Annotated in this window: 55 protein-coding genes and 2 pseudogenes (1 of these 57 running past the window's edge); 38 read left to right on the top strand and 19 right to left on the bottom strand. The window is 66.2% G+C overall.

Annotated features, from left to right (window positions below; translation table 11 throughout):
• From DC347_RS00270 to DC347_RS00220, 11 genes are all read left to right on the top strand, one after another.
• On the top strand, window positions 1-746 hold the final stretch of the coding sequence (locus DC347_RS00270) for an alpha-N-arabinofuranosidase (protein WP_109044032.1). 781 nt of this gene lie to the left of the window's left edge; only the last 746 of its 1,527 coding nucleotides appear in the window; its start codon lies beyond the left edge, outside the window; the stop codon is at window positions 744-746.
• A gap of 59 nt (window positions 747-805) precedes the next feature.
• The gene (locus tag DC347_RS00265) at window positions 806-1,393 is read left to right on the top strand and encodes an HhH-GPD-type base excision DNA repair protein (RefSeq protein WP_018763215.1); all 588 of its coding nucleotides are present in this window, start codon (window positions 806-808) and stop codon (window positions 1,391-1,393) included.
• A complete protein-coding gene (locus DC347_RS00260) occupies window positions 1,393-2,397 on the top strand; it encodes a LacI family DNA-binding transcriptional regulator (RefSeq protein WP_109044031.1) in 1,005 nt (334 codons plus the stop codon). Before DC347_RS00265 ends, DC347_RS00260 begins: the two co-directional genes overlap by 1 nt.
• A gap of 93 nt (window positions 2,398-2,490) precedes the next feature.
• Window positions 2,491-2,793, top strand: coding sequence for an urease subunit gamma (locus DC347_RS00255; protein ID WP_018763217.1), 303 nt, complete (start codon window positions 2,491-2,493; stop codon window positions 2,791-2,793).
• 11 nt (window positions 2,794-2,804) lie between these two features.
• A complete protein-coding gene (locus DC347_RS00250) occupies window positions 2,805-3,143 on the top strand; it encodes an urease subunit beta (RefSeq protein ID WP_109044030.1) in 339 nt (112 codons plus the stop codon).
• On the top strand, window positions 3,140-4,897 hold the full coding sequence (gene ureC, locus DC347_RS00245; protein WP_109044029.1) for an urease subunit alpha: 1,758 nt from the start codon (window positions 3,140-3,142) through the stop codon (window positions 4,895-4,897). The genes DC347_RS00250 and ureC overlap by 4 nt, the downstream gene beginning before the upstream one ends.
• A gap of 19 nt (window positions 4,898-4,916) precedes the next feature.
• Entirely contained in the window at window positions 4,917-5,396 is a 480-nt protein-coding gene (gene ureE, locus DC347_RS00240) for an urease accessory protein UreE (RefSeq protein ID WP_018763220.1), read from the top strand.
• A 141-nt stretch (window positions 5,397-5,537) separates the two neighbouring features.
• Window positions 5,538-6,206, top strand: coding sequence for an urease accessory protein UreF (locus tag DC347_RS00235; protein WP_109044028.1), 669 nt, complete (start codon window positions 5,538-5,540; stop codon window positions 6,204-6,206).
• Between the two features lie 42 nt (window positions 6,207-6,248).
• On the top strand, window positions 6,249-6,866 hold the full coding sequence (gene ureG, locus DC347_RS00230; RefSeq protein ID WP_109044027.1) for an urease accessory protein UreG: 618 nt from the start codon (window positions 6,249-6,251) through the stop codon (window positions 6,864-6,866).
• 134 nt (window positions 6,867-7,000) lie between these two features.
• Window positions 7,001-7,831, top strand: a complete 831-nt coding sequence (locus DC347_RS00225) for an urease accessory protein UreD (protein WP_109044026.1) — start codon at window positions 7,001-7,003, stop codon at window positions 7,829-7,831.
• Entirely contained in the window at window positions 7,831-8,865 is a 1,035-nt protein-coding gene (locus tag DC347_RS00220; protein WP_109044025.1) for a HoxN/HupN/NixA family nickel/cobalt transporter, read from the top strand. The genes DC347_RS00225 and DC347_RS00220 overlap by 1 nt, the downstream gene beginning before the upstream one ends.
• A gap of 80 nt (window positions 8,866-8,945) precedes the next feature.
• Here the strand turns inward: DC347_RS00220 and DC347_RS00215 are convergent, their stop codons facing one another.
• On the bottom strand, window positions 8,946-10,769 hold the full coding sequence (locus DC347_RS00215; RefSeq protein WP_109044024.1) for an adenylyl cyclase: 1,824 nt from the start codon (window positions 10,767-10,769) through the stop codon (window positions 8,946-8,948).
• A 254-nt stretch (window positions 10,770-11,023) separates the two neighbouring features.
• Between DC347_RS00215 and DC347_RS00210 the strand changes: the two genes are divergently transcribed.
• Entirely contained in the window at window positions 11,024-12,076 is a 1,053-nt protein-coding gene (locus tag DC347_RS00210) for a LacI family DNA-binding transcriptional regulator (protein WP_109044023.1), read from the top strand.
• Window positions 12,077-12,109: 33 nt separating this feature from the next.
• Here the strand turns inward: DC347_RS00210 and DC347_RS00205 are convergent, their stop codons facing one another.
• The 5 genes from DC347_RS00205 to DC347_RS00185 all read right to left on the bottom strand — a co-directional run bounded on the left by DC347_RS00205 (window position 12,110) and on the right by DC347_RS00185 (window position 16,745).
• On the bottom strand, window positions 12,110-12,559 hold the full coding sequence (locus DC347_RS00205; protein WP_109044022.1) for a transferase: 450 nt from the start codon (window positions 12,557-12,559) through the stop codon (window positions 12,110-12,112).
• Between the two features lie 112 nt (window positions 12,560-12,671).
• A complete protein-coding gene (locus DC347_RS00200) occupies window positions 12,672-13,331 on the bottom strand; it encodes a GntR family transcriptional regulator (RefSeq protein ID WP_109044021.1) in 660 nt (219 codons plus the stop codon).
• Window positions 13,332-13,452: 121 nt separating this feature from the next.
• Entirely contained in the window at window positions 13,453-14,463 is a 1,011-nt protein-coding gene (locus DC347_RS00195; RefSeq protein WP_109044020.1) for a transketolase family protein, read from the bottom strand.
• Entirely contained in the window at window positions 14,460-15,371 is a 912-nt protein-coding gene (locus DC347_RS00190; RefSeq protein WP_018763231.1) for a transketolase, read from the bottom strand. Before DC347_RS00190 ends, DC347_RS00195 begins: the two co-directional genes overlap by 4 nt.
• 36 nt (window positions 15,372-15,407) lie before the next feature.
• Window positions 15,408-16,745, bottom strand: coding sequence for an MFS transporter (locus DC347_RS00185; RefSeq protein ID WP_018763232.1), 1,338 nt, complete (start codon window positions 16,743-16,745; stop codon window positions 15,408-15,410).
• A gap of 187 nt (window positions 16,746-16,932) precedes the next feature.
• Between DC347_RS00185 and DC347_RS00180 the strand changes: the two genes are divergently transcribed.
• The 5 genes from DC347_RS00180 (at window position 16,933) to DC347_RS00160 (ending at window position 21,370) form a co-directional block, all read left to right on the top strand.
• Window positions 16,933-17,757 carry a sugar phosphate isomerase/epimerase gene (locus tag DC347_RS00180; RefSeq protein WP_109044019.1) on the top strand — a complete coding sequence of 275 codons (825 nt, stop codon included), beginning with the start codon at window positions 16,933-16,935 and terminating at the stop codon, window positions 17,755-17,757.
• Window positions 17,758-17,784: 27 nt separating this feature from the next.
• Window positions 17,785-18,558 carry an SDR family NAD(P)-dependent oxidoreductase gene (locus tag DC347_RS00175; RefSeq protein WP_109044018.1) on the top strand — a complete coding sequence of 258 codons (774 nt, stop codon included), beginning with the start codon at window positions 17,785-17,787 and terminating at the stop codon, window positions 18,556-18,558.
• A 34-nt stretch (window positions 18,559-18,592) separates the two neighbouring features.
• On the top strand, window positions 18,593-20,410 hold the full coding sequence (locus tag DC347_RS00170) for a dihydroxyacetone kinase family protein (protein WP_109044017.1): 1,818 nt from the start codon (window positions 18,593-18,595) through the stop codon (window positions 20,408-20,410).
• A complete protein-coding gene (locus DC347_RS00165) occupies window positions 20,358-20,849 on the top strand; it encodes an RpiB/LacA/LacB family sugar-phosphate isomerase (RefSeq protein WP_018763236.1) in 492 nt (163 codons plus the stop codon). The genes DC347_RS00170 and DC347_RS00165 overlap by 53 nt, the downstream gene beginning before the upstream one ends.
• A gap of 80 nt (window positions 20,850-20,929) precedes the next feature.
• On the top strand, window positions 20,930-21,370 hold the full coding sequence (locus DC347_RS00160; protein WP_109044016.1) for an SRPBCC family protein: 441 nt from the start codon (window positions 20,930-20,932) through the stop codon (window positions 21,368-21,370).
• On the opposite strand, the gene DC347_RS00155 is transcribed toward DC347_RS00160, so the two are convergent.
• Entirely contained in the window at window positions 21,348-22,895 is a 1,548-nt protein-coding gene (locus DC347_RS00155) for a carboxylesterase/lipase family protein (RefSeq protein WP_109044015.1), read from the bottom strand. The two genes, DC347_RS00160 and DC347_RS00155, sit on opposite strands and share 23 nt — an antisense overlap.
• Before the next feature lie 49 nt (window positions 22,896-22,944).
• A complete protein-coding gene (locus DC347_RS00150; RefSeq protein WP_109044014.1) occupies window positions 22,945-23,241 on the bottom strand; it encodes a hypothetical protein in 297 nt (98 codons plus the stop codon).
• Between the two features lie 104 nt (window positions 23,242-23,345).
• On the opposite strand from DC347_RS00150, the gene DC347_RS00145 reads away from it, so the two are divergent.
• The 3 genes from DC347_RS00145 (at window position 23,346) to DC347_RS00135 (ending at window position 24,917) form a co-directional block, all read left to right on the top strand.
• Window positions 23,346-24,068, top strand: a complete 723-nt coding sequence (locus DC347_RS00145) for an AAA family ATPase (RefSeq protein ID WP_109044013.1) — start codon at window positions 23,346-23,348, stop codon at window positions 24,066-24,068.
• 131 nt (window positions 24,069-24,199) lie between these two features.
• Window positions 24,200-24,445: a hypothetical protein gene (locus tag DC347_RS00140; protein ID WP_240617653.1), complete on the top strand. Its 246-nt coding sequence runs from the start codon at window positions 24,200-24,202 to the stop codon at window positions 24,443-24,445.
• 34 nt (window positions 24,446-24,479) lie between these two features.
• Window positions 24,480-24,917, top strand: a complete 438-nt coding sequence (locus DC347_RS00135; RefSeq protein ID WP_109044011.1) for a universal stress protein — start codon at window positions 24,480-24,482, stop codon at window positions 24,915-24,917.
• Here DC347_RS00135 and DC347_RS00130 read toward each other — a convergent pair.
• Together DC347_RS00130 and DC347_RS00125 are read right to left on the bottom strand one after the other, a co-directional pair.
• The gene (locus DC347_RS00130) at window positions 24,892-25,830 is read right to left on the bottom strand and encodes an isoprenylcysteine carboxylmethyltransferase family protein (protein WP_165837966.1); all 939 of its coding nucleotides are present in this window, start codon (window positions 25,828-25,830) and stop codon (window positions 24,892-24,894) included. The genes DC347_RS00135 and DC347_RS00130 overlap by 26 nt on opposite strands.
• Window positions 25,831-25,958: 128 nt before the next feature.
• On the bottom strand, window positions 25,959-27,218 hold the full coding sequence (locus DC347_RS00125) for a glycoside hydrolase family 1 protein (protein WP_109044010.1): 1,260 nt from the start codon (window positions 27,216-27,218) through the stop codon (window positions 25,959-25,961).
• 218 nt (window positions 27,219-27,436) lie between these two features.
• Between DC347_RS00125 and DC347_RS00120 the strand changes: the two genes are divergently transcribed.
• The 9 genes and pseudogenes from DC347_RS00120 to DC347_RS00085 all read left to right on the top strand — a co-directional run bounded on the left by DC347_RS00120 (window position 27,437) and on the right by DC347_RS00085 (window position 40,693).
• Entirely contained in the window at window positions 27,437-28,993 is a 1,557-nt protein-coding gene (locus DC347_RS00120) for an ABC transporter substrate-binding protein (RefSeq protein WP_109044009.1), read from the top strand.
• Window positions 28,994-29,058: 65 nt separating this feature from the next.
• The gene (locus DC347_RS00115; protein WP_109044008.1) at window positions 29,059-30,012 is read left to right on the top strand and encodes an ABC transporter permease; all 954 of its coding nucleotides are present in this window, start codon (window positions 29,059-29,061) and stop codon (window positions 30,010-30,012) included.
• Window positions 30,009-32,114, top strand: a complete 2,106-nt coding sequence (locus DC347_RS00110; RefSeq protein WP_109044007.1) for a dipeptide/oligopeptide/nickel ABC transporter permease/ATP-binding protein — start codon at window positions 30,009-30,011, stop codon at window positions 32,112-32,114. Before DC347_RS00115 ends, DC347_RS00110 begins: the two co-directional genes overlap by 4 nt.
• Window positions 32,111-33,118: an ABC transporter ATP-binding protein gene (locus DC347_RS00105; RefSeq protein WP_109044006.1), complete on the top strand. Its 1,008-nt coding sequence runs from the start codon at window positions 32,111-32,113 to the stop codon at window positions 33,116-33,118. The genes DC347_RS00110 and DC347_RS00105 overlap by 4 nt, the downstream gene beginning before the upstream one ends.
• 37 nt (window positions 33,119-33,155) lie before the next feature.
• On the top strand, window positions 33,156-35,447 hold the full coding sequence (locus tag DC347_RS00100; protein WP_109044005.1) for a family 78 glycoside hydrolase catalytic domain: 2,292 nt from the start codon (window positions 33,156-33,158) through the stop codon (window positions 35,445-35,447).
• Window positions 35,447-36,004, top strand: a pseudogene (locus tag DC347_RS21870) (family 43 glycosylhydrolase); the annotation flags it as partial. The gene DC347_RS00100 and the pseudogene DC347_RS21870, both read left to right, overlap by 1 nt.
• 216 nt (window positions 36,005-36,220) lie before the next feature.
• Window positions 36,221-36,685, top strand: coding sequence for a phage tail protein (locus DC347_RS21865; protein WP_240617665.1), 465 nt, complete (start codon window positions 36,221-36,223; stop codon window positions 36,683-36,685).
• 68 nt (window positions 36,686-36,753) lie between these two features.
• The gene (locus tag DC347_RS00090; protein ID WP_109044003.1) at window positions 36,754-39,108 is read left to right on the top strand and encodes a glycoside hydrolase N-terminal domain-containing protein; all 2,355 of its coding nucleotides are present in this window, start codon (window positions 36,754-36,756) and stop codon (window positions 39,106-39,108) included.
• 85 nt (window positions 39,109-39,193) lie between these two features.
• On the top strand, window positions 39,194-40,693 hold the full coding sequence (locus DC347_RS00085; protein WP_109044002.1) for a glycoside hydrolase family 43 protein: 1,500 nt from the start codon (window positions 39,194-39,196) through the stop codon (window positions 40,691-40,693).
• A gap of 32 nt (window positions 40,694-40,725) precedes the next feature.
• Here the strand turns inward: DC347_RS00085 and DC347_RS00080 are convergent, their stop codons facing one another.
• Window positions 40,726-41,556: an IclR family transcriptional regulator gene (locus DC347_RS00080; RefSeq protein ID WP_109044001.1), complete on the bottom strand. Its 831-nt coding sequence runs from the start codon at window positions 41,554-41,556 to the stop codon at window positions 40,726-40,728.
• A gap of 151 nt (window positions 41,557-41,707) precedes the next feature.
• Between DC347_RS00080 and DC347_RS00075 the strand changes: the two genes are divergently transcribed.
• Genes DC347_RS00075 through DC347_RS00065 form a run of 3 tightly spaced genes read left to right on the top strand, consistent with a single transcriptional unit; the run spans window position 41,708 to window position 46,391 of the window.
• Complete coding sequence (locus DC347_RS00075; RefSeq protein ID WP_109044225.1) at window positions 41,708-44,437, top strand: alpha-L-rhamnosidase; 2,730 nt, start codon at window positions 41,708-41,710, stop codon at window positions 44,435-44,437.
• Window positions 44,434-45,426, top strand: a complete 993-nt coding sequence (locus DC347_RS00070; protein ID WP_109044000.1) for an alpha/beta hydrolase — start codon at window positions 44,434-44,436, stop codon at window positions 45,424-45,426. Before DC347_RS00075 ends, DC347_RS00070 begins: the two co-directional genes overlap by 4 nt.
• Window positions 45,423-46,391: an alpha/beta hydrolase gene (locus tag DC347_RS00065; protein WP_018763256.1), complete on the top strand. Its 969-nt coding sequence runs from the start codon at window positions 45,423-45,425 to the stop codon at window positions 46,389-46,391. The genes DC347_RS00070 and DC347_RS00065 overlap by 4 nt, the downstream gene beginning before the upstream one ends.
• Here the strand turns inward: DC347_RS00065 and DC347_RS22150 are convergent.
• Window positions 46,309-46,488 (bottom strand): PaaX family transcriptional regulator C-terminal domain-containing protein, encoded by a 180-nt coding sequence (locus tag DC347_RS22150; protein ID WP_350224060.1) that lies wholly within the window; start codon window positions 46,486-46,488, stop codon window positions 46,309-46,311. The two genes, DC347_RS00065 and DC347_RS22150, sit on opposite strands and share 83 nt — an antisense overlap.
• 427 nt (window positions 46,489-46,915) lie before the next feature.
• Window positions 46,916-47,314, bottom strand: a pseudogene (locus DC347_RS00055) (recombinase family protein); the annotation flags it as partial.
• A gap of 183 nt (window positions 47,315-47,497) precedes the next feature.
• Between DC347_RS00055 and DC347_RS21495 the strand changes: the two are divergent.
• Window positions 47,498-48,127 carry a hypothetical protein gene (locus DC347_RS21495; protein ID WP_133247064.1) on the top strand — a complete coding sequence of 210 codons (630 nt, stop codon included), beginning with the start codon at window positions 47,498-47,500 and terminating at the stop codon, window positions 48,125-48,127.
• 109 nt (window positions 48,128-48,236) lie between these two features.
• Here the strand turns inward: DC347_RS21495 and DC347_RS00050 are convergent, their stop codons facing one another.
• Complete coding sequence (locus DC347_RS00050) at window positions 48,237-48,908, bottom strand: hypothetical protein (protein ID WP_206073856.1); 672 nt, start codon at window positions 48,906-48,908, stop codon at window positions 48,237-48,239.
• Window positions 48,909-49,045: 137 nt separating this feature from the next.
• Here DC347_RS00050 and DC347_RS22075 point away from each other — a divergent pair, with 137 nt between their 5' ends.
• The gene (locus DC347_RS22075) at window positions 49,046-49,177 is read left to right on the top strand and encodes a hypothetical protein (protein ID WP_255414751.1); all 132 of its coding nucleotides are present in this window, start codon (window positions 49,046-49,048) and stop codon (window positions 49,175-49,177) included.
• Window positions 49,178-49,675: 498 nt separating this feature from the next.
• On the opposite strand, the gene DC347_RS21490 is transcribed toward DC347_RS22075, so the two are convergent.
• The 3 genes from DC347_RS21490 to DC347_RS21585 all read right to left on the bottom strand — a co-directional run bounded on the left by DC347_RS21490 (window position 49,676) and on the right by DC347_RS21585 (window position 51,174).
• Complete coding sequence (locus tag DC347_RS21490; protein ID WP_133247063.1) at window positions 49,676-50,023, bottom strand: hypothetical protein; 348 nt, start codon at window positions 50,021-50,023, stop codon at window positions 49,676-49,678.
• A 21-nt stretch (window positions 50,024-50,044) separates the two neighbouring features.
• Entirely contained in the window at window positions 50,045-50,359 is a 315-nt protein-coding gene (locus DC347_RS21485) for a hypothetical protein (protein WP_165837965.1), read from the bottom strand.
• Between the two features lie 467 nt (window positions 50,360-50,826).
• Window positions 50,827-51,174 carry a hypothetical protein gene (locus DC347_RS21585; protein ID WP_165837964.1) on the bottom strand — a complete coding sequence of 116 codons (348 nt, stop codon included), beginning with the start codon at window positions 51,172-51,174 and terminating at the stop codon, window positions 50,827-50,829.
• On the opposite strand from DC347_RS21585, the gene DC347_RS00030 reads away from it, so the two are divergent.
• Complete coding sequence (locus tag DC347_RS00030; RefSeq protein WP_109043995.1) at window positions 51,157-51,525, top strand: hypothetical protein; 369 nt, start codon at window positions 51,157-51,159, stop codon at window positions 51,523-51,525. The two genes, DC347_RS21585 and DC347_RS00030, sit on opposite strands and share 18 nt — an antisense overlap.
• Before the next feature lie 212 nt (window positions 51,526-51,737).
• Window positions 51,738-52,040, top strand: coding sequence for a hypothetical protein (locus DC347_RS00025; RefSeq protein ID WP_133247061.1), 303 nt, complete (start codon window positions 51,738-51,740; stop codon window positions 52,038-52,040).
• Between the two features lie 707 nt (window positions 52,041-52,747).
• On the opposite strand, the gene DC347_RS21480 is transcribed toward DC347_RS00025, so the two are convergent.
• Together DC347_RS21480 and DC347_RS00010 are read right to left on the bottom strand one after the other, a co-directional pair.
• Window positions 52,748-53,536, bottom strand: coding sequence for a hypothetical protein (locus DC347_RS21480; protein ID WP_133247060.1), 789 nt, complete (start codon window positions 53,534-53,536; stop codon window positions 52,748-52,750).
• A gap of 334 nt (window positions 53,537-53,870) precedes the next feature.
• A complete protein-coding gene (locus DC347_RS00010; protein ID WP_109043991.1) occupies window positions 53,871-54,482 on the bottom strand; it encodes a hypothetical protein in 612 nt (203 codons plus the stop codon).
• Window positions 54,483-55,433: 951 nt separating this feature from the next.
• On the opposite strand from DC347_RS00010, the gene DC347_RS00005 reads away from it, so the two are divergent.
• Together DC347_RS00005 and DC347_RS21475 are read left to right on the top strand one after the other, a co-directional pair.
• Window positions 55,434-55,748 (top strand): hypothetical protein, encoded by a 315-nt coding sequence (locus DC347_RS00005; RefSeq protein ID WP_109043990.1) that lies wholly within the window; start codon window positions 55,434-55,436, stop codon window positions 55,746-55,748.
• 174 nt (window positions 55,749-55,922) lie between these two features.
• Window positions 55,923-56,225, top strand: a complete 303-nt coding sequence (locus DC347_RS21475; protein WP_133247059.1) for a hypothetical protein — start codon at window positions 55,923-55,925, stop codon at window positions 56,223-56,225.
• Window positions 56,226-56,240 lie beyond the last annotated feature (15 nt).

The following is a 56,240-nucleotide window of genomic DNA, read 5'->3' as shown; positions in this document are numbered from 1 at the left end:
CCGCCGGGCACAAGATGGAAGCCTTCATCCGCGACATCGTCAGCCACATCGACCACGTGAAGTCCGTCCGAAAGTCCACCAAGCAGGTCAACATCTCCTTCGACGAATGGAACGTCTGGCACATGAGCCGCGGCGAATCCAAAGTCCCCAGCGGAAACGACTGGCCCGTGGCCCCCGTCCTGTTGGAGGACACCTACACGGTGGCCGACGCCGTGGTGGTGGGGGACCTGCTGGTCACGCTGCTCCGGAACACGGACCGCGTCCTCTCGGCAAGCCTCGCGCAACTGGTGAACGTCATCGCCCCCATCATGACCGAACCCGGCGGCCGGTCCTGGAAGCAGACCACCTTCCACCCGTTCGCCCTGACCTCCCGGCACGCGTCCGGCACGGTCCTGCAGCTCGCCGTCGAATCCCCCCTTGTCAGCGGAGGTAAGACGGCCGACTTCGCCGCCCTGTCCGCCGTCGCCACCTACGACGCGGCAAAGGGCGAGGCGGTGGTGTTCGCCGTCAACCGCTCGGCCGCCGGGGCACTGACCCTTGACGCCGCCGTCGGGGGACTGGGCAACGTCCGGGTCATCGAGGCGCTGACCTACTCCAACAAGGACCCCTACTGGCAGGCCACGGCCGACGATTCCAGTTCGGTCCTGCCGGCGGAGAACGTCACGGCCAAGGCCGACGGCGGACACCTGACAGCCGAGCTCCCGGCCGTGTCCTGGTCCATGATCCGGCTCGCCGTGGAGGCCTGACCGGGCCGCGTGCCAGGGCGGAGGCGTCCCCATGACGACGACGGCCCGCAGGTGGGAGGATGGACGGCATGGAACTGCACATCACGGGCGACCCCGCCGCGGACAAGTTGTTGAGTGAGGACGCCTTCGCCCTGCTGACCGGCATGCTGCTGGACCAGCAGGTCACCATGGAATCGGCTTTCGCCGGACCGGAAAAGATCAGGACCCGGATGGGCACCCTGACGCCCGAGGCCATCGCCGGGCACGACCCCGCGGAATTCGTGGAGATCTTCAAGGAACGGCCCGCCGTCCACCGCTTCCCCGGATCCATGGCCGGCAGGGTGCAGGCGCTCGCCGAGGCTGTCCGGGACCACTGGGACGGCGATGCCGCAGCCATCTGGACCAAGGGCTCACCCGACGGTGCAGAGGTGTTGAAGCGGCTCAAGGCGCTGCCCGGCTTCGGTGAGCAAAAAGCAAAGATCTTCCTGGCCCTGCTGGGCAAGCAGCGGGGCCTTGACGCGCCCGGCTGGCGGGAAGCGGCCGGCCATTACGGGGAAGAGGGCTCCTACCTGTCCGTGGCGGACATCGTGGACCCGGAATCCCTGGCCAAGGTGCGGGCCAGCAAGCAAGCGGCCAAGGCGGCGGCGAAGGCAGGAAAAGAACGTTAATGGCAGTCACCATGAACGACGTCGCCCGCGCGGCCGGCGTTTCGCTCAAAACGGTCTCGAACGTCCTGAACGACTACCAGTTCATCCGCCCGGCCACCAAGCAGCGTGTGCAGGACGCCATTGCTGAACTGGGGTATGAGGCCAACCTCACCGCCCGAAGCCTGCGCTCGGGCAAGACGTCCATGCTGGGCCTGGTGCTCTCCGACCTCTCGGCGCCCTATTACGCGGAACTGGCGTCCAGGCTGATGAAGGCCGCATCGCGCCGCGGCTACCGGGTGCTGGTGGAGCAGTCCGGCGCTGAGGCTTCCGTTGAACTCAGCGCCCTGCACGGGACGTTCCGGCAGCTCACCGACGGGCTGCTCTTCACCCCGCTGGTGCTGGACGCCGACGCCATCGCCGGCCGCGCCGGCACCAAACCCCTGGTGATGCTCGGCGAGCACATCATGGACCCCCGCTTCGACCTGGTCACCATGAAGAACGGGGAAGCCGCGGCTGCGCTGACCACCCACCTGCTGCAGGCCGGCCGCCGTCGCATCGCCGTCATCGGCGCCCACCCGGAGGAGTCCACCGGGACCGCGGGACTGCGCATGAACGGGTACCGGAAGGCGCTGGAACAGGCGGGCGTCCAATTCGACGCCGACCTGGTGGCCCCCGCCGAATGGCGCCGCGATACCGGTGCCGCCGCCGTGGCGGGACTGATGGCCTCGGGCGTGCAATTCGACGCCGTTTTCGGCCTGAACGACGTCCTGGCATTGGGCGCCATGCACGAATTGTTGATCAAGGGCGTCAACGTGCCGGGGGACGTGGCGGTCGCGGGCTTTGACGACATCGACGAGGCCCGTTTCGCGTCCCCTTCCCTGACCACCATCTCCCCAGGCATGGATGAGATCGCGGAGCGTTCGATCAGCCTGCTGCTGGACCGGATCGGCGGGCGCGAAACATCCGGGCAGGGCGTGCACATGGAATCAGGGTTCGAGCTGAAGATCCGGGAATCCGCACCCTAGCGTTCCGTCCGGATGATGGACCTGAAACGTGGCGGAAACGTGACCGGCCTAGGCTGGCTGGCAGCACCCCCCCAGGCCGTCGAAGGGAACCCCATGCATCTGATGCCGCGTGAGCAGGAAAAGCTCCTGATCGTGGTGGCCGCGGACCTCGCCCGCCGCCGCCAGGGGCGGGGACTCAAGCTCAACTACCCCGAAGCCGTGGCCATCATCAGCTACGAACTGATCGAAGGTGCCCGGGACGGCAGGACCGTAGCCGAGCTCATGAGCTACGGCACCACCCTGCTGGGCCGTGACGACGTCATGGAAGGGGTGCCCGAGATGATCCATGACGTGCAGGTCGAGGCCACGTTCCCCGACGGCACCAAGCTGGTCACCGTCCACAACCCGATCCGCTAAGGAGCGCCGCAATGATCCCAGGCGAGTACATCCTCCGGCCCGAGCCCGTGACGGCGAACCCCGGCCGGGAGTCCATCGACGTTGCGGTGACCAACACCGGTGACCGGCCCGTCCAGGTGGGCTCCCACTTCCACTTCGCCGAGGCCAACGCCGCCCTGTCCTTCGACCGGGAGGCGGCCTACGGCCGGCGCCTGGACATTCCGGCCGGAACAGCCGCCCGGTTCGAACCCGGCGACTCCCGCAGCGTACGGCTGATCGAACTGGCCGGCGCACGCGAGGTGCACGGACTCAGCAACGCCGTCAACGGAAAGCTCGACGGCGGCACCCGCCTGGACGGGGGCGCAAAGTGAGCTTCGAGATTCCACGCCGGCAGTACGCGGACCTCTACGGCCCCACCGCCGGGGACAAGATCCGCCTGGCGGACACCGACCTGTTCCTCGAGATCGAAAAAGACTTCACCGCCTACGGCGAGGAAGTGGTGTTCGGCGGCGGCAAGGTCATCCGCGACGGCATGGGCCAGAACGGCCAGGCCACCAGGGACGGGAACGTCCAGGGCGCAGACATCCCCGACACCGTCATCACCAACGCCGTCATCCTTGACTACACCGGCATCTACAAAGCGGACGTGGCCATCAGGGACGGGGACATCTTCAGGATCGGCAAGGCGGGCAACCCGCAGATCACCGACGGCGTGGACATCGTCATCGGGGCCAGCACTGAAATCATCGCCGGGGAACGGAAAATCCTTACCGCCGGTGGCATCGACACCCACATCCACTTCATCTCCCCGGATCAGGTGCCCACGGCCCTGGCCAGCGGCGTGACCACCATGATCGGCGGCGGCACCGGCCCGGCTGAAGGCACCAAGGCCACCACCGTGACGCCCGGAAAGTGGCACATCCAGCGGATGCTGCAGGCAGCCGAAGGGCTGCCCATGAACATCGGCCTGTTCGGGAAAGGCCACGCGTCCGCCGTCGAACCCCTCGCCGAGCAGATCCGAGCCGGCGCCATCGGCCTGAAAGTCCACGAGGACTGGGGATCCACCACCTCCTCGATAGACACCTCGCTCACCGTCGCCGACGAATACGACGTCCAGGTGGCCATCCACACCGACACCCTGAACGAGTGCGGGTTCGTGGAGGACACCATCCGGGCCATCAACGGGCGCGTGATCCACACCTTCCACACCGAAGGCGCCGGCGGCGGCCACGCGCCGGACATCATCAAAATCGCCGGCATGCCCAACGTCCTGCCCGCCTCCACCAACCCCACCCTGCCCTACACCCGCAACACCATCGAAGAGCACCTGGACATGCTCATGGTGTGCCACCACCTCAACCCGGACATCCCCGAGGACGTGGCCTTCGCGGACTCCCGCATCCGCGCCGAGACCATCGCCGCCGAGGACGTCCTCCAGGACCTGGGCATTTTCTCCATTACCTCCTCCGACTCGCAGGCCATGGGCCGGGTGGGTGAGGTCATCACCCGCATCTGGCAGGTGGCGGACAAGATGAAGAAGCAGCGCGGCGCCCTGGACGAGGGCGACGGCGGGACCGGCCCGGGCAGCCACGGCTCGCCAGGCAGCGACAACTTCCGGCTCAAGCGCTACGTGGCCAAATACACGATCAACCCGGCCATCGCCCAGGGCATCGCGGACTCGGTGGGCTCGGTGGAGGTGGGCAAATTCGCCGACCTCGTGCTCTGGGACCCGGCCTTCTTCGGGGTCAAACCTGAGCTGGTGCTCAAGGGCGGCCAGATTGCCTACGCCCTGATGGGAGACGCGAACGCTTCCATCCCCACACCGCAGCCACGCACCATGCGGCCCATGTTCGCCACGTTCGGCAAGGCTGTGCAGCAGTCCTCCATCACCTTCCTGTCCCAGGCAGCGATCGACGCCGGCGTGCCCGGGGAATTGGGGCTGGAGAAGGTCATCCGGCCCGTCTCCGGCATCCGCAACCTCACCAAAGCCGACCTCAAATACAACGACGCAACCCCGGACATCCAGGTGGACCCGGAAACCTACCAGGTGACGGTCGACGGCGAGGACGTCACCTGCGAACCCTCCGACGTCCTGCCCATGGCGCAGCGCTACTTCCTGTTCTAGACCCCACCGGAGCCCCCACGTGATCATCGACAAAGTCCTCGGCAACCTGCACGACCTCCCGGACCCCGAAACCTACGCCGGACTGCACCGGGAAAAGGTGATGCTTCCCAGCTCCCAGCTGGTCAAGCGCATCCAGCGCGCCACCACGGACCACGGCAAGGAGATCGGCATCCGACTGTCCGCCGGCTCCGGGGACCTCCGCGACGGCGACATCCTCCACGTGGAAGAGGCCAACATGATCGTGGTGTCCGTGCTGCCCACCGACGTCCTGGTCATCGCACCCCGCACCATCCACGAAATGGGCGTCACCGCACACTCCCTCGGCAACAGGCACCTCCAGGCACAGTTCTTCGACGCGTCCTCCGAGTACGGGGCCGATGTCATGGTGTGCGCCTACGACCACACCGTCGAGGACTACCTCCGCCACAACTCAGTGCCCTACACCCGCCAGGAACGCGTCATGCCTGTGCCTTTCCGCCATGCTGAACACTCGCACTAGGTCGTCGTCTTCGGCTCTTGGCGCCGGCCGGGCTGGCTGCGCCGACCCGGAATGGGGGCTGTGCCCGCTTCGCGGTGCCCACCACGCCGCAGCCCCCATCCCGGGCCGTCGCTTGGGTCTCGCGCCTTTGGGAGGCGCTTAGTGAGCGGGTATCAGCTGGCGCTGCAGCAGCTGACTGACTCTGCGCTTCCTACTGGGGCGTTTGCCCACTCGCTTGGGTTCGAGACCTATGTCGACGCCGGGGTGGTCGCTGATGAGGCTTCTTTTGGGGTGTGGCTTGGTGCTTTTGTGTCGCAGCAGCTTACTTACTCGGATGGGCTGGCGATTCGGTTCCTTTATGAAGGGGCTGATGTGGGGGAGCTGGATTCTCTTCTTTCTGCTTCTCTCCTGCCGCGGCAGGTTCGGGAGGCGAGCGTCAAAATGGGGCTCCGGCTGCTGGAGATTGGGGCTGAGGTGTTTCCTTCACCTGCGCTGGGACTGTACCGGGACCTGGTGGGTGACGGCCGGGCCGCAGGGCACCAGCCGCTCGCGTTCGCCGTCGTCGCCCGCTTCCTGGACGTTCCGCTGCAGGAAGCGCTCGCCGCCTACCTTTTCGCCACCGTCACCTCGCTGACGCAGAACGCCGTGCGCGCCATTCCGCTGGGCCAGAACGCCGGGCAGCGGTTGCTGCGGGCAGCGCACGACAACGTCGCTGCCGCCATCGCCACGATCGCGCACCTCACGCCGGACGACCTTGGGGCCGTCAGCCCCGGCCTGGAAATTTCGCAAATGAGGCACGAACGCCAACGTGCCCGCATGTTCATGAGCTGACCGTGCTTGAAAATACTGTGCTTTTGAGTCAAAGGAGGACACATGTCTGAACCCATCAAGATCGGCATCGGCGGACCCGTGGGAGCTGGCAAGACCCAGCTCGTGGAGCGGCTCACCCGGCACATGAGCGGGGAAATCTCCATGGCCGCCATCACCAACGACATCTACACCATCGAGGACGCCAAAATTCTTGCCGCCAACGGCATCCTCCCCGTGGACCGGATCATCGGCGTCGAAACCGGCGGCTGCCCGCACACCGCCATCCGCGAAGACACCTCCATGAACACCGCCGCCATCGAGGAACTCAAAACCCGCCACCCCGACCTGCAAGTCATCTTCGTCGAATCCGGCGGCGACAACCTTTCCGCCACCTTCAGCCCCGAACTCGTCGAGTTCTCCATCTACATCATCGACGTGGCCCAAGGCGAAAAGATCCCCCGCAAAGCCGGCCAAGGCATGATCAAGTCCGACCTCTTCATCATCAACAAAACCGACCTCGCACCCCACGTCGGCGCTGACCTGGCCGTCATGGAGCGGGATTCCAAGGAATTCCGAGGCAACAAACCGTTCTGCTTCACCAACCTGAAAACTGACGAGGGCCTGGACAAGGTCATCGACTGGATCCGGCACGACGTCCTGATGCTTGATTTGGCCTCATGAGTACGACGGCGGTCGTGTCACCTCAAGCAGGCACCTCGCCGGGGCCTGCGCCCGCGGATGATAGGGGCCGTGCCCGCTTCGCGGTGCCCGCCACGCCGCGGCCCCTATCACCCGCGTCCGCTGATCGGCCCCCGATGGGCGAGCTTGAGCTTCGGGTCGCCTTACGCGGTCAGCGTTCAGTCGCGACGTATCAATATCACCGTGGCGCTCTTCGAGTACTCCGCCCGCACTATCTTGATGACTCCGGGCAGGTTTGTTATGTCGTCGTCAATCCTGGCGGGGCTTATTTTGGGGCGGATCTTTTCGTGTTGGATGTGGAGGTCGGGGAGGGGGCTGACCTGCTGTTGACCACCCAATCCGCTACCAAGATTTATCGGACTCCCGGGTCCTTTGCCGAGCAGCGGATGGTGGTGCGGCTGGGGGAGGCGGCGCGGCTGGAATTCATGCCGGACCAGCTCATCGCCTACCGCGAGGCCAGCTACCGGCAGCGGACCTCCGTGACCCTGCGGCCGTCGTCGTCCTTGGTCATGGCTGAGGTGGTCACTCCCGGCTGGTCGCCGGACGGTTCGGCTTTCCGATACCGGGAAGTGCGCCTGCGCAACGAAATCCGCATCGAATCCGACGGCGGAACCCACCTGCTGGCGCTGGACAACCTGCTGATCAGGCCACCGCTGCACGACGTCACCGGGCTCGGATTCATGGAAGGCCACAGCCACCTCGGGTCCCTGGTGGTGGTGGATGCGAGGGTGGACCAGGCGCTCGCCGATGACCTGCACGGGCTCACGGCCGGCCGCGAAGCGCTGACCGGCATCTCACTGACGCGCCCAGTTGCGGGGACTTCCGGGCTGGTTCTGCGGAGCCTCTCCAACAGCACCGACGAACTGAACCGCCTGCTCCGGTCCTGCACCGACTTCCTGCGCAGCCGCTGGTACGGCCAGGGTCTGCTGGACCTGAGGAAGCACTGATGACCAACATCGCCACCCTCTACCGGGACCGGGACTCCCTGCCGCTCCGGACCCGCGCGCTGTTCACTTTCGGCGCGGTGGCCGCCCTGCACGCCGCCGCCGTCGTCCTCCTGCTCGCCGGCACGACCGGCGGCGGCCAACCGCTGACCTGGGGCCTGTTCCTCACCGCCTACCTGGCCGGCGTGAAGCACAGCTACGACTGGGACCACCTGGCAGCCATCGACAACTCCACCCGCAAGTTCGTGGCGCAGCGTCAAGACCCGGTCAGCGTTGGCTTCGCCTTCAGCCTGGGGCACAGCTCCGTGGTGACCCTCGCCGGGGTGCTGGTCATCGCGGGGGCATCCCTGGTGGGCGGACTGATGCAGGACGGTTCGGCCGGCAACCTGGTCCTGGGCCTGATCGGCAGCGGCGTATCCGGCCTGTTCCTGCTGGCCATGGGACTGTTCAACGGCTCCGCCTTCGTCCGTTCCGCCGGCGCCTACCGCCGCGCCCGCAACGGCGCCGCCGTCGAGCCCCGGGACCTGGAACCGCAAGGCGCGGTGGCGAGCCTGCTGGCCCGGCCGCTGTCCAGGGTGCGCCGGCCGCGGAACATCTACGTGATCGGGTTCCTGTTCGGCCTGGGCTTTGACACTGCCACCACCATCGGGCTGCTGATGATGACGACGGCGGCCTCGCTGGCCGGAGTGCCCCCGTTCGCCCTGCTTGCGCTGCCGGTCGCCTTCGCCGCCGCGATGACACTCTGCGACTCGGTGAACGGCATGGCCATGCTGCGGATGTACCGCTCCGCGCTGGACGACCCCCGGCGGAAGCTCGGTTTCAACGCCGTGGTCACGGGCATCTCGGCCGTGTCCGCCCTGTTCATTGCCGTGATCACGCTCGGCGGATTCCTGCACGCCGCGTTGGCCCTTGACGACCCCGTGACGGGGTGGCTTGGATCGATCGACCTGGGCGACGCCGGCCTGCTGCTGGTGGCCTTGCTGCTGGCCGTATGGGCCGGCGCGGTGCTGAAGGGCAAGGCCTTCCGGACCAAGTGACGGGGCGCGGTACCACCGGCACCGCGCCCGCCAGGTCCGGACCTTACCGGACAGAATCAGCAACGGACGGAATCAGCCGGTCAGCCGAAATCGGCCACGTAGCTGGGAACCCCCACGGCGTCGGTTGAGACCGGCGCCCCCGTGTCGTTGACCACGTGATCCAGCGTGCCTGCGCCGAGGTTCACCGTCAAAAGGCTGTGCAGCTTCACGCCCGGCGTTACCGGCACCTCAAAGCCCCTCGTTGCGTGGATGCTGGGGTCGACGTTGGTGTAAACGTAGCTGCCGCCGCCCCAGAGCTCGTGGGCCTTGACGGAGTCTGCCACCTTGTAGCCTGCCCAGCCCAGGACCCCGTCGTGCTGCCACGCGGCCTGGTTGGGGGCGTCGTAGGGCAGCTCGTTCTGGAAGAAGACCGTGCGCCCGCTTTCTCCATTCCAGATGACGTTGTACTGCTGGTAGTGCTCCACGAACAGGCCCGTGGCCGTGACGTTGTTGCCGTTGACGATCACACCGTTCGCACCGGTGTTGGTGGTCCAGCCGACGCCGTTTCCATGGTCGGCGCGCCAGGCCCAGATGTGGTCCAGAAGGACGTTGTCGCTGTTGACTTCCAGGCTGACCGAGGCTTTGCCGCTATGCGGTCCACCGACGCGGAAGAACACATCATGGAGCGTGGTGGGGTTTGCCGGATCGGTGTGCACGGATGAGCTGGACGGCCCATTGCCCTTCCCGATGCGCATCAGGGCGGGCGAATTCACCTCGCCGGCGTCCACCGTGACGGCGGCGATGTCCACTCCGGGGACATCTGCCACCGTCAGGGGAACTGAGCCGTTGACGGCGGTGAGGGTTGCCATCCCGAGTCCCAGGACCACGGTTCCGGCCCGCTTGACCTCGATGCTCCGGTCAACGTCGTAGACCCCCGGGGTCAGGAGCAGGTTCTTTCCCCGGGCCAACTGGGAGTTGATGGCCTGCGCCGAATCGGCGGGCGTCGCGACGTAGAAGTCGGTCAAGGGGATGCTGCGGCCCGCGGTGGGGCCGTTCTCCCACGAGGTCCCGGCCGAGTCCCGGCGGATGGCCGGTACGAAGACGCTGTACTGGCCGGCCGGATCCACGGTCAGGTAGGGCTTCTCGCGGCTGACGGGAGTGCTGTCCAAGGTGGTGTATGGCGGGTTCGGAAAGGAATCGGCAGGTGCCCCGTTCACCCCTGAAAACACCTGGTTCCAGACTCCATTGGACCAACTCCCGATGCTGCTGTTGCGGACCAGGTACTGCTGCTGGGAGCCATTGATGACGGCGCCCGTCTTTGAATCAGCGATGAAACCGCCGCTGGCATACTGCGGACCGGCCGTGCAGTAGTCCATCAGGGAGAGGTTGCCGCCGGTGATGTTGACCCGGCGCATGGGGGAGGCCTGGGAGGCGGCCCAGAAGTTGGCGGAGCTCCGGCAGCCCTCAAGGCCCGTGACGTTGATGGTGAGGTTGGACAAGGAGCGCCAGAAGTTGTTGAGCGCGATGCAGTTGTCAGCGGCCAGGCACCGGTTGTAGACGTCCACGTGCCCGTTGATGGTGACGTCGGTGGGGGCAGCGCCCAGGCCCGCAACCTCGGTGGAATACCCCACCTGGATGATCAGCGGCTCCTGGGGCGTGCCGTAGGTGCCGGGCTTGAAGAGCAGGGAATAGCGCTTGGTCCCCATTTCGTCGTCCACCTGCTGCGCCGCAATGGAGTCCACCGTGGCCTGGATCCGGGCCACCGGCATGCCGGGATCGAAAACGTAGGTGTTGGGTCCGAACGGATTCCCTGCAGCCGGTGCCGGGGCTGGGGGCACTGGCGACGCCGGTGCCTGGGCTGCCGGGCCCAGGGCCGGTGCTGCGGCCTGCGCGGGTGCTGCCCCGCCGGCGGCGAAGAGACCCATGAGCAAGGCGGCGGCGGCCGCAATCGTCCCGGCCCGGTGCAGGCGCGGTAACAATACGGGGTTGGCTGTATCAGGGCGTGGGGCTAGCGGCATTGCTGGTCCTGTCGGTGATGGGGTGGACGGCCAGGGCAACTGGGGCAGCCGGGCCGAGTGGTGGGAGCGCTCCCGTCGGGGAAGCGTAGCATTGCGTTTTTGCCCAGGCAAGGCTTTTCGGGAGCGCTCCCACGCACCCTCGGTGTCGTATTGTCGGTGGAATGAACGCAAACTCCAGCCGCCCGGGCACGCCAGGAGCAGGGCGGCCCAGTCCCACGCTGGAGGACCTGGCGTCGGCCGCCGGGGTATCCCGTTCCACCGCATCCCGCGCCATCAACGGCGGGTCCAAGGTGAGTGCGCACGCCCAGGCCGCCGTCGATGCCGCAATCGTGGCGTTGGGCTACACCCCGAACCGCGCTGCACGGAGCCTGGTCACCCGGCGCGCCGGTTCGGTGGCGCTGGTCATCCCTGAACCTGACGCCCGGGTCATGATGGACCCCTACTTCGCTGCCGTGATCACGGGCGTCAATGAAGCACTGCGCGGCACCGACCTGCAGTTGGTGCTCCTGATGTCCCGGGCCGGGGACGACTCCGCCCGGACCCTCCGCTACCTGCGCGGCGGGCACGTGGACGGTGCCATCGTGGTGTCCCACCACCGCGCCGATGACTGGGTGGAGACCTTGGGTGCCACGGGGCTGCCCACCGTCTTCATCGGCAGGCCCTGGGACACGGGAGCGGGAATCCCCTACGTGGACCTGGACAACTTCGAGGGCGGCCGGCTGGCAGCCCGGCACCTGGCGTCCTTGGGCCGCAGCACGCTGGCAAGTGTTGCCGGGCCCACCGACATGACGGCCGCCGTCGACCGCCTTGACGGCTGGCTGCAGGGACTCAAGGACGCGGGCCTGCAGCCCGGGCCCGTCATCCACGGGGACTTTACGACGACGGGAGGCGCCGCCGCGGCCGGGCGCCTGCTGGCCCAGGCGCCCGGAGTGGACGGGATTTTCGCCGCCTCCGACCTCATGGCCCTCGGCGTCGTGGATGCCCTTCGGGGCACGGGCCGGCGGGTACCGGAGGATGTGGCAGTGGTGGGCTTCGACAACCACGCCATCCAGGCATCAAACGGCTTGGGACTTACTACCGTGGCGCACCCCATGGTGGACATGGCTTCTGCGGCAGGACAACTCCTGGCCAGCGCGATCGGATCCCCCGGGGAGCACATGGACCCGGTGGTCTATCCGGCGGAACTGGTGGTGCGCGCCAGTACGGTTCCCTGACCGCCCCGGCGCGCCTCCCAGCAAAGGCCGGAGCTACGCCGCGAGCTTTCCCTTGGCTTTGCGGTGCGGCCGGTGCGCGGTGGCGGCCAAGCGCGAGTGCGCCCCGGCGAGGACTTCGCTGCCGTCCGGCACGGTGCTGTCCGTGACCAGGTGGGCGCCGTGCTCCACCAGGACGCCGGAGCCGATCCTGGAATGGCTGCCAATATGGACCCGGTTGCCAATGACTGTGCCACGCCCGATGCGCACACCGTCGCCGATCACGGTCCGGTCACCGATCCTTGCGTCACGGTCAATCCAGCTGCCGTGCCCGATCCTGCAGCCCGCACCCACCTGCGCACCGTGCTCCACGTAGGTCATGGGGCCGATCCGTGCGCTCTCGGCCACCTTCGCTCCTGGAGCGATGAGGCCGCCGCCGTTGTCGTGGCGGGCATACCGGGTGATCTTCCCGGCGTCGTCCTCAACTGACACAAACTTTGCGGTCATACCGTCCCTCGTTAACGCTGCGGCACTCTACCGCACAGTAGGTTAACGGCCGGGAGCTTTCGAGGATTCCCAAACGGGCCCAGACGGCGCGGTTTTTGGTGCCGCCGACGGGCTATGCCACCAGGTTGGCGGCCGCGGTGTCCATGTGTTCCAGGATGGTCTTCCGGGCCAGCGCGGCGTCGCCGGTATCAATGGCGGCGACGATGTCCTTGTGCCGGTCCACGCTCATGTTGCGGACGCCTTTTTCCAGGCCGGCGAACATGATGGACATCCGGATGGAGCCCTCCAGGGACTCCCAGGAGTGGAGGAGCGTTTCGTTGCCGGTGAGCCGGCACAGCGTGCGGTGGAATTCAAGGTCGGATTCGATCCGTTCCTCCAGGGTGCCGCTGGCTGCGGCATCCATGGCGTCAATGGCCTTGTGCAGCGAGTCGGTGACCTGTTGCCGGTCGGGCAGTTCGCACAGGGTCCGGGCCGCGAGGGACTCCAAGGCGGCGCGGACGGAGTAGATGTCCCGGATTTCCTTTTCGTCCAGGTGGCGGACGGACAGCCTGCCGCGGGGCCCAGCGGAGAGCAGGCCCTCCTGTTCAAGCTGGCGGAGGGCTTCGCGCAGGGTGCCGCGGCTGATCTGCAGCATCTCGGACAGTTCGGTTTCCACCAAGTGGCGCCCGGGTTCCAGCTCTCCGCTGGTGATGGCGGTCCGCAGCGCCGAGAGCGCCTGCTCGCGGAGGCTCTTCTTTTCCAGTCCCAGCAACGGGGCGGTCAGTCCGGCCATGGCTTCTGTCCTCAATGTCATAAGTCGACTGTCTACAGTCGGGAGTAGTTTCGATAGTACGGCAGAATGCACGGCACCGGCTTGGGACCGGTGCCGTGCATTTTCATGGGGTGGCTTGCCTTTAGCCGAGTTCGGCCAGGACCTTGGCGACGATGCGGTCCGTGGCCAGGCCGTAGCGGTCGTGCAGGGTGGGCAGGGCGCCGGCATCGAGGAACTGGTCCGGGAGTGCCACGGGCACCACGCGCTTGCCCAGGCCCGCGGTGACCACGGCGGAGGCGACGGTTTCGAACAGTCCACCCACCACGGAGTGGTTTTCCAGCGTGACGGCGAGGCGGCCGGTATTGATCTCCGCGAGGACGGTTTCGGCGTCGAACGGTTTGATGGTGGGGGTGTGCACGACGGCGACGTCCACGTTGTGTGCCGCCAGCGCCTTGGCTGCCTGGAGGGCGCGCATGGTCATCAGGCCGGAGGAGATGAACACGACGTCGTTGCCGCCACGCAGCACCTTGGCCTTGCCCAGCTCGAAGGTGTAGCCGTACTCGTCAAGGACGGTGGGCACGTTGCCGCGCAGCAGTCGCAGGTATGTGGGGCCTTCCGACGCTGCCAGCTGCGGCACCGCCTGCTCGATGTCCACCGAATCGCAGGGGTCCACGATGGTCAGGTTGGGCATGCCGCGGAAGATCGCCATGTCCTCGGTGGCCTGGTGGCTGGGCCCGTACCCGGTGGTGAGGCCGGGCAGGCCGCCCACGATGTTGACATTCAGGTTTGGTTCGGCAGCGTCCAGGCACAGGAAGTCGTAGGCGCGGCGGGCCGCGAACACCGAATAGGTGGACGCGAACGGGACCAGCCCGGTTTCGGCCAGGCCGGCCGCGGCGCCGAAGAGCAACTGCTCTGCCATGCCCATCTGGAAGAACCGTTCCGGGAAGGCCTGGGCGAAGATGTGCATGTCCGTGTATTTGCCCAGGTCCGCGGTCAGGCCCACGATCCTGTCGTTCTCCTGCGCGGCCTTCACCAGGGCGTGCCCGAACGGCGCGGAGGAGGTCTTCTGGCCGGGGTCCGCGAAGGAGGCGATCATCGCCGAGGTCTTCAGCTTGGGCTTGGCTGGCGTGGCCGTCGTCGTGGTGGTGCTCATGCTGAAGCCTTTCCTTCATATCCGGCGGTGAGCTGCTCGCGGCAGACCTGCCATTCGTGTTCTTCGATGCGCATGAAGTGCGCTTTTTCGCGCTCCTCCAGCAGGGGAACGCCGCGGCCCACCTTGGTGTCGCACAGGATCACGGAGGGACGCCCGACTGCGGCGGCCTGGGCGGCTGCGTTGTCGAACGCTGCCAGCAGGGCGCCGACGTCGTTCCCGTCCACGCGCTGGGTGTACCAGCCGAACGATTCCCACTTTTCGGTGACCGGCTCGGTGCGGAGCACGGTGTCGGTCTTGCCGTCGGCCTGCAGGGCGTTGATGTCCACCATGGCGGTGAGGTTGCCCAGCTGGTGGTGGTGCGCGCCCATGGCGGCCTCCCAGGTGGAGCCCTCATCCAGTTCGCCGTCGGAGAGGAAGTTGAACACCCGGGCGTTGGAGCCCTGGTAGCGGAGGCCCAGGGCCATGCCGACGGCGATGGTCAGCCCATGGCCCAGGGAGCCGCCGGAGATTTCCATGCCGGGGGTGTAGGTGGACATCCCGGACATCGGCAGCCGCGAGTCATCCGAACCATAGGTTTCCAGCTCCTGGACCGGGACGATGCCGGCCTCGGCGAGGGCGGCGTAGTGGCCGATCGCGTAGTGGCCGGTGGAAAGCAGGAACCGGTCGCGGGCCTCCCAGTGCGGGTCCTCCGCCCTGAACCGCAGCTGGTCCCCGTAGACGGTGGCCAGCATGTCCGCGGCGCCCAGGGCCTGCCCCACGTAGCCCTGGCCCTGGACTTCGCCCATGTTCAGGGCGTGGTGCCGGATGCGGTACGCGGCGGCGCTGATCTTGTCTACCCGCTCCGGGGTCACCCCAGCCTGATATGTCTGTCCCTGCGGGGCGGCGTCCTGGACGGTTTCTGTAGGCATTGCGTGCTCCGTGATTCTCTGGTGCGTGGTGGTCATTCAGGCGTTGACCGTGTTGGGGGTGCTTTTGGTGGCTTCGTCTGCGAGCTGCCGTTCCCGCTTGCCCCAGGTTTCCCGGGTGGCGATCGCGGCCCAGAGGCCGATCAGGGCGTAGGCGCCGAAGAGCAGCGCCGGGCCCATCCAGCCGAAGCTGACGAACAGCAAGGTGGTGATGAACGGTGTGAAGCCGGACACCATGGCGGAGATCTGGTAGGCCAGGCTGGCGCCGGAGGCGCGGGTCTTGGCCTGGAAGAGCTCGGGGAACCAGGCGCCCTGGGCGCCGGCCAGGGAGTTCTGGCAGACCGCGTAGGAGATCACGATGGTGAGGATGATGGCGATGAACAGGCCGGTGTTGACCAGCAGGAACATGGGGATCGCGAACAGTGCGGCGAAGGCCGTGGACCAGACATAGAGGGGACGGCGGCCGATGCGGTCCGTCAGTGCCGCCCAGGCCTGGGTGGCGAAGATGCCGATGGCGGAGGCGATGCAGAGGGCGACGAGGGTTTGGGTCTTGTCCGCCAAGTGCTGGCTGTTGAGGTAGGAAATCATGTAGGTGATGGATACGGCGTAACCGGCGGTCTCGGCGATGCGCAGGCCGATGCCCTTGACGATGTTGCGCCAGTCCGTCTTGAGGACCTCGACGATGGGTGCCTTGACGATGGTGCCGCTGTCCTTGACCTCGTCGAAAACGGGGGACTCGGGAACCTTGGACCGGATGACCAGGCCGACGGCGACCAGCACGATGCTGGCCAGGAACGGGATGCGCCAGGCAAGTTCACCGCCGAGGCCGGCGCTTGCGAGGAACGTCAGGTTGGCCAGCAGCAGGCCCACCGGGAAGCCGGCCTGGACGATGCCGGTGTACTTGCCCTTGGTCTTCCACGGCGCATGCTCGTAGCTCATCAGGATGGCGCCGCCCCACTCCGCGCCGAAGGCCAGGCCCTGGACGATGCGGACGAAGACCAGCAGTGCCGGAGCCAACAGGCCGACGGCGGCGTAGGTGGGAAGCAGTCCGATGGCGAAGGTGGCCAGGCCCATCAGGATCAGCGACGAGACCAGGACAGGCTTGCGGCCCACCTTGTCGCCCAGGTGGCCGCCGATGATGCCGCCCAGCGGACGGGCCGCAAAGCCGACGCCCAAGGTGGCGAAGGAGGCGAGGGTCCCCGTGACGGGATCGCTGCCGGGGAAGAAGGCGGTGCCGAAATACAGTGCGGCAGCGGTGCCGAAGCCGATGAAGTCATACGTCTCGATGACGGCCCCCACGCCGGATCCGATGGCAACTCGGCGGGCGTCCTTGGTGCCGTGGACCGGGCCGCGCATGGTCAGAGCATCTTTGCTCATGGTGGTTCCCTTTCGAAAAGCGGCTGTGGAAGGTCCGCCGCTGTCGACTGTTAACAAATTGGTACGACCCAGTGTGACGCACCTCATCTTCACTGTCAACAGTCGACTTTCAAAGTTGACTGTTGACAGTTAACGCCAGTACTGTGGTGCCCATCACTACCGCTCGGCACGATTCAAAGGATCAATGATGTTCCATTCCAGACTTGGGTGCTCATCCATCAGCTTCCGGCACCAGGACCTGGGCACTGCCCTGGGCACCATGAAGGGTCTGGGATTCGAAGAGATCGATCTGGGCGCCCTGCCCGGGGTCTGCGACCACGTCCCCTACGAACTTGACGAGGCCGCCGTGGCGGCGGTGTCGCAGGAAGTCATCGCTTCCGGTCTGCGGGTCCGCTCAGTGAACGGCGACATAGGGGACTTGAACGCAGTCCTCGACTCCAATGGACAGGACGCCAGGCGGCGCCACCTGGACGCCCTGCTCACCCTCACTGCCAACATCGGGGCCAACGCCCTGGTGCTGCCCTGCGGCGCCCTCGATCACAGCCCGGTCCGGAGCGTCGAGGAAGACCTGGACCTCATTGCCGGGCAGCTCGCGGCTGCGGCCCGGCGCGCTGCAGGGTTCGGCGTCGAACTCTGGACCGAGTCCCTGCACTTCCTGCGGTTCTGCTGGAACCTGGAACGTGCGGGACTGCTGGCCGAACGGCTGGCCGGATCCGGCGTCGGAATCGTCATGGACTTCAGCCACATCACCGCCGCTGGCGAGGACATCCAGGACTATCTGGACGTTCATGCGGGACGCATCAGCCACGTCCACCTGCGCGACGCCGTGCCCGGGAACATCAACCTCAGCATCGGCAACGGTAACGCCGACTTCGCCGGGGGCCTGAAGCGTCTCGCGGCCGACGGCTACGCCGGCCACTTCTCGCTCGAACTGGAAACCCGGGACGTCACCCATGACGAACGCCCGGCCGCCGCCGCCAAGGCTGCAAGCTTCATCACCGACCTCATCTGACCTGCACACACCCCAAGGAGCACCACCATGACCGCCATCCAGCGCACCGCCGTCCTCACCGGAGCAACTTCGGACCGGGGCATCGGCATCACCACCGCCCGCCGTTACGCCCGTGAGGGCTGGGGCATCGCCATCCTGGACCTCGACGGCGAGAAGTCCGCCAAGGTCGCAGCCGAAATCGGCAACGAATTCAATGTCCCCGCGTTCGGCCACGAGATCGACGTCGCCAACGAAGCCTCCGTCACCGCCGCCCAGGCCGCCGTCGCCGCCGAAGTGGCAGCCGGCAACCTCCCGCCCGTCGGCGCCCTGGCCAACATCGCCGGCATCACCTCCCCGGTGCCATTCCTGGAGACCACCCTTGAGCTGTGGCACAAGGTCATGGACGTCAACGCCACCGGCACCTACCTGGTGACCAAGGCCTTCCTGCCCGCCATGATCGAGAACGGCTGGGGCCGGATCGTCAACATGTCCTCCGTCTCCGCCCAGCGCGGCGGCGGCGTCTTCGGCAAGGTTCCCTACTCCGCTGCCAAGGCCGCCATCCTGGGCTTCACCAAGGCCCTGGCCCGTGAACTCGGCACCACCGGCGTCACCGTCAACGCCATCACCCCGGGTGCGGTGGACACCAACATCCGCGTGGGCAGCACCGAGGAACAGGAAGCAGCCATCAACGCCGGCATCCCGCTGGGCCGCAACGCCACCACCGAAGAAGTGGCCTCCGTGATCACCTTCCTGTCCTCCGAGGACTCCGCCTACCTCACCGGCACCACCATCGACATCAATGGCGGCAGCCACATCCACTAGCAGCCGGCCCCTCGCCAGCCAGAAAGCTCCCTCCATGACCAAGATCTTCAACGACCCTTCCGACTTCGCCGAGGAAGCCCTCGCCGGGTTCTGCGACGTCCACGCGGACCTGGTCCGGCAGGTTCCCGGCGGTGCCGTCCGCCGCTTCCGGCCGGCACAGCCCAAGGTGGCAGTCCTGGCCGGCGGCGGCTCGGGCCACTACCCGGCCTTCGCCGGGCTGGTCGGTGCCGGCTTCGCCGATGGCGCGGTGGTGGGCAACATCTTCACCTCGCCGTCGGCGCAGCAGGCCTACTCGGTGGCCAAGGCCGCCGAGTCCGGTGCCGGCGTCGTCTTCACCTACGGCAACTACGCCGGCGACGTGATGAACTTCGGCATGGCCAGCGAGCGCCTTGCCGCCGAGGGCATCGCGGTGGAGAACGTCCTGGTCACTGACGATATCGCCAGCGCCCCGCCGTCGGAATCAGCGAAACGCCGCGGCATCGCCGGTGACTTCACGGTGTTCAAGGTCATGGGCGCCGCCGCCGAGAACGGCGCGGACCTGGCCGAGGTGGTCCGCCTGGGCCGCAAGGCCAACGACCTGACGCGGACCATCGGCAGCGCGTTTGCCGGCTGCACCTTCCCGGGCGCCGAATCGCCCCTGTTCACCCTGCCCGAAGGGCAGATGGGCCTGGGCCTGGGCATCCACGGCGAACCCGGCCTGCACGACACCGACCTGCCTTCGGCCAAGGACCTTGGCCACGAACTGGTGGCCCGGGTGCTCGCTGAAACGCCACCGCACGCCGGCAAGCGCATCGCCGTCATCCTCAACGGGCTCGGCTCCACCAAGCATGAGGAGCTCTTCGTCCTCTGGGGGACCGTGGCGCCACTGCTGCGTGCCGCCGGCTACACGCTGGTGATGCCCGAGGTGGGCGAGTTGGTGACCAGCCTGGACATGGCCGGCGTCTCGCTCACCATCACCTGGCTTGATGAAGAAGTTGAGCCGCTGTGGGTTGCCCCTGCGGAGACGCCTGCCTACCGCCGCGGCAACGCTGCCCTGGAGGCCGGGGCCCGGGGCGTCGAGGAAACGGCCGACGGCGGCGCGGCCGCTGCGGCGTTCGTCGCCACGGACGCCTCCCGCGAGTACGCCGCCGCCTGCGTAGCGGCCATTGATGCCGCCCGTTCGTCCCTGCACGACGCCGAAGAGCGGCTGGGCCGCATGGATGCGATTGCCGGCGACGGCGACCACGGCCGGGGCATGGTCCGCGGCGTCGACGCGGCCGCCGCAGCCGCCTCCGCCGCCCTGGGCCACGGCGCCGGTGCCGGTGATGTGCTGGCTGCCGCCGGGGACGCCTGGGCGGACAAGGCAGGGGGCACCTCCGGCGTCCTGTGGGGAGCGGCGCTGCGTGCCTTTGGCGAGACGCTGGGCAACTCCTCGGCCCCTGAACCGCGCGCGCTGGCAGCAGCCGTGACCGCATTCGCTGACCGGATCATCCAGTTGGGCAAGGCCGAAACAGGCGACAAGACCATGGTAGATGCCCTGCTGCCCTTCGCCTCCGCCTTTAGCCGCGCAGTGGCCGAGGGCGTGGAAACGGGCCGTGCATGGCAGGAAGCCGCGCAGGAATCCGCTGCTGCGGCGGAAGGCACCGCGGACCTCCTTCCCCTTAAGGGCCGGGCCCGGCCCCTTGCGGAAAAGAGCCTGGGCACGGCGGATCCCGGCGCCACATCGCTGGCCATGGTCTTCGCCGTCATGGGCCGCACTTCACCGGCGCCGCCGGGTCCGAAGGCAGCACCGCCACCGTTGCGGCGGCGGCCGCTGAGTCATGACAACGGAAGGGAACACCATGGGGCTGCGGCTCATTGTCGGCGCGGATGAAGCGGGCGTGGACTACAAGGACATGGTCCTCGCGGACCTGCGGAACGATCCGCGCGTCAGCGAGGTCATCGACATCGGCGTCAACCGGAGCGACGCGCCGGATGACTTCGCCAAGCCCTACCCGTACGTGGGCATTGCCGCCGGCGAGATGATCCGGGACGGCGCCGCTGACCGGGCCATCCTGTTCTGCGGTACCGGAATCGGCGTCGCCATCGCCGCCAACAAAGTCGAAGGCATCCGCGCCACCGCCGCCCACGACTCCTTCTCCGTGGAACGCTCCATCCTGTCCAACGACTGCCAGGTCCTCACCATGGGCCAGCGGGTGGTGGGCATCGAACTCGCCCGCCGCCTCGCCAGGGAATGGATCGGCTACACGTTCGACCCGGCGTCGGCCTCGGCTGGCAAAGTGAAGGTGCTCACCGACTTCGAGTCCTGCTGACAGGCCCTGCCCCGGAGCTGGGCGGGGCCACGGCGCAGAATGGCCGCCGCTCCCCGCCCTGGTCCTCCTACACTGGGGTGATGATCACAGTCACCGGAAGTGTGGAAACCAACCTGTCCGCGGAGAAGGCCTTTGCTTTCCTCAGCGAGTTCGAGAACACCAGCAAATGGGACCCCAACACCCCTGTCATGGACAAGATCACGCCGGGACCGGTGGCCGTGGGGCACAAGTACCACGCCGAATCCGAGTTTCGCGGCAAACGCCAGGCCCTGACCTACGAGGTCATCGAGCTCTCGGACAACCACATCAAGCTCTGGGGCGAGAACAAGACCGTCACCTCGTACGACTCCATCGACGTCCGGGCCAGCGGCACAGGTTCGGTGGTCACGTACACGGCCGAGTTCAGCATCAACGGGCCGGCCAAGATCATCCAGCCGCTGCTGAAACCGGCCTTCAACTCACTGCGGGACCCCGCCTTGAACGGCATCCGGGATACGCTTAACTCGCTGGCAGCGGGCTGACAGCCTCAAAAAACGCCCGGAGCGCACCGCGCGGGTCGGCCTCGAGGCGCGTCTCGTCGTCGAACACCATGGTGCTGCGTCCGTGCCCGTACTCGGGCCACGCCAGCTGGGCCGTGTCCGGTGACCCCGTCCGCGCAAAAGCTGCCCAGGCCCCGCTCATGGCGCCGCTGAGCCGGCGTGGTGCGCTGCCGCGGGTGAGGAAAGCCGCCGCCGGTGCGTCCAGGTGCCGGAAGACGAACGGGATTTCCAGGGCATGGCAGGCCCCGAGCTTGCCGCCCATGGCCGGGCTGCGCCACGTGAACAGGTAGGCGAAGCTCTTCCCGGCGGCGCCCGCCGCGCGCCGTGCCGCCAGGAGCCGGTTGCTGGGCTGCCGGTACAGGGAATCGGCAATGGCGGATTCCAGGAGCTCCTTGCCTGCCGGTTCACGCTGCAGCACCTCCTCCAGCGCGTCCGCGTATCCGGCGGCATGGGCGGCAGGAATCCCGGCCGCGGCAAGGACGGCGGCGGCACGCTCCGGGTATCCGGGGTCGGCCGGCGAGGGCGGGCGCATCTCCACCGCAAACGATCCCTCGTTGAGGTTGGTTCCGATCAGCAGGTCGACGCCGCTGTTCACCCCGTTCCGGACCGCGTCGAGCGGCGGCGCCGGCAATGACGGCGTCCCCACTGTCGGCTGGAAGGGGAGCGGGACTGCGTAGGACTGCGCGGCGAAACGCTTCTCAAGGCCTTTTTGCGCTGCCAGCAGCTGCTCCACCGGGAGGGTGAGGAGTTCCGCTGCAGACGAGGGGGCCAGGCCGCACAGGTCAAGGAATGCCGCGCTGATCCGCGCGGACTCCTCCGGTTGGCGGAAGCGCTCGGCCGTTCCGCTTTGCATGATGGCCCGGCGGAACAGCCCTTCCGACGCCGGCATCCCCAGCAGGGTGCCAATCGCCGCGGCTCCTGCCGACTCGCCAAAGATGGTCACGTTCCCCGGGTCGCCGCCGAAGGCGCCAATGTTGCGGCGGACCCAGCGAAGGGCCTCCAGCTGGTCCAGCAATGCAACGTTGGACGAGTCGACGTACCCGTCCCCCAGCAGGTCCGCCAGGTGCAGGAAGCCCAGCGCGCCGAGCCTGTAATTGATGGACACCACCACCGCGCCCGCCGCGGCGGCGAGCCTGGCGCCGTCGTACATGGCATCGCTGTTGGCGCCCAGCAGGTACGCACCGCCGTGGATCCAAACCATCACCGGCAGCGCCTGGCCGCCGGTTTCCGGCACCCAGACGTTCAGGTTCAGGCAGCCGTCCTCGCTCCACCTCCGCGGCACGGCACCTGGAGGTGCCGGGGATTCGGGGTTTTGCGGTGCCGCAGGCCCGGCGGCGGTGCAGTCCAGCACCCCGTCCCACGACTCCAGCGGCACGGGCGGACGGAAGCGGTTCACGCCCGACGGCGGCCCGGCGTACGGGATGCCAAGGAACCGGTGGACAGTGGTCCCGTCAGTTCCGAGGGAGGTGCCGCGGAGGGAACCACCGGGGGTGGAAAGGAGGGTCATGGTTGACAGGTTACGTCGCCGGGGCGCCCCACGGCGCCCCCGGACCTGCTCAGCTTTGCGGGCCTCCCGACGGAGAGTCCTTCCGGGTGTTCCGGAGGATCAGGGCGGAACTGCTCAGTGGTGCCCGGAGCGGCAGGCCCTTGGCAGTGCAGTGCTCATTGACGGCCAACGACAGGGCGTCCCGTTCCTTCGCCGACAGGGTGGCTTCGCCGGCGCAGTACGCACGGATGAGCTGTTCCGAGGCGTCGCCGCCCAGCCCCACGAACTCAATCCACAGCTGCCAGATATCCAGCCGGTGCTCCTTGATGACGGCCCCCGTCAGGGCTTGCTGGTCCACGGCATCCATTGTCCCGTCCTAGCCTTTGCTACACCTGTTCCACTGGACTTCGGAGCGGGACCCGGGATGGATGGGTGAAGTGGAGAAGAATCTTTTCCTGTAAGAATGGGCCCATGCCCCTGCGCTCCTACCCGATCCGGCGGCTGGCAGAGGACCCCTCGAACGTCCTTGACCGCGTACGCTGGCCGGCCGTCCTGCCGCCGGTGGCCCAAGTCCTCGACCAGGGGCTCGACTTGGGCCCGGCCACCATCCTGGTGGGTGAGAACGGCTCGGGTAAATCCACGCTGGTGGAAGGCATCGCGCTCGCCTACGGGCTGTCCCCGGAGGGCGGTTCCACGGGCGCCAGGCACACCACCCGGCCTACTGAGTCCGTCCTCGGCGACCATTTGCAGCTGGTCCGGAACCCGGGCGCCACCCGGCGGGGCTACTTTCTCCGGGCCGAGACAATGCACGGGCTGTACACCTACCTGGAAAAGAATCCCAGCACGTTCACGCCGGACATCCCGTTCCATGACATGTCCCATGGCGAGTCCTTCCTGCAGTTGGCAGCCGACCGGTTCCGCGGAGCCGGACTCTGGGTCCTTGACGAACCGGAATCCGCACTGTCCTTTTCGGGCTGCCTGAGCCTCCTGTCCGTCCTGAAGGAACTGTTGGCCGGCGGCCAGTCCCAGGTGATCATGTCCACCCATTCGCCGCTGCTTGCCGCCTTGCCCGGCGCGACCATCCTGGAAGCGGGGCCTTGGGGTTTGCGGTCCCGGTCCTGGGCGGAGCTGGAGCTCGTGGCGAACTGGCAACGGTTCATGGACTCGCCCGAACGCTACCTCCGCCACCTCTAGCTGCCGGAGGACCTTCGCCCCTAGGCAGGAAAAGGCTCCAAGCGGTCAACTTGATTGTCCGGAACAGGCAGCAATATCAGGAGGCAGGGACAATGGGCGCGTGCGATGTCTGCGGCAGCAGCGAGGGCCGCATGTTTACCGTCAGTATGGGAAACCAGACCGGCACGTTCGACAGCTTTGAGTGTGCAATCCACATGATGGCTCCCGCCTGTGAGCACTGCGGCTGCCGGATCCTGGGCCATCCGGTGGAAAGCGAAGCAGGCATCTACTGCTGCCTCCACTGTGCCAAGGAAGCGGGAAATCCGCACCACGCCCCCAAAGCCGAGCACTCCACTGTGGCCGTTCCGGCCCAGGGCGCCGCCGCCGGCCAGGGCTGACCCGGCTGGAAGCCTGGAACGGAAAAGGGGAGCCATGGCCGGTAACGGAAAGTACAAGATCGTGGTGGGAACGGACGGATCGGAACAGTCACGGGCCGCCATGGACTGGGCCGTGCAGGAAGCCAGGCTGCGGCACGGTGAGGTGCAGGCCGTAACCGCCTGGAACTTCCCCTACGTCAGTGACGCACTGGGCACCGCCTGGGACTATGAAATCTTCGAGAAGGACGCGCAGGCGATCCTGGAGGCGGAGCTGGAACGCGTCAAGGACCAGGACGTTGCCATCACCGGCCGCGTCGTGGAGGGGAACCCGGCTTCGGCGCTCATCGAGGCGTCCAAAGATGCCAACCTTATAGTGGTGGGCTCCCGCGGCCACGGCGGATTCACCGGCATGATGCTTGGCTCCGTTTCGCACCAGACCATCCACCACGCACACTGCCCGGTGCTGGTTATCCGCGAACCGGCCGTTGATTAGCGGTGCGGCTGCCTGGAAAAGTCGGGATCCAGCACCGGACGGTTTCGCGGTAGCGCTGGAATTCCTGGCCAAAACGCTTCGAGAGGTCTGCTTCTTCCAGTGGCCTGACGGCATAGTTCCACACCAGTGAGCCCAGCACCGCATAGCCAACCACCAGCCACGACTGCAGGATGAGCCCGACGGCGGCCCCCTGCACAATGCCCGCCGCCGCCATCGGATTGCGGATCCAGCGGTACGGCCCGGCAACCACCAGGCGGTTTGCCATCACGGACGGCAACGGTGTCCCGTCCCCGAGGGTGGACATCACGGCGGCAGACCAGATCCCCAAAGCGCTCGCAAGGATGAGGATGGCGACGCCGGCCGGGACGGCAACGGCAGGGATGTCCAGGCCCAACCCCCAGCGCTGCTCGAGAAAGGCCAGGCAGGCCGGTACCAGCCCGAGGAAGAAACCCCAGAACACGACAATCTGTCCGAACGTGGCGGCAACATAGACTCTTGCCTTGGTGCGTTTCGGGGCCGGACGGAACGCAAACGGGCCCCGGACAATCCACGCCGTGGGGATGCGGCCTAACAGCACCAGGCACAGTCCGGCAACCGACCCCGCAGTGGCGGCGCCCATGGCCAGCACACCGAGGCCCGCCTGGGTGCTCACCGTGGCATAGACGGCCAGGGCGACGGCAACAACGGTGGTCCACACGGTGCCGGCAAACGCTGCGGACCGCACTCCGCAGGCTGCGGCCGCAGAGGCAAGGACAAACAGCGGAACGTCGAATACGGCAATAAGGACCGGGTCCAGGCCTCCCAGCGTTGCCCGGCGCACCGCCGGGTCCAGGAATACCGCAATCCACCACAAACACCCGGCGACAGCTTGCACGGCAAAGTACGCCCTGCCCCACTGGCCTGGCTGCGGCACAGATCCCCCGAATCCATTCTCGCCGCGACAGTCTGCGGCATGTCCCAGCCTAGCGAATGCGCCGCCGGTTCCGGCGGAACAGAAATGGTCCGGGCTTCCCGTGGAAACCCGGACCATTGTCCTTGGTGCTAGGCGGGCTGCGGTGCCCCGGCCCGGGCGTGCTCCCTGGCCAGGTTCCCCAACCAGCGTGCGCTCTCCTTGGGGGTCCGTTCCTGGGTGGAGCGGTCGACGGCGATCAGGCCGAACTTGGGCCCGTAGCCGAAGATCCATTCGAAGTTGTCGAACGCGGTCCAGGCGATGTACCCGCGGACATCGATGCCGTCCGCGAGGCAGGAAGCTACGCCGTCGACGGCCGTCCGCAGGTACGCTACCCGCTGCGTGTCATCCTCGGTGGCCAGGCCGTTCTCGGTGACAATCACCGGGATGCCGGCGATCCTGTGGGCCTCCCGGATGGTGGCTTCCAGCGCCTGGGGATAGATTTCCTCGCCCATCTGGTTGGTGGCCACACCCTCCGGCGCCGGGGCATGGCCGTCCGGGCCGTACACGGTGCGGCCGTAGGTTTGGATGCCCACGAAGTCGTCGCCGCGGGAGGCTTCGAGGAAGCGTTCGTTGACGTCGCGGCGTACCTGGTCTGCAATCCCTTCGCCACCGGGCAGCGCCTGGATATCGGAGTTTGCGAGGGTCCACCCCACCTGGAGGTCCGGGCGGCGGGCTTTGATGGCCTTGGTGGCGGCCCGGTGCGCCGCCACCTTGACCTGGAACCCCGCCTCCGTGGAGCAGAACTGGAACGGGGCAACAGTGCTGGCATCCACGCCCAGGCGCTGGGCGGCGGCCGCCCAGATGGGCACCGAACCGCGGTTCTCCGGGGCTTCCCCGCCGATGCCGAATGACTCCAGCAGCCAAGGGAGGTTCGGCTCGTTCAGGGTGCAGGCGACGCCGATCAGGTCACCCAGGTGGGCCATGACCCGGTCGCAGTAGCGTGCGAAGAGTTCGGGCGTCCGGCTGCCCTCCCAGCCGCCGATCCGAAGGAGCCACAGCGGTGACGTGAAGTGGTGGAACGTGACCACCGGGGTAAGTCCATGGTCGTGGCAGGCTTCCAGCACCCGCTTGTAGTGGTCCAGCGCAGCCACCGAGAACTGGCCTTCCTCCGGTTCGATCCGGGCCCATTCAACGGAGAACCGGTAGCTGGTAAAACCGAGGCCGGCGATCAGTGCGATGTCCTCGCGGTAGCGGTGGTAGTGGTCCACGGCGTCCCCGGACGGCTCCGCGAAGATCGTTCCGGGAAGGTGCTCCAGGAACCAGGTATCGCTGTTGACGTTGTTGCCTTCCACCTGGTGGCCGGCGGTGGCCACGCCCCAAAGGAAGTCGCGGGGGAACGGGTTGGTCATGGGGTTCCTTTCGTGATGGACGCGTGCAGGCGTCCGAGGCTTCGTTGCCTTCCATCCATCCTTCCGCCCGGCGTGACCGCCGCCACAATACTTTTTCAATCAATGACATTGTCATGTTTGGCGCCTGTGGCCCCGGCTGATTCTTGAAGGGAGCCGGCGAGCAGCCAGCCCCCATATCCGTTCCTCCGTCATCACATCAGAATGCAAAGGCGCACTACATGAAACTTCCGAACTCCACCGCCCGTGCGAGCTCCGCCGTTCTGGCCGGTGCCCTGCTGATGGGTTCCTTGGCCGCCTGCGGCGGCGGGTCCAGCCAGGCCGCCGCAAAGGCTGATACCAGCAGCCTCACCCTGGCCATCGACAGTGACTCGGCCTCCTTCGGTTTCGACCCGTTGCGCGTCTCCGCAGCCCAGCGCCAGTTCTTCGAAGGCCTCTACGACAGCCTGATGACCCTTCAGCCGGACGGTTCCGCAGGTCCGGGCCTGGCCAAGGACTTCAGCTACAACGCGGACAACACCGTCCTGACGCTGAACCTCAAGGATGACGTCACGTTCACCGACGGTTCCAAACTGGATGCCGCCCTGGTCAAGGCCAACCTGGACCGCCGCTCCGATCCCGCACTGAGCGCCTACTCCGCCGTCGCCAAGGGCGGCGCCCAGGAAATCATCTCCGTGGACGTGGTCAGCCCCACCCAGGTGGCCCTGACCTTCGCCAAGCCGCAGCCCGGATTCGAGCAGAACCTGGCCTCCACCACCGGCATGATCGTGGGCAAGAACGGTGTCGCCGACACTTCCAGCCTCGCTGCGACCCCTGACGGTTCCGGCCCGTACACCCTTGACCCCTCCACCGTGAAGGGCAACAAGTACGTCCTGGTGAAGAACGACAAGAGCGCTGACGCTTCCAAGTACGCCTACAAGAAGGTGGTCTTCAGCGTTGTCCTGGACCCCCAGGCCCGCGCCAACGCCCTGGTCTCCGGCCAGGCCGACGTGGCCATGCTGACCTCGAACACCGTTGACTTCGCGAAGTCCAAGGGCGTCGGCGTTTCGCAGATCGGCGGCACGGTCAACACCATGATCTCCTTCGATAAGATCGGCAAGACCGCCCCGGCGTTCGCCCAGGAGAAGGTCCGCCAGGCCATCCAGTACGCCATCAACCGCCAGGCCCTGGTGGACGCACTGCACAAGGGTGACATCCCCGCCTGGAATGCCCTCCCCAAGGATTCGGCCGGCTTCACCAAGGACCTCGAAACCAAGTTCGCGTACAACCCGGACAAGGCCAAGAGCCTGCTGGCCGAGGCAGGCTACCCCAACGGGTTCGAGTTCACCATCATCGCCGGCGCGCAGACCCAGACGGACCTGCAGGCAGTCCAGAAGGACCTCGCCGCCGTCGGCATCACCATGAACGTAAAGATGGCCGCCTCCACCGACGAAGCTTTCGCCGCCGTCGCCACCACGCCCCTGGGCTACGCGCCGCTGAACTGGGACAACCCCGTCGGCGTGATGTACGGCGCCATCCTCAACGGATTCACCAACGTCCAAAAGGCCACCGATGACCAGCTCAGCGCCGCCACCGGCGAGCTGGCCGCAGCGAAGGACGACGCCGCCGTAAAGACCGCCGCCACGAAGCTGAACACCCGGTTGGTGGAATCCGGTTGGATGATCCCGCTGTACGAGGCCCTGACCAACCAGGGCTACAACACCAAGAAGGTGGCGCAGGTGAAGTTCGCCGGCACCAACGCCTACCCGCTCCTCTCGTCCTACACGCCGGCCAGCTGATACCCGCACCGTCCCGGGCGGCCCTTGTCCACCAAGGCCAGGGCCGCCCGTGCAGGGCCTGACCGATGGAGGTCACCATGGCACTATTCATTACTAAGCGCCTGCTGATGGCGCTTGCCACCGTGCTGGTGGTTGCGGTACTGGCATTCCTGCTGGTGCACGCAATGCCGGGCAGCCCCGGGGCCGTGTCCCTCGGCGCAGGCGCCTCCCAGCAGGCGATCGGCGAGGTCAACCAGCGGATGGGCTGGAACGATCCGCTGCCGGCGCAGTTCTTCACCTGGCTTGGTTCCGCGGTCCAGGGCGACCTGGGCGTCTCGCTCATCGACGGCCGCTCGGTCAGCGCCGACCTCGCCAGCCGGCTGCCCGTTACCGCGTCGCTGGCTGCCGGCGCCACCGTCCTCAGCGCGGTCCTTGGCATCGGCCTGGGCGTCACCGCAGCGGTCCGCGGCGGCGTCGTGGACCGGATCATTGGCGGAGTGGCGGGCATGGCCGTTGCCCTGCCCGCCTTCTGGATCGGCATCATCTTCGTGTACCTGCTGGCCGTCCAGTCCTCCGTCTTCCCGGCGACCGGTTATGTCCCCTTTGAATCCTCCCCACAGGACTGGGCCCTGTCCTTGGCGTTGCCCGTGATCACCCTGGCGGTGGGCGGAGGGGCATTCATCGCCCGGCAGACCCGTGCCTCCATGCTCGAAGCCCTGCAGCAGGAACACATCCGCACGCTGCGTGCCACGGCCACACCCACCTGGAAAATCCTCTACGTCCATGCCCTGCGCTATGCCAGCCTCCCGATTGTGGCCGGCATCGCCCTGCAGTTCATCCAGCTGTTCGGCGGGTCGGTCATCGCGGAGCAACTGTTCGCCATGCCCGGCCTGGGCCAGGCCGTCCAGAACTCCGTCAGCACCCATGACGCCCCGTCCGTGCAGGGCGTGGTGGTGATCGCCACCGTGGTGGTGGTCGCCGTGAACCTGGTGCTGGAACTCGCCACCAAGTTCCTCGACCCGAAGTTGCGTGCCTCATGATTCCCAACGTTGCCCCCGCGCCCGCAGACCAAGCACAGCCGACGACGGCCGCGGACCTTCGCAAGACACGTCGCCACGGCGCGCCGAAGAAGTTCACTGGCAGCAAGCTGTTTGGCTCGTTCGGGAGCATCGCAGGGGTGGCCTGGCTGGCCGTCCTCGTGGCCGCCTCCCTGACTGCCCCGCTGTGGCTGCCGTTCAAGACCGAGGACCAGGACTTCACCGCCGTGCTCTCCGGCCCAACCGCCGCGCACTGGCTTGGCACGGATGAACTGGGCCGTGACCTCCTGAGCCGGATCTTCGCCTCCGCCGCCGGTACCCTCGGGACGTCAATGATCACGGTGATTGTCGCCGTCGGACTCGGAACGCTTCTTGCGATGCTGGCCGCAGCCGCCGGCGAGAGGGTGGAGAACGCGGTCAGCCGCGTCACCGAGATCATGATGTCGCTGCCCGGCACCGTGATCATCCTGGCCGTGATCGGTGCCGTGGGAACCAATATTCCGATGATCATGGGAATCCTGGGCGTCCTGATCTCGGCCGGCATCTACCGGGTGATGCTCGGGCAGGCCAAATCCCTTCAGTCGCAGCTGTACGTGGACGCCGCCAAAGTGGACGGTGTCAGCACCGCCGGTATCAGCCTGCGCCATGTGCTGCCCGGCCTGACCAACACCATCGTCGTCCAGGCCGCGCTGATCTTCGCCGTCGGCATGCTGATCCAGGCAGGCCTGGCGTTCATCGGATTCGGGCCGCCCATCCCGCAGCCCAGCTGGGGCGGAATGATTCAAGGCGCCTCCCAGCACGTCTATGACGCACCCTGGATGATGGTGCCCACCGGCGCCGTACTTGCCCTGACCGTCCTGTCGGCCAACGCCATCGGCAACGCCCTCGGCAAGGCGCCCAACGCCACCGCTTCACATCTGCCTTCCGCCGCCGCCCGGCGCCAGCGCGCCAAGGCAGTCGCCACCATCGCTTCAGCAGCCCCCGCTCCCGTCACGCAGGATGGCGTGGCGAAGGGGACGCTCAGCGTCCGCAACCTCTCCGTCGGCGTCGACAGTACCGGTGCGGGCAGCGGCGTCCCCCTGGTCACCGATGTCTCCTTCGACGTCGAACAAGGCACGGTCTTGGGGCTGGTGGGGGAGTCCGGCTGCGGCAAGACGATGACCGCGCTGTCCCTCCTGGGGCTGCTGCCGTCCGGGGTCTCCGTCACGGGCGGCCACATCCTCTGGAACGGCAGGAACCTTGCCGCCACCACCGACAAAGCCATGGAAACCGTCCGCGGCCGGGACATCGCCCTGATCAGCCAGGAACCCATGCGCGCCCTGGATCCCATGTTCACGGTGGGCTACCAGCTCACCGCCACCATCCGGCGGCTCCGCGGCATGGGCAAGGCGGAGGCCCGGGAGGAAGCCCGGAACCTTCTGGAGAAGGTGGGGATCGTGGACGCTGCACGCATCCTGAAGACCTATCCGCACCAGATCAGCGGCGGCATGGCCCAGCGCGTGGCCATCGCCCTGGCGCTCGCCGGGCAGCCGAAACTGCTGGTGGCTGACGAACCGACCACCGCCCTGGACGTCACGGTGCAGGCCGAAATCCTGTCCCTGCTGCGCGCCCTGGTGACGGACACCGGCATGTCCGTGGTGATGGTGACGCACGACCTCGGCGTGGTGGCGGACATCTGTGACCAGGTTGCCGTCATGTACGCCGGCCAGGTGGTGGAGAACGGCAGGACGGACAGCATCCTGGACAATCCCCGGCACCCCTACACCCTGGCGCTCCTGGCCGCAGACCCGCACGCCAACCACGCAGACGATATGCCGGAACGCCTCGCCACGATTCAAGGTCAGGTCCCGCAGCCCAAGGACTGGCCCACCGGCTGCCGGTTCGCCGCCCGCTGCCAGTTCGCCGGTTCAGCCTGCGTGGAACCCGTGCCGCTGCTGCCCTCCGGTGCCGGCGAAGGGCTGGTGCGGTGCGTCAAAGCGGACCAGCTCGCCGTCGAGGGCATGGACTGGCTGGCCACGGACGTACCCGCCGCCCGCACCCTGGAGATCACCCCCACACAGAACCCGCGCAGTTTGCAGACCATCGTCGAAAAGGACCTGGCATGAGCACCGCAGTCACCGAACGCCGCGATTCCACGCCGCCTTCCGCCGCAACCCCCATGCTGGAGGTCAAGGACCTGGTGGTCCGCTACGGCCGGGGCCGGAAGGCCGCCGCGGCTCCTGCCGCCGTCGACCATGTCAGCTTCAGCATCGCACCCGGGGAGACTGTGGGACTGGTGGGGGAGTCCGGATCCGGAAAGTCCACCATCGGCAAGGCAATCCTGGGCCTGCAAAAGGTGTCCGGCGGCACCATCACCTACCAGGGCAAGGACATCACCTCCGCCGGCGCCGCGGAGCGCCGGGCCCTGGGCGGGGAACTGCGTGCCGTCTTCCAGGACCCCAACTCATCGCTGAACCCGCGGAACACCATCGGCACGTCCCTGGCCGAACCGCTGCGCCTGCGAGGGGTTTCAGCGGCAGAGGCACGCGCCAAGGCCGGGGACATGCTGGAACGCGTGGGCCTGCCGCGGGACGCCGTGGACCGGTACCCCAGCCAGTTCTCCGGCGGCCAGCGCCAGCGCATTTCCGTGGCACGTGCCCTCATCTGCGATCCCCAACTGGTGGTCTGCGACGAAGCCGTCAGTGCCCTGGACCTTTCCACCCAGGCGCAGGTGCTCAACCTGCTGGCCGACCTCCGCGACGAGCGGGGCCTGAGCTACCTGTTCATCGCCCACGACATCGCCGTGGTCCAATTCCTTGCCCAGCGCGTGGTGGTGCTGTACCGCGGGCAGGTAATGGAAAGCGGCCCCGCCGCCGCCGTGACCGAGAACCCCAGGCACCCGTTCACCCAGGCGCTCGTGGCCGCCTCCCCGGTGCCGCGTCCGGCGGAGCAGGCGGCGCGCCGCGAAGCCCGCGAATCACTGGGTGTCCGCACCGGAGCGGCTGCGGTGCCCGCACCCGGCGGCTGCCCCTTCCGGCTCCGCTGCCCCCTGGCCACCGACCTGTGCGCCACCGAGCGGCCGGCGCTGCGCCGGGTGGGGACGGCCGACGTCGCCTGCCACTACGCCTGAACCCCTTGCCTCAACTTCAGAACGGACCCCTTCTTCCATGACTTCCACTCCCTGGCTCGCCGCCATGATTTCGCCCGAGCAGGACTTCGACGGCGCCCCGCTGCTCCGCAAGGAATTTACGCTTGAGGAGGGCCACGGCGGCGTGGTGAGGGCGACGCTGCGGGCCACCGCCTTCGGCGCCTATGAGGCGTTCATCAACGGCTCACCGGTGGCGGACGACGTCCTGAGCCCGGGCTGGAGCTCCTACGAGTGGCGGCTCCGCTACCGCAGCTATGACGTCACGTCCCTGGTGGCCCCCACCAGCGTGCTGGGGGTGGAACTGGGCAACGGCTGGTACCGCGGCCGGCTGGCCTGGCACGGCATGTCCAACCTCTACGGCAGTGAGCTGGGGTTCTTCGGGCAGCTGGACATCGAGTTCGAGGACGGCCACGTCCAGTCGATCGCGTCGGACACCACCTGGCAGGCAGGCCCCTCCGCCACCACCTTCAACGACCTCTACGACGGGCAGACCATCGACGCCCGCCTTTATCAGAAGGGCTGGGCGGAGCCCGGCTATGTGCCCGGCGCTGGCTGGACGGGCGTGCGTGAACTGGCGTTCGACGGCGGCCGGCTCGCTGAGCCGGTCGGCCCGCCGGTGGTGCGCGCCGGCGTCGTCCGTCCCGTGGAAATCTTCACCTCACCCGGCGGCCGGACACTGGTGGACTTCGGCCAGAACCTGGTGGGCTGGCTCCGGTTCACCGTTCGGGGCGAGGCCGGGCAGGCCATCACCGTCCGGCATGCCGAGGTGCTGGAAAACGGCGAACTCGGTGTCCGGCCCCTGCGGTCCGCGAAGGCCACGGACACGTTCATCCTCTCCGGCGGGGAAGACGTCTTTGAACCCACCAAGACCTTCCACGGCTTCCGCTACGCCGAAATCGCCGGCTGGCCGGGAACGCTGACCGCGGATGACGTCGAGGCCGTGGTGGTCCACTCCGACCTTGAGCGCACCGGCACCTTCGAATGCTCCAACGAGCTCGTCAACCAGCTGCACCGCAACATCGTCTGGGGCCTCCGCGGGAACTTCCTGGACCTGCCCACCGACTGCCCGCAGCGCGATGAGCGTCTCGGCTGGACCGGCGACATCGCGGTCTTCGCCCCCACCGCCGCCTACCTGTACGACGTCAAGGGCTTCCTGCAGGACTGGCTGCTGGACCTCGCCGCCGAGCAAAAAGCGGCAAACGGCCTGGTACCCATCACCGTGCCCGATGCCCTGAAGTACTGCCCGCAACCGCCGGAATTCCCGGCCCCGGAATCCTCGGCGCTCTGGAGCGAAGCCTCCGTGTGGGTGCCGTGGGCACTCTGGGAGGCCTACGGGGACATCAGCGTGCTGCGGAACCAGTACGAGTCAATGGCCTCGCACACCCGCCGCGTGGAGGGGCTGCTCTCGCCCACCGGCCTGTGGGACTCCGGCTTCCAGTTCGGCGACTGGCTGGACCCGGACGCCGCGCCGGACCAGCCATGGGCGGCCAAGGCGGACACCGGCGTGGTGGCCACCGCCTGCATGTACCGCACCGCGCGCCTCACAGCGCAGGCTGCCGGGCTGCTGGGAAAGCACGACGACGAAGCGTATTTCGAGGCGCTCGCCGCCCGGGTGCGGACCGCCTTCGCTGAACACTACGTGGCAGCCGGCGGCACCATCCGCAGCGACTGCACCACCGTCTACGCGCTGGCCATCGCCTTCGGCATCCTGCCCACCCCGGAGCTGCGGGAATTCGCCGGGAACCACCTGGCCGAACTCGTCAGGGCCAACAACTACCGCGTGTCCACCGGGTTCGCCGGCACCCCGTTCATCACCCACGCGCTGACGGACACCGGCCACGTGGACGAGGCCTACCGGCTGCTGCTTGAGGAAGGCTGCCCGTCCTGGCTGTACCCGGTGACGATGGGCGCCACCACGGTCTGGGAACGCTGGGATTCCATGCTCCCGGACGGCACCATCAACCCCGGTGAGATGACCAGCTTCAACCACTACGCCCTGGGCGCGGTGGCCGACTGGATGCACAAAGCCATCGGCGGCATCCGGCCGCTGGAACCCGGTTACGCCCGGGTGCTCATCGCCCCCCAGCCGGGGGACGGGATCGACTGGGCCAAAACGTCCCTGACGACTCCGCACGGTGAGGTCCGGGTGGAATGGACGCTCGACGGCGGTGCGTTCCGCCTGGAGGCGACCGTCCCTGCCGGGGTGGCGGCCGACGTCGTGCTTCCGGACGGTGCGCGGCACGCCATGGAGGGCGGGACGCGCCGCTTTGACTGCCCTGCTGCGGTGCGGGAACCGTCGGTGACCCGCTGATGGGGGCCGCCGCCCGGGCGGAACCTGCCCTGCGCCTCGACGGGATCCGGATGCGGGACCCGTTCATCCTGCAGTCCGCTCCCGGCGGGTTCGTCCTGTTCGGGACCAGCGATGAAAATGTCTGGGGCGGACCGGCCACCGGCTTTGATTGCTACACCAGCGAGGACCTGGAACATTGGGACGGCCCCTTTGCCGCCTTCCGGCCGCCGGCGGATTTTTGGGCGGACACCCAGTTCTGGGCTCCGGAGGTGTACGCGCTGGACGGGCGGTTTTTCATGTTTGCCACGCTCGCAACATCGTCCCGGTCGCGCCCTCGGGGCGTTGTGGTGCTCGCTGCCGATGCGGCGACCGGCCCTTACCGGCCGTGGAGCGACGGACCGGTCACCCCGGCTGCCGAGCCCTGCCTGGATGGAACACTCCACGTTGACGACGCCGGCGCCCGGTGGCTGGTCTACAGCCGCGGGGCGGAAGGGACGCGGGAGGAACCGGGGACCGCGGACGGCCGCATGTGCGCGGTCCGCCTGTCCCATGATCTTCGCGCCGCCGTTGGCGAGCCGTTCCTGCTGTTCACGGCCTCCTCAGCCCCCTGGGCCAGGCCGCTGCGCCTCCCGGATGGCGCAGAACCTCCGCCGGGGGCCGAACGACACACCGAACGAACGGGTCCGGCTCACAGCTGCAAGAATCGACGGGAACAGCCTCCGCCTGCATCAGTGAGGTGCAGTGGAGGCGCTGATCTGCAACGATGTGGCACAAGACCATTCCCAGGAGGACTCATGCCGTACACCGTGGATTTCAAGAACGTGTCCACCGTTGGTTTGGAATCGTCGCCCGTTGCCGACGCGCTGGCCGGGCTGCGGGCCAACGAGGCACGCTACTACAAGAACAAATACGACCACGACTTCACCATGGTCCCCGCGGACGAGGCGCCGGAAACGGTTGATTATGTCCACAACATCCTCTCCACCGAGCGGAACCTGGTGATCTCGTCCAAACCGCTCGAGGTGTCCTCCTTCGAAGTGGACGGGCTGCGGATGACGTACGTGTTCTATGAGTCCGGGCTGTCCATCAACGTCATGTACGGCATTGCGGAAGGCGGCAAGCGGGCGGTCGGGTTCAAACTCTCGGACGGCATGGACGTTCCGGAGGAACTGGCGTCCAGCTTCAAGTTCGCCCGCCAGAAGTCCAAGCTTGCGGGCACCATCCGCGGCTCCTACTTCGTCATCAAGGGCGAGTACTGAGCGCTGAAGCGGGGGCATCGCCTGGATCCGCGGGGCCGGTTGAAGCGCCGGGCACCGATCCCGCCCACGTGCTCTGGTACCGGGGCCCGGCGGAACGGTTCGTCGAGTCCCTGCCGGTAGGCAACGGACTCGCAGGGGCCACGGTTCGCGGCCTGGTGGGTGGCGAGCGCCTCCAACTCAATGAAGGTTCGGCGTGGTCCGGGCCAACCAGCCGGTCCGCACCGGCACTGGACCCATCCGCCGGACCGGCCACGCTCCACGCTGTCCGTTCGGCGGTGGATGCCGGGGATGTGCGGCGGGCGGAAGAGCTGCTGCTGGCATTCCAGGGCACTCATTCGCAGGCATACCTGCCGTTCGCTGTCCTGGCAGTGGACGTTGCCGGGTCCGCCGCAGCTGTTGACGGTGGGCCCGCCCGGTGGCTCGACCTCAGGACCGGTACCGCGGGGCACCGATACGTGGTTGACGGCGCCGAGGTCCGGCACCGGACCTTCGCCTCCCACCCGGACGCCGTCATCATCCACGAGATCACCGCCGACGCTCCCATCACCGTCCGGATCGGGTTGCACCCCGACGGCATCCGGCCCCTTGGACAGGACGCCGCAGAGCATGAGTGGGGGAACGAGCTCCGCCTGCGGGTGCTGCTGCCCAGCGACGTGGCGCCCGCCTTTGAGCGGACTGCCGAGCATATCCATTACGACGGCGACTCCCGCGCCGGAGCAGTCCATGCCGGCATCGCCACGGACGGGGCTGCGGACGTCACCGCGGGGGTCCTCGCGGTCACGGGCGCACGTTCCGTGCGGCTGGCCATTGCCACAGGAACGGTGCTGGCCCGTCCGCACGCCGGCCGGCACGCGAACACCGCCGGTTCCCCTGGCGACCTTGCCGTGCTCCTCACCGGCCGGGTGGCGCGGGCCCTCCAGGACTCCGCGGAGGCCGTGCTGGAACGCCACCTGGCCGACCACGCCGGGCTTTACGGCAGGGTCCGCCTGGGTCTCGGCCCGGACGCCGGCGCAGGCTCCGGTCCGGGGAAGCCAACGGACCAGCGCATCCGCGACTTCGAAGTGGACAAGACCGATACCGCACTGATCTCCCTCCTGTTCCACTACGGCCGGTACCTGTTGATTGCCTCCTCCCGCGCCGGTGGGTTCCCGGCCAACCTCCAAGGCATCTGGAACGAGGAACTGCCGCCACCGTGGAGCAGCAACTACACCGTGAACATCAACACGGAAATGAACTATTGGCCGGCACTGCCCGCCAACCTCGCCGAATGCCACGAACCACTGCTGCAGCTGGTGGACACGCTTGCCCGCACCGGCCCGGCCGCTGCCGCCCTGTACGGTGCGCGGGGATGGGCGGTCCACCACAACACGGATCCCTGGGGCTACCCGTTTGCCGCCGGCGCCGGCGAAGGCGACTCCATGTGGGCCAGCTGGGCCATGGGAGGCACCTGGCTGGTCCAGTCAGCCTGGCAGCACTACGCCTACACCGGGGATGCCGGCCGGTTGCGGGCTTCCTGGCCGGCCATCGAAGGGGCATGCCTCTTCGCACTGGACTGGATCATTGGGGATACGGAGACCGGAACGCACACGTCACCGTCCACCTCTCCCGAGAACCAGTACGTCGCCCCGGACGGCGCGCCGGCGTCGGTGAGCCGGTCCTCCACCATGGATGTTTCCCTCCTCCGCGGGCTCCTCGATGCGGCACGGCACGCCGCCGCAGCCTTGGCGGAGGACCCACCCTGGCTGGCGGACCTTGCGGACAAGGTGCACGCCCTTCCCGGGCCGGCCACCGGTGACCGGGGAGAAATCCGGGAATGGTCGTTTCCGGCCACTGAGCATGCACCGGACCACCGGCACACCTCCCACCTGGCGGCCGTCTATCCCCTGCTGCAGTGGAACCCGGAGGCCACGCCGGCGCTCGCCGCCGCCGCTGCCAGGACCCTGGAACTCCGCGGCCCCGAGTCCACCGGCTGGGCCATGGCCTGGCGCATCGCTCTTTGGGCGCGGCTTGGCAACGCGGCAAAAGCTGAGGAGAGCCTGAACCTGGCACTCCGGGTGGCGGGGGAGGGCTTCGACGGGCGCGGCGGGGTCTATCCCAACCTCTTCACCGCCCACCCGCCCTTCCAGATCGATGCGAACTTCGGTGCCACCGCCGGCATCGCCGAGATGCTGTTCCAGTCGGACCCGGCCGCCATCCGGCTGCTGCCTGCCCTGCCGGAATCATGGCGCGAGGGATCGGTGACCGGCCTGCGGGCGGTGGGTGGAATCGAGGTGGACATCCGCTGGTCCGGGGGCGTCCTGGACAGCGCCGTGCTGCGGTCTGCCGCGCCCGTCCACCGGGAGGTCATCTGGAACGGCCACCGGACCACCGTGCGCCTGTCCGGCATCCAGGATGTTGAGCTCCGCCGCGGCAACTTCGCGTAGCGGCCCACCCCGCCGGCCCCGGAACGCGTTTCAACGAATGAAATAAGGCCACACGGTGGGCCGGGCCAGGCGAAAGGATGGCTGGATGCACTCCAACCCCATCCTTCCCGGCTTCAACCCGGACCCGACCATTGTCAGTACCCCGGACGGTTACTACGTGGTGACGTCATCGTTCGAATACCTCCCCGGACTGCCGGTTTATCACAGCCAGGACCTGCAAAGCTGGGAGCTGATCGGGCATGTGGCCACGCGTGAGGAGCAGGTCCACGTTGCCAACGTCCCGACGCCCGGAGGGGTCTGGGCGCCGACGCTCCGGTACCGGGACGGCGTGTTCCACCTGATCGTCTCGGTCTTCCTCGGGGGCCGCGGCTGCGTGCTGTTCACGGCCACAGACCCCGCCGGCCCCTGGAGCGACGGGATTGTCATCGATGCGGTGGACGGCATCGACCCGGACCTGGCCTGGGATGAGGACGGAACCGCGTACGTGACCTTCGCCCGGCACCCGGACGCGATCCAGCAGGTCCGCGTGGATCTGGAGACCGGGACAGCCTTAGAGGAGCCCAGGCCGCTCTGGCGGGGCAGCGGCCTCTACTCGCCTGAGGGTCCGCACCTCTACCGGCGCGGCGACTGGTGGTACCTGCTGGCGGCCGAGGGCGGGACGGACAGGGGCCACGCCGTCACGGTGGCCCGTTCGCGCCGCCCGGACGGACCCTTCGAGGCGGCGCCGCACAATCCCATCCTCACCGCGGCCGGTACGGGCTCGCCCATCCAGAACACCGGGCACGCAGACCTGGTGGAGCTTCCCGACGGCGGCACCGCCATGGTGCTGCTGGGCGTCCGTCCGGTGGGCCTCACCCAGGCGTTCTCCCCGCTGGGCCGCGAAACCTTCCTGACCACGGTGGACTGGGATGACGACTGGCCATACGCGAGCATGCCGGTGCCTTCCGCCGTCCTGCGGGAACGGGCCGGGTATGACTTCACCGCGGGTGCCGGCCTGGACCATCTGCACTGGATTGGAGTCCGGCGGACACCATCGGACTTCACCACGCCAACGGATCGGGGACTTGTCATCACTGGTGGTGGGAACACCCTTGACGCGCCCCGGCCCGCCTTCGTCGGGCAGCGTCAGCGCCACCTCGGCATCGAATTGCGGGCCGTCCTGGACGTCACCGGCGGGAGCGGCGGCATCGCCGTGCGCAATGCGGAGGACAGCTGGTTCGGCGTTGAAGCCGGCAGCAGCAGCGCAGGTGTGACGGTCACCGCGCGGGCCGTCGTCGCAGGCTTTGACCGCACCTGGGAGGCAACGCTCCCGCACGGTGACGTTGAATTGGCGATCCTGGCCGAGCCGCCGTCGCGGGACTTCAGGGCCGGGGCCGTGGGCGGCGACAGGATCCGCCTCCTCGCCCGGCCTGCGGCACCTGATGCTGCCCCGGATGGCCGTGCCAGTGAGGTGCTGCTCACCGAACTGGACGGCAGGCACTGGGCGTTTGAAACCGCCAAGGCGTTCACCGGGCGGGCCTTCGGCGCCTACGCCGTGGAAGGAGACGTCGTGGTTCGCCGCCTGGACTATTGCGGCAAGGACTGAGGCGGCCAGGACTGACGCGGCCGGTGCCGCCGCTACCCCTGGGAGTGCGTCCTGACGTCCGCGCTTGCCTGTGCTTGGAAGCCGAGGTTGCGGGACACCGCCCTGGCGGCGGCGCGGACCGCCGGGCCCAGGACGTTCGGCGGCGTGGAGCCGTCCGGAACCACGATGGACAGGGACGCCACCACGGCACCCTGGGCGTCGAAGATGGGCGAAGCCACGGACACGGTCCGGGAGGGCAGGCTGCGGCGGATCATGGCGATGCCGGTCCGCCGCACATCGGACAAGGTCCGGCGCAGCTGACCCTCGGGCATCTCGGATACGCCGGGTTCGATCTCCGGCGGCCGCTTCAGGATGGTTTCCTGGAACTGCTGGTCCGCTCCGGCCAGGAGCACCAGGCCCACGGCCGTGGACCGCAGCGGTGCCCGGCCGCCCACCCGGTACGCCACCTCGGTGGCGTCCTTCGCGGACAGACGCTCGATCAGCACCGCCTGCTCGTTGTCCCGCACCGCCAGCAGGACGTGGTGCCGGGTGACCTCGAAAAGGTCCTCCAGGTAGGGGAGCGCGATCTCCCGCACCCCATGCCCGCGCGGCGACAGCGAAGCCACCTCCCACAGCCGGACCCCCACCACATAGCGGCCGTCGTCCAGCCGTTCCAATGCACCCCACGCCACCAGCCGGGCGATCAGCCGCAGCGCCGTGGGCGCCGGCATCTCCGCGTACCGGGCCAACTCGGACAGGGTCAGTGCCCGGCGCCGGTCCGAGAAGACAGCGAGCAGGCTCAGCGCCCGGTCAATGACCGGTTCGCCCTGTTTCGGCCGCTTGCCGCGGGCAGGCGGGGTATCCGTTTCCGGGGTGGCAGTCATGGCAGTGGTTCCTCGCGCCGTGGATCGTTGCGGTGGCCCGCAGTGAGCTGAACCACAATACTATTCCAACCATTGAAAGCACCCTGTGGGGGACCGGTGGCGGCACACGAAGCTGGAACTCCCAGCAACCGCACTCCAGGAGTCCCGCCGCATGACCGCCCCCACCCGGCTTCGGGCCGAACACCTGTCCGAGGCGATGGGCCTGACCATCCGCGAACCCCGGCTCAGCTGGACACCGCCCGCCGGAACCGTCCGCCAGGCCGCCTACCGGATCAGCGCCGGCAACGGCTGGGATACCGGCAGGGTGGAGTCGGCTGAAAGCGGCGGCATCCCCTACAGCGGCCCCGCGCTGGACTCCCGCAGCCGGTTCAAGTGGCGGGTCCGCACCTGGAACATCGACCCCGCCGGCACCGAAACGGCCAGCGGCTGGTCCGAACCGATGTCCGTGGAGCTCGGCCTCCTGCACGCCTCCGACTGGACGGCGCAGTGGATCGGGCCCGGCGATGAGAACGTCCCCGCCCCCGGGGAGCGGCCCGGCTGGGCCCTCACAAAAACCTTCACCCTGCAGACCGCCCCGGAGCAGGCCCGCGCCTACGCCACTGCCCACGGCATCTACGAGCTCTTCATCAACGGCCGCCGCGTCGGAGACCAGCAGCTCACCCCCGGCTCCACCAGCTACAACACCACCCTCCAGGTCCAGGCCCACGACGTCACCGGCCTGCTCCGCGAAGGCGTCAACACCATCCGCGCCGTCCTCACCGACGGCTGGTACCGCGGCAGCTTCGGCTACACGCGCGACGCCGACACGTACGGCACGGACACCGCCCTCCTGGCGCAGCTCGAGCTGGAGTCCGGGGCGGGCAGGCAGGTCATCGGCACGGACGCGACGTGGCAGGTGTCGGCCACGGAGATCACCAGCGCGGACCTCATGGCAGGCCAGCGCGTCGATTTTCGATCGGACGACGCCGGCCGCGCACTTTCCGCCGGCACGGCACCATTGCCCCGTCCCGCCGTCGTCCGTCCCGGCAGTGTGGACGCACTGGCCGGACCCCTCGCCCCGCCCACCCGGGTCACCCGGGAACTCACCCCCGTTTCCATCACGCGCCTTCCAAGCGGCAACCAGGTGGTGGACTTCGGCCAGAACATCCACGGCTGGATCCGCCTCACCCAGCTGGGGGCGCCGGGCGACATCGTCACGCTGGAATACGCCGAGGCGCTCGGCGGTGACGGCGACGTCACCCGGGACCACCTGCGCCCGCATGATTTCCGCTCACCTGGGGCGTTCCTCGACGCCGGCCAGGTGGACACGGTCATCTCCTCCGGCGCGCCCGGCGAGGTCTTCGAACCCCGCCACACCACCCATGGCTTCCAGTACGTGTCCGTGCAGGGTCTTCGCCGGGACCTGCATCCCGAGGACGTCACCGGCTGCCTGGTCCGGACGGACCTGGAACGCATCGGCACCTTCCGGTGCAGCGACGAGCGGCTGAACACGCTCCACGACATCGCGGAATGGAGCTTCCTGGGGAACTCCTGCGAAGTCCCTACCGATTGTCCCCAGCGCGAGAAAGCCGGCTGGACCGGAGACTGGCAGCTGTTCGTCCCCGCCGCCGCCTACCTCTACGACGTCACCGGGTTCTCCCGCAAGTGGCTGCGGGACGTCCGCGCGGACCAATGGCAGAACGGCGTCATCGCCAATATTTCACCGTCGGCCGGCCCCGCCGTCACCTCGGCCGACTTCATGGGCTTCACCAACGGCTCCGCCGGCTGGGGCGACGCGATCGTCATGGTGCCGTGGGAGCTCTACCTGGCCACCGGTGACGCCTCGATCCTGGCCGAAAACTTTGACGCGATGAAGCGCTGGCTCGGCTTCGTCCGGACCTCCGCCGAAACCCGGCGGCACCCCGCCAGGGCCGCCGCGCACCCCACCCCGGCACCGCACGAACAATGCCTGTGGGACACGGGCTTCCATTTCGGCGAATGGATGGAGCCGGACGGTCCCGAGCCGGACCTCTTCGCCGCCCGCAGCGCCGACAACGGCATCGTGGCCACCGCCTACTACCGCCACACCACGGACCTGATGGCACGCATCGTGAGTGTTTTGGGCCGCCACGACGAGGCTGCCGAGCTGGCAGAACTCTCGGGCCGGATCCGGGACGCCTGGGAAACGGAATACCTCGGCCCGGACGGCCGCGTCACCCAACCGAGCCAGGCCAACTGCGTCCGTGCCCTGGCCTTCGGCCTGGTCGGCCCCGACCGCCGCGCCGGGGTCACCGCGCAGCTGGCGGAGCTGATCCGGGACGCCGGCACGCACCTGGGCACGGGCTTCCTGGCCACGCCATACCTGCTCCCCGTCCTGGCCGACAACGGTGAACTGGACCTGGCCTACCAGCTGCTTATGCAGGACACGGAACCGTCCTGGCTGGCCATGGTGGACCGCGGCGCCACCACCGTGTGGGAGCTGTGGAACGGCATCGACGCCGCGGGCACCGCACACCAATCCCTCAACCACTACAGCAAGGGGGCCGTGGTGACCTTCCTGCACCGGTATACGGCCGGGCTGCGCCAGGCACCGGGAAGCGCCGGCTGGGAACGGATCATCATCGAGCCACGCCCCGGCGCCGGGCTGGCCTCCGCCTCCACCTCCCACCTGGGGCCGCGCGGCCTGATCCAGGTGGAGTGGGCCGTGGCGGAGGGGGCAGCGTCACCGGGGAAACAGCACGACGCCGGGCTGACGCTCACTGCCACGATCCCCGCCGGCACCACCGCGGAGGTGCTGCTGCCCGGCGAACCGGCCGTCGTCGTCGGGCCGGGAATCCATACTTTCGTTGCCGCCACCGGTGGGGACGCTGCCAAACCCGAACTGATGAGGAGCACACTATGACAGTGGAAGACGCTACCGGCATACTCGACCCCGCCCGTCCTGACGTTTCCCGGCCGGGCGGCAGGGACGTTCCGGCGTTCCCCGTCTTTGACGCGCCCGGAACACCGGAGCAGGTCTCCGACGTGTCCGCCGTGCACCGGGAAATCACGTATGCCCGGGCCATCGGGTTCCGGCCGCTGAAGCTGGACATCTGGCTGCCGCGCCAGGCGTCCGGCCCAACACCGCTGGTGCTCTGGGTGCACGGTGGCGCGTTCCAGCTGGGCGACCGCCGGGAACTGCCGCCCACGTTCGCACCCAACTCGGTGTTCCGGCTGCTCAACGAGGCCGGCATCGCTTGTGCCACCGCTGACTACCGGCACTCCCTTGAGGCACCCTTCCCCGCCCAGCTCCACGACCTCAAAGCCGCCGTCCGGTACCTGCGCGAATTTGCCGCAGAGCTGAACATCGACCCGGACCGATTCGGCGCCTGGGGTGAATCTGCCGGCGGCCACCTGGTGGCCCTCCTTGGACTGACGGGCAACCACGGCGACCTTGAAGGCGGACTTGGTGCGCAGGGGCACTCCAGTGGCGTCAGCGCCGTCGTCGACTTTTACGGTGTTTCCTCGCTGGTGGACATCCCTCCCATGTCCATGCCTGAGGGCCTTTTTCCCGCTGCCCTGACCGCGGCGGTGCCGCCGGGCATGTCCCTGCAGCCTGAGTACATGCTGGTGGGCGGCTCGGATGATCCGGAGCTGCTGGCTGCGGCCAGCCCGGTCAGCTACGTGGACGCCGGCGCCGCCCCGTTCCTCCTGGTGCACGGTGACTCCGACGGGCTGGTACCGCATTCGCAGACCGACCTGCTGGCCGCTGCGCTCGCCGAGGCGGGGGTGGAGCATGAGGTGGTGACCATCGAGGGCGCCGACCACTGCTTCTTCGGCGCGGAGGACAGGATGGCGGACATCCTCGACTCTGCCGTCCGCTACTTCTCCAGGAAGCTGGGCACGCCATGACACCACGGACAGAGCCGACGGCGGTTGCCGCGGAGGCTCCCACGGCCGGCGGCCCGGGGGGAACCGCCGACGGTTTCGCCGAATACCTTGCCAGCCCTGAAGGCCCGCGGTTCCTGAATCCCGACGCCGTCCGGACGCCTGGCCCCGACGTCCCCATCCACACGGTCACTGCGGACGGGCGGCACGGGCCGGTGTCGCTCCGGATCTACGGCGAAGCATCCGGAACCGGCAGCCCGGCCCTGGTGTGGCTGCACGGCGGCGGCTTCGTCAGCGGCAGCGTGGACATTCCCGAATCTGATTACCTGGCCCGGGTGCTTGCGGACCGGGGGACGCCGGTGCTGTCCGTTGACTACCGGCTGGCACGGGACGGGGTCTCCTACCCCATTCCGCATGACGATGCCCTGACGGGATGGTTCTGGGCGCGGAAGAACGCCGCATCCCTGGGGCTGGATCCGGACCTGCTCTGTTTGGGCGGTGCCGGTGCCGGCGGCAACCTTGCCGTGGGCGCCGCGCTCTACCTGGTTGACGCGGGCAAGCCGCTGCCGGCCAAGCTCCTGCTGGCCTACCCCTTCCTTCATGCCGAACTCCCGCCGCCGGCCGGCGGCCTCGACGAGGCGGTCATGGCCGGCCTGCCCCGGCATTTACGGTTCACCCTGGAGGACTGCATCCGCACGGCGGAGAACTACGTGGGCGGACCTGTCAGCATGGCGCCGTCCTATGCGATGCCCGGGTATGCCGATCCCGCCGGCCTTCCGCCCACAGCGCTCCTGGCCTGCGAATACGACGACGCCCGCGGCTCGACCGAGCTTTTTGCTTCCTCGTTGGAGCGGGCCGGGGTTCCGGTGTCCTCCTTCCTGGCCCGGGGTGCCGTCCACGGCCACCTCAACCACACGGCAGGGCTTCCCGAGGGGCAGCCCGCCCTGGACTTCCTGGCGGCGGAACTGGCGGCGGTTCGGGCGGCATAGGCGGTGGGGTCCTACGCCCTGACCCGGAAAATTCGCGGGTGAGGAGTTCCGGCGGCAGGCCGGGGTCCTCCCAGGGGAACGCCCGCCACGCGTCAATGACCCCGGTCCGCAGCCAGAAGGCCTCTTCGCCGCTGAGCTGGTGCGGGTCCAGGGGACCGGGCCGTAGGTATCGATGTATGGCGTGTACTGCCGGCGGACGTCGTCAGGATCCCACGCCTCAAGCAGCGGCCGTCCGCGCAGAGCGGCGGGCCCAGATCTAGAGATGGGTGGCGACGCCAGAGCGTAGGCTGACGCCAACTATGCCGGCTTCGAAAAAGTCACGATCCCTCTCGATGACTGGCAATCAAAGTGGCTTTCATTTTCCGAAGTCGTCTGCACACGCTGCCCCGAAAGTACGGGACGTGTGCAGACGGGTATGGAAATCGGAGTGTTCAAAGTCCACTGCAGGAGGCGTCATTTTGGTCGAGAGTCTTCGGCACGAAAGCTCCAAGGCCGTGCCCTCACTGCCGGGGAGCGATCACGTTCGCCACCGCCATGCCTTCACGGGTCCGGGCGCGAATAAGGTCGGATTCAAATTCCGCGACCATGCCAGGGACGTTGAACAGCAGCTTTCCAACCGGGTCATGGGGATAGTAGATGCTGCCTCCGATGTTGAGGATTACGCCCTTGCGTGTGAGTTCGTCGGCAATATCCCTTGCGTCCGGCAGGGACCTTGCCAACCGGTCAAGTTTGGTGACAACGAAGGTGTCGCCGTTGCGGCACGCCGCCAGGTCCTTTTTCAGGCCGGGCCGGTCACGCTTAGTGCCGGCAAATCCGTGGTCGGCGTGGACCATGTCGTCGTCGGCTCCCAGGCCGTGGAGGGCATGACGCTGGGCGGTGAGGTCCTGGTAGCTGGTCGAGCAGCGGGCATTACCGATGAGCATGATTGGGCTGTAGCGTATAAGGCCCCTTCACCGGGCATTAATTCGGGCGGGGTATACGGGAATCCGGCCTTGGAGGAAACACGCAGATTTGGAGAGAGTCGATGGGCAGCGCCGGCACGTCCGGGGGACGATCGTCTAACGGGCGGTCCTTTAATCTGCGATAAGGCGTGAAAGACTCCACTCATGGTGACCGCAGTTCATTACTTCGCGACTCTTGAAGATCAAATGATGCTGCTCGACTATTTGGGTGAGCCCGCAAAGGTGACCTTGCATCCATGGCCACTCATCACGACGCCACTGACGGCATTGAACCGGGAAGATGCGCTTGAGCAATCACGCGTGATGGTGGTTAATCACCAGCTCGGCTTGCCCGTTCCAGTACGTGCCGGTGATGCAGCCATGCAAGGTGGCTCTGTCTCCGCCGTATTCAATAGATTGAACTGGGAGACGTTCGCTCCCGCTGAGGATGAAGCCTTGATGGATGCCAATGCTTCGCCCATCATCTTGTGGTCTCCTGCTCGTCTTCGCCCAGACGCGATCTTGCCCAGCTCGCTAGGCTCACAAGCAGATTTGATGGCGCAAGTTTCCAAGGACTATGAAAGATGGGTCAATCGCAGCATGTCATGGATTCGGCGCAACGGAACTCGGGTGTGGGGGCTGGAATGGCGCCAAACGCGGCCAGACTTGGACATCGACCTCAGCTTCATCAGCACCGTCATTGCACTCCCAGGCGCCTTGCAGGCGCTGGAATCTGGCACACCCGGCCGGAGCTTTGAATCAAAGAGCGGTGAAGCAGCGACCGGAAACGGATGACCCAGGGCGATTGGGACCTCTCCGCCCGCAGAGGGATCCGGTGAAGGATCCTTCACCGCGCATTGACTCCCATGTTCATGAGGGGACGTAGGAGGACTTTGGCTTTTCTTTAGCTCCAGGCGTCCACGCCTGGAGGAGGCGCAAACGAGTTGGTCACTTCAGTTAATTGGTAGATGCGCTCTATTTCACTTTTCCTGTATTTGCTCACACGAATTGACTCCAGAGACTGACAGTTCTCCAGGACGTTTAGTTTGCCGTCCTCGGGAAGCACCCCAAAGAGCTCGAGGTGAGCGAGATGCGGCAGCCCAGTTAGAGGGGCCAGCGAATGCACAATCGTCTTCTTCCCAGATGAGTCCCAGCTCGGGAGTGTGCTGAGCCTGATTGTCTTCAGTTTTTGCAGCTGACCGAGGGGGCCTAGATCGGAGACCTTCGGCATGTGCATGACTCTTAGATACTCGAGCTGGCTCAGACTGTGCAGGGGCGTCAGGTCAGCGTCTGGATACGTCGCAATGACAAGCGTTTTTAGATTGGTGAAAGTTGAGAGGCTTTCCAGCGACTTGTATTTGCAATGCCACACGCGCAGGGCGGTCACGTCAGACGGAGTCGGGTGCACCGGCATGGACCGAGCCGCGTCTCTCATGAAATCAGCGATCATCATGTAACCGTAGTGGAAATCGAGCACCTTCAGGGACGCCGCTAGGGCGGCCTTCAAAGTCCTTGCGGTCAAGCACTGGGTTGGCCGCATGCGCACCTCCCCAGCCGCCTGATGATGAACAATCACAACGTCCGCCCTGCCAAGAAGGTGCTGGAGGCCATCAAAAATCTAGAGAACGGAACCAGCACGCTTGCTGAAACCCAGTCGGTCCTAGAGAACGTTGCCCCTCTCTTTGAGAACGACGGTTCAGGCTAGAGCATGCCATGCGTCTCGCTGCAGCTGACCTTGAAGAGATCCAGTTCACCACCCTGCGCGACGAGCAAGTGCCGGCAGGGATTTTCCGCCTCGACAATCTGCGTACAGCAGTCCAGATCGCAGACATCGATCCTGCCTGAAGCGTCCCGACGAACGATCCTCTACCGAACGCGTTCCGATGACTTTTCAGGCATCTTCATTGCGGTCGCGATTCAAGGTTGCTGGCTTCCGAGGCCGGTCTTCTGCAGCCGGACGCTGTTGTGCGCGTCAATCTAGCCGGATGGCTACTTCAGAACGCTACTCCGCCTTGAGCTTCTCAGGGCTTGATATTAGATCTCTTAGACGCCTTCGTTTTCCTGTCAACGGTGTAAGTCGTTAGGACGATTACCAGACCGCCTAGGCCAGTAAAGACGCCCGACAGGACATTCCCCTCAGGCCTGAGCATGTTGAACAGGCCCACCAAGATGCAGGAGCTTGTCATGGGCTCAATCATCGCTCGGATCGCGAAGGAGTCATTGGATTCCTCTGTTGGGAGGCTCGAAGCGACGCCCGTAAGCCGGTGGCTCAAAGGGCGCACATGTGCCCGATTGTGGATCCCTCAACGAACTCTCTGCTGCTTCCTTTCGGGTCCCTGCAGGTTAGGTCAGCCGCTGTCTCAGGACAACGGCTACATCCTCTGCGGACCCACAAATCTCGGGTGTGGACAGCTGGAAGAGCGCATCCGGCAGGAAATCGCGATCCTCGGGATTCAGCGCGATATCTTCGCGACCCTGCAGTTCTTCTGCCCATGCGCAAAGATATTCTGCGCTCAGCTTTCCGGTCCAGAACTTGTCGAGGGCATGAGCGATATCCCGTGCAAAAGCAGTGGCTAGTTCCGCCTGAGAGGACCATTCAAACGTCGACAATTGAGCCAACGATTCACGTACTGGACGACGCAAGCGTATGAGGTCGTCGACCGCATCCCGTCTTTGATCCTGTGACACCACGGAAGTTCCCCCTCGCGGAACTCATTCAACTGACTCTGGCACATTACCTGGCGTCCAGTGAAGGATCGGCTTACGGTCAGCCTGACAGGATCCTTCAACCGGCTGGCCGTCACCACGACCGGCCTTATCAAAGACCGTCCTGGTGATTAGACTCCCGACATCACGGGAAGGCAGGTTTTCCATGCGCGAGCCGGACTTGGAACCAACGCCGAGGAGCAGGCTGGAACGGGCATACGATGCCTTCGGTTCTTTGCCGCTGGTCTTCTTGGCCGGCATCCTCTTTGTCCCTTTGCAGACCGTCTTGGGCTGGTGGCTTGCGTTGGTCATCGTGATCACGGTTGGCATCGTCCTCATAACAGCCATCCAGCTCGTGGTCATTGCTCCGATGCGAAAGAAACGGTCGGCCGAGGATGCGGGACGAGGTCTTTTCGAATGTGCCCACAGAGAGCCCGGATCCGGACTTCGGAGTAGATGGGCCCGAGGTTATGCACGCGCAGAACCAAACCGACTAATCTTCCAGCTGGGTGCAACCGAGAGCGGACCTCTTGGCGGGGCAATGGAAATCTACTCTGCGCCCACGGCTGTCGGAGAGCCCGTAAAAGCCCCTTGGACTGTTTTTCCCGGAGGTCTCGCGATGACAATCAGGTCAGACAACACCACGAACACCACGCTCCAGCTGGCAGCCAGCCATGCGAGCATAGAGCTCCTCAAGGAACGGTGTCTCACCAATTCAGCATCGGATGCCTAAGCAGTAGGCACAGGACCGTGAAGTAATGTCCGGTAAAGGGTCCCCAGGCGGGCGCTCACTTGGATTGCTTTGACCGTGCTGTCAGCCAGTTGAGGCTATGCTCAATCTGGTTTGAACAAAGATGAACATCTTTGGGGGAGTTGTGGATGCTGGTCCGCTGAATTTCGTTGTCCTCTTGGCGGTGGGTGGCGCCGTCTTTTTCTATGTCCTCTATTTTGTGATTAGAGCGGCGGTTCGTGACGGTATCGTCCGTGCTGATGAGCGAAGGACCGCCGATATAGCGGACTCGGAGCGCCTCTAGGTGATCCCTGACCAGACAGTCGAGCCGCAGCAGGGGTAGGTGCTGTAGAGGTGCAAGGCTGACCAACCCTAAGAGGAGAGCCCAATGAACGTCACCGTCCATGCCCCGTTGCCTAACGCGATCTTCCTCGTGCTGGGTTCTCAAGAAGCGACGCTTCCTGATGTCACCGCTGAAGGTCTAGTTTGGGCGAGCGACGACGCTCTCATCGTCGGTGGGACTCACGAAATGGACGGCGACACCACAATTCACCTGTCTGGGCAGGAACCCTCACAGGAGCTCATTCTGCTTGCGTCGAAAGTGATTGGTTGCCCGGACGGAGAATTGACCCTAGAAACTGTTGATGGTGAAGAGCTGTCGCAGTACAAAGTTCCAGCAGGAACAGCACGGATTGGCATTTGGGTAGATGACCTTCGCGAACCAGGAAATGTGCACCTACAGGTGGTAAGCGCCTAAATCCCCGAGTCACTCAGTAACTACTGCCCCGACGAGGCATATTGATGCCCGCTCAGGGATCCCTAGGCGGGCGCCTAAAAATTCCGGTGAACCACTGGCTAATGGGCACGTCATGAGGCGGTATCTGCCGTGACTGTTAGGGTCTGAGCATGAAACGCGCGTTAGCCAGAGCTGGGCTGCTTCTCTTGCTGACCCCACTGCTAGGTGGCTGCGTGGGCGACTACTTCGCATCCGACGACTGTGACGGTCTTGCGAACGAGCTCTCTCCGGTCATCGAGAAGTCCATCGGGTCCGCGCCATCCATAAACAGCACTTGGGGCGACGGCGGGACGATGCCATGGTGCCGAATCGAATTCTCGATGAACAAGGAGTATGCGCCCGACGACGAGAGCCTCAGCGCGCTGAAATCCGAAGTCGAGGCCGGAATGGCGGACTGGTCAAGTGGCGTCGTCGTGACAATACATAGGGGCAACGACCGCAGCATTGAAGTTCTTTCGCCTGACGATAAGCGCTGAAACGACGCGTCACGCGATGCAATTAGAGCCCCCGGGAGATCTAGCCCCAGTGTTTCCCACAACAAAAGGGCTTCACATCGTCCTTGCGGCCATTTTTACGGCGCAAGCGGAGGCCCGCTCGGCGCCCGACCGCCCAAACGCAGGCCTTAAGTGCCCGGTAAGCGATCCCTTACCGGACGCCACGTGCGTTGGCCGCCGCGTTGCCCTGCCGCACGGTACTTTTAGCGAACACACTTTGACCGGGGAGACGCAGGCCGATGGAACCTTATCGAATCAATGTCGGAATCGAGTACCGGACAATCCGAGCCACGACGCCGCTCGTCGAGCTCACTGCGACCGAGGGGGAACTCAATTTTAGGTTTCGGTTCGGTCTTGGGCTTATTCTCGGGCCATGGCACTTCCGTAGAGACCAAGTCTCCGAGGTGTTTACCACCCGAGCATTGTTTTCCACGAGAATACACATCTGCGGTGAAGGCTTTGAGATCTATGTCTTCGCGGCCCCTCCGGAACCGCTGCTCCTAACTCTTGAGGAGCTTGGCTATCCCGTGGACTGGATTTTGCGACGATGACAGGGCCGGAATAGGGAGAGGGTTCGACTGTCCGTAAAGGTATCCTTTATCGGACGCGGGCGCGCTGGAGTCTAAGGGGTGCATGCTGCTTTCTTTGCCAAAGCGCGAGCCGCTGTCTGATGGCTCAAAACCCCCGATTCAGTGTGCTGAGTCGGGAAACCAATCAAGCGTTTCGATGTCAGGGTGTTCCCTTACTTGTTGAATAAGCGCCCGGCTTCCGAAAATTTTGCTTCCCATCAGGTCGTAGTCGCTCCAGACAAGCCAAGCGCGGTTTTCGGGCCACCATAGTTCAGGAGTGACCCGGTCGTTCGGATCGGAAACAGTCAGTAAATTGCTGACCATGCCGGTGAGTTCAAAGCTGAGCGCGTAGCGAATACCCTCTGGGTCCCCAGGAACAGCTAGGTAGCCTGAGGAGTCCATATAGGAAAGCACTCCGTGCATGCGCGTAGTTGTCGTCTGCGCCGCAAGTATCGGTATCAATTTTTCCAGCTCGAGTTGGCTCATTGACCCCTCAGCAGGAACAACGAAGGCATCTTCGGTTGCGGCCTCGAACAGCGGGCCATCTATGACTGCCTCCCAACCATCACAAGGAGGAGCTTCGCCCCGCTCGGACAAAGGCCCCCGTAGAGCAACCCCCTTTGCCTCAGCGACGTCCTTCCAAAGTACCCGCCGCCATCCGTGCGGAGGTCGAGGAGAAAATCCTTGGCCTGGCCAGAACTCACCCAAATCGTCAGCGTTCACGCCGATCGGACACACGTACTGAGCGTGCAAAATCCAGGTGCTGTCTTCACTCCCATGAGGCAGAACGTGCCCTGCCGCAAAGGGATACATCAGGAAAACGTCAGGATCCAGCCAGTTGATGAACGGCTCAGCCGGCCCTATCCATTGCCAGCCCGATGGCAGCTTCCTTAATTTCGAGGTCCCCATCCACAGAATCTAACACCCGATATGCCGGGCATCTGATGCAGTCAGAGGAGCATTAAGGATCTTTGGGGAGTGGCTTTCGAGATGGTATTCCTGCCCGGAAGGGGATCCCTTACCGAACATCTGCCGGCTCTGTGCGGGTTAAACGCCGCGCCCGCAGGTACCTCCTGGACGCACTGGTGCTAGGGACAGCAAAGGGCCCGTGTTCTGACGAACACAGGCCCTTTAGAGTAAACATCCTGCTGCTTACACTACGAGCATCCCACAAAACTCGTCCCAGGAGCACGACGGCAGCCCGGTCACGGCCCGCCCGGTCAGACAGGCCCCTGCGCTACCGTCAGGTCGGGTCGCGGAACAGCTCCCGGGGTCGTTGTGCCAGGATCAGTTCCGCGAGGGCTGCCCCGCTTTCCCGGTTCTGCCGGCCGGAGGGGAGCAGCCGGATGGCGGCAACGTAGGGCGTATTCCAGGAGTCGACCTCGAGGACCAGCAAGGGCCGGCGGCCGAGGGGTTTGCGGAACTCTTCCATCTGGACGGCGATAACGTGGTCCCATGGCACTAGCCCAAAATAGACAGGCCGCCGGCCCTCCCGGACCAACTCAATACCTCGGCTGTCCGCGACCACGTCGAGGATGAATCCGAGTCCCCTGGTTTCGGCGGTGAAGAACCCCTTCTTGAGGAATCTTCCCAGTTCCTTGGGGGTCCAGAAAGTATCCACTATCAGGGCGCCCGGGTGTTCCTGCTGCAGCCGGGCCTTGAAGGTCCTGGCGCGGTGAAACACCCAGGCAAACCACGGTACTGCGATCGCCGCCACGATCAGCAAGGCAATCCCCAAAACCTTCGCACCGTCCGGGTAGCGGAGCGCCCTGTCCGTTTCGACGAACAGGCGGATGAGCAGGAGACCCGCCCCCACGACACCGAGTGCAGAACCGACCCGGCCTTTCGAACTCATCGCGCCCTTCCACACGACGCCCGTGCAGCGTCCACACTGGCATCAACCGTATTAACGTACCGGTGCCGGCTCTCCATGAAGCGACCCTAACGGCAATCCTCTACCGGACGTCAAGGGAGTCCGTAATTGGTGGCTGCATTCACGGAAAGACCACCTGGGCGACTTGGATAGGCGAAACCTTCGCGTTCTGGAAAGCAACGCCCGGTAAACGATCCTATTCCGGGCACTACCAAACACCGGCTTCGCCAAGGCAACATTTCATCATGCTCTTGCCTGTGATGAGCGGGCTATCCGGCGCCCCTCTAGGAACGACAGGGACGCTGCCGTCAAACTCCAAAAGAAGCACATAGCCATTCCCCGACCGTTGCTGAGCTGAGCAAGGCCATAGGTCCAGTTCCACAGTCCGTAAACACCGCACACCGTGACAACGAATAGCGCCGGGCGGCCCCAAGCCCAGCTCATTGGTCGTGAATAGACGTGCCAGGTTGCCCAGCCAACGATTGCCCCAACTGCAGCTCCGCAGGCCGCCACAAAAAGGAGTATCAGCGCAAGAAGTAGGGGGCTACCCAAGTAATTCGACATGTAGACGCCTAAAAGCACCATGCTGAGAAGAGACGCAGCTGCAACTCCAGCGCCGGCAAGTGCTCCTCTTCGGACAGTCCCTGCCAAGGAAACCATGGCTTTCCCCCAAAAAGGCTCGCGGTTCAGATTCAATCAAGAGCATATCGAGACAGATCTCGGACTCTGTGCCGCCTCTTATTATCGAGCTAATCAAGGCCGCCAGATTGTGGATCAAGGAGTGTGTTCGCCGCCCGGGTGGAGGATCCCTTACCGCACAGGTTTCCACTGAGCGGTAAATGACCTTCAACCTTGTCCCTCGTCGCTGTTCTCCAGGGCCGCGGCGGGTGATAGCCTGCGCGAGAGCGGACAAAGGACGAGAGGAACCGAAAAGTGAGCGATGGTGGCCTCAATCGGCTCACACGGCTTAGCAACAAAAGCCGGAACTACCTAAACCGCTTCCAAAAGTTCTTTCTGATCGCTTGGCTGGTCAACGTGGGCGAAGCGATAGTAGTCGTCACAACGGTTTTGATTACACGCCCGAGTGTCTCGAGTCCTTTTTTCTACATTCCGATCAGCGTCCTAGGCGCGACAACCGCGGCATTCGTGATCCTGGCGATTATTTACGCAATTCCATTTCTTCGGTCAGCCGCCGACGATGTCCGTCGCCGCAAGCAGGTTGACCAGCTGAAGAGAACATCTGGGTAGATGATCTCCGGGAACCGGGCAATGTGCATCTGCAGGTGGTGGGAGCCTAAATCCTGACAAGCCAGCGCCAGTGCGTGTCCTCACAGTAAAAGACGCGGTTCGCCGCTCGATAGGGGATCGGCTATCGGGCGCTGCGTCAGGTACAGGACCTGCGTTTCTTGAGAAGATCATGGCATGGACTCGATCTTCGTGAATGGAACCGTCGGCGTCGGAAAGTCAACGCTTGCGGATGCGCTGGGCGCGGCTGAAGGGGGATGTCATGCAGTCATCGATCTGGACGCAATTCGAAGGTTCAGCCCCGCGCCGAGTTCGGACCGGTTCAACCACGAGCTCGAGTTACTCAATCTGCGAAGCCTCGCACGTAACTATCGGACTGCAGGCGCAAAGCGGTTCATAATCGCGGGGGTTATTGAGGCAGAAGCCGAAATATCTCGTTACGTTGACGCACTCGGTTCTGAAGGAATGTTCGTCTGTTAGCGGCCATGAAAAACT

Origin of the sequence: Pseudarthrobacter sp. AG30 (assembly GCF_003116525.1) — a bacterium.
Lineage (GTDB): Bacteria > Actinomycetota > Actinomycetes > Actinomycetales > Micrococcaceae > Arthrobacter.
Note: the sequence above shows the minus strand (reverse complement) of the source record. Positions and strands in the feature narration are given on the sequence as shown.

Coding starts and splice junctions, on each gene's coding strand:
- DC347_RS00265 (WP_018763215.1), top strand. CDS start 806: ATGGACGGCATGGAACTGCACATCACGGGCGACCCCGCCGCGGACAAG.
- DC347_RS00260 (WP_109044031.1), top strand. CDS start 1,393: ATGGCAGTCACCATGAACGACGTCGCCCGCGCGGCCGGCGTTTCGCTC.
- DC347_RS00255 (WP_018763217.1), top strand. CDS start 2,491: ATGCATCTGATGCCGCGTGAGCAGGAAAAGCTCCTGATCGTGGTGGCC.
- DC347_RS00250 (WP_109044030.1), top strand. CDS start 2,805: ATGATCCCAGGCGAGTACATCCTCCGGCCCGAGCCCGTGACGGCGAAC.
- ureG (WP_109044027.1), top strand. CDS start 6,249: ATGTCTGAACCCATCAAGATCGGCATCGGCGGACCCGTGGGAGCTGGC.
- DC347_RS00225 (WP_109044026.1), top strand. CDS start 7,001: ATGGGCGAGCTTGAGCTTCGGGTCGCCTTACGCGGTCAGCGTTCAGTC.
- DC347_RS00220 (WP_109044025.1), top strand. CDS start 7,831: ATGACCAACATCGCCACCCTCTACCGGGACCGGGACTCCCTGCCGCTC.
- DC347_RS00215 (WP_109044024.1), bottom strand. CDS start 10,769: ATGGGTCTCTTCGCCGCCGGCGGGGCAGCACCCGCGCAGGCCGCAGCA.
- DC347_RS00210 (WP_109044023.1), top strand. CDS start 11,024: ATGAACGCAAACTCCAGCCGCCCGGGCACGCCAGGAGCAGGGCGGCCC.
- DC347_RS00205 (WP_109044022.1), bottom strand. CDS start 12,559: ATGACCGCAAAGTTTGTGTCAGTTGAGGACGACGCCGGGAAGATCACC.
- DC347_RS00200 (WP_109044021.1), bottom strand. CDS start 13,331: ATGGCCGGACTGACCGCCCCGTTGCTGGGACTGGAAAAGAAGAGCCTC.
- DC347_RS00195 (WP_109044020.1), bottom strand. CDS start 14,463: ATGAGCACCACCACGACGACGGCCACGCCAGCCAAGCCCAAGCTGAAG.
- DC347_RS00190 (WP_018763231.1), bottom strand. CDS start 15,371: ATGCCTACAGAAACCGTCCAGGACGCCGCCCCGCAGGGACAGACATAT.
- DC347_RS00185 (WP_018763232.1), bottom strand. CDS start 16,745: ATGAGCAAAGATGCTCTGACCATGCGCGGCCCGGTCCACGGCACCAAG.
- DC347_RS00180 (WP_109044019.1), top strand. CDS start 16,933: ATGTTCCATTCCAGACTTGGGTGCTCATCCATCAGCTTCCGGCACCAG.
- DC347_RS00175 (WP_109044018.1), top strand. CDS start 17,785: ATGACCGCCATCCAGCGCACCGCCGTCCTCACCGGAGCAACTTCGGAC.
- DC347_RS00170 (WP_109044017.1), top strand. CDS start 18,593: ATGACCAAGATCTTCAACGACCCTTCCGACTTCGCCGAGGAAGCCCTC.
- DC347_RS00165 (WP_018763236.1), top strand. CDS start 20,358: ATGACAACGGAAGGGAACACCATGGGGCTGCGGCTCATTGTCGGCGCG.
- DC347_RS00160 (WP_109044016.1), top strand. CDS start 20,930: ATGATCACAGTCACCGGAAGTGTGGAAACCAACCTGTCCGCGGAGAAG.
- DC347_RS00155 (WP_109044015.1), bottom strand. CDS start 22,895: ATGACCCTCCTTTCCACCCCCGGTGGTTCCCTCCGCGGCACCTCCCTC.
- DC347_RS00150 (WP_109044014.1), bottom strand. CDS start 23,241: ATGGATGCCGTGGACCAGCAAGCCCTGACGGGGGCCGTCATCAAGGAG.
- DC347_RS00145 (WP_109044013.1), top strand. CDS start 23,346: ATGCCCCTGCGCTCCTACCCGATCCGGCGGCTGGCAGAGGACCCCTCG.
- DC347_RS00140 (WP_240617653.1), top strand. CDS start 24,200: ATGTTTACCGTCAGTATGGGAAACCAGACCGGCACGTTCGACAGCTTT.
- DC347_RS00135 (WP_109044011.1), top strand. CDS start 24,480: ATGGCCGGTAACGGAAAGTACAAGATCGTGGTGGGAACGGACGGATCG.
- DC347_RS00125 (WP_109044010.1), bottom strand. CDS start 27,218: ATGACCAACCCGTTCCCCCGCGACTTCCTTTGGGGCGTGGCCACCGCC.
- DC347_RS00120 (WP_109044009.1), top strand. CDS start 27,437: ATGAAACTTCCGAACTCCACCGCCCGTGCGAGCTCCGCCGTTCTGGCC.
- DC347_RS00115 (WP_109044008.1), top strand. CDS start 29,059: ATGGAGGTCACCATGGCACTATTCATTACTAAGCGCCTGCTGATGGCG.
- DC347_RS00110 (WP_109044007.1), top strand. CDS start 30,009: ATGATTCCCAACGTTGCCCCCGCGCCCGCAGACCAAGCACAGCCGACG.
- DC347_RS00105 (WP_109044006.1), top strand. CDS start 32,111: ATGAGCACCGCAGTCACCGAACGCCGCGATTCCACGCCGCCTTCCGCC.
- DC347_RS00100 (WP_109044005.1), top strand. CDS start 33,156: ATGACTTCCACTCCCTGGCTCGCCGCCATGATTTCGCCCGAGCAGGAC.
- DC347_RS21865 (WP_240617665.1), top strand. CDS start 36,221: ATGCCGTACACCGTGGATTTCAAGAACGTGTCCACCGTTGGTTTGGAA.
- DC347_RS00085 (WP_109044002.1), top strand. CDS start 39,194: ATGCACTCCAACCCCATCCTTCCCGGCTTCAACCCGGACCCGACCATT.
- DC347_RS00080 (WP_109044001.1), bottom strand. CDS start 41,556: ATGACTGCCACCCCGGAAACGGATACCCCGCCTGCCCGCGGCAAGCGG.
- DC347_RS00075 (WP_109044225.1), top strand. CDS start 41,708: ATGACCGCCCCCACCCGGCTTCGGGCCGAACACCTGTCCGAGGCGATG.
- DC347_RS00070 (WP_109044000.1), top strand. CDS start 44,434: ATGACAGTGGAAGACGCTACCGGCATACTCGACCCCGCCCGTCCTGAC.
- DC347_RS00065 (WP_018763256.1), top strand. CDS start 45,423: ATGACACCACGGACAGAGCCGACGGCGGTTGCCGCGGAGGCTCCCACG.
- DC347_RS21495 (WP_133247064.1), top strand. CDS start 47,498: ATGGTGACCGCAGTTCATTACTTCGCGACTCTTGAAGATCAAATGATG.
- DC347_RS22075 (WP_255414751.1), top strand. CDS start 49,046: ATGCGTCTCGCTGCAGCTGACCTTGAAGAGATCCAGTTCACCACCCTG.
- DC347_RS00030 (WP_109043995.1), top strand. CDS start 51,157: ATGAACGTCACCGTCCATGCCCCGTTGCCTAACGCGATCTTCCTCGTG.
- DC347_RS21585 (WP_165837964.1), bottom strand. CDS start 51,174: ATGGACGGTGACGTTCATTGGGCTCTCCTCTTAGGGTTGGTCAGCCTT.
- DC347_RS21480 (WP_133247060.1), bottom strand. CDS start 53,536: ATGGGGACCTCGAAATTAAGGAAGCTGCCATCGGGCTGGCAATGGATA.
- DC347_RS00010 (WP_109043991.1), bottom strand. CDS start 54,482: ATGAGTTCGAAAGGCCGGGTCGGTTCTGCACTCGGTGTCGTGGGGGCG.
- DC347_RS21475 (WP_133247059.1), top strand. CDS start 55,923: ATGGACTCGATCTTCGTGAATGGAACCGTCGGCGTCGGAAAGTCAACG.